Here is a 57,671-nt window from a genome sequence, read left to right on the forward strand (position 1 = left end):
CCCAGCCAGTCTCGCAGGATCTCACCCACTTGCACAAGCCCCGCCTCGGCGCAGAGCCGGCGTCCGGTGCATCATGGCACAGACCCGGGTGCCGCAAGCGCAGCATCGGGCTAATCAATCCAAATGACGCTCATGACATGGGTCGGATTGGCCGACCCACACAGCACCACTCAGGCGTCGGGGGCACCCAGCATGGCCCTGAGCTGGGCCGCCAGATCTGGCTCCTGGGCCTTGAGGGTCGCCAGAAACAGCGCCTCTATCCCGGCGCGCTCTGCGCGCTTGACGATGAAGACCAGCCGGGACTGGGCCCGCCCTTCCGGCCAGTCGAGCAGCGTCTGCAGCGGATAGAGCTGGCCGTGCACACCGTGGATCACCACGGGCTGACTCTCCCCTTCCAGTTGCAGTATGCCCTTGAGCCGCAGCAGGGCATCCCCGTGGGTGAGCTGCACCGCTTCGATGGCGGCCAATAACCGGGCCGGTTTGAGGGGCTCACCGATCCGCAGGGAGAAGCTCTCTATGTTGCCATGTTCGAAATGGGTCGGCGCGGCCGTGCCCACCTTGGCGGCGAGCGGCTGCATCTTGGGTTGCATTATCTGCTGCATTGGGGAAGCCAGCCCCTGCCTGGGCGCCTCGGTGCGCAGCCAGGCGAGCAGACGGCGCACATCCCGCCCCGCCCCTTCGTTGTAAGCGCCCAGGGTCTCCAGCACGGTCGGGGAGAGCGCCCCCTGAGTGACATGTTCGATGGGGGCCGCCGGGTTGAGCGCCACCAGCTGGGTTTCCACCCGCACCAGCGTCTCCACATCCACCAGATCGCCCTTGCTGATCACCAACAAGTCCGCCAGCGCCACCTGCTTGACCGCCTCGTACTGGCTCGCCAGCTGCTGCTCGATGTGGCCGGCATCCACCACAGTCACAGTGCCATCGAAGCGGTAGCGCTGGGCGATGAAGCCCTCTTCCCGCAGGGTGAACAGCACGGGAGCGGGATCCGCCAGACCCGTGGTCTCGATGATGAGTCGCTTGAAGGGTTTGATCTTCTTCTGGATGGCCTTCATAAACAGCCCCTGCAGCGCCTCCACCAACGAGCCCTGCACCGAGCAGCAGATGCAGCCCGAATCGAGCAGTACCACCTGCTCGTCTATCTGCTGCACCAGATGATGATCCAGCCCGATGGAACCGAACTCGTTGATGAGCACGGCGCACTCGCCAAGTTCAGGCTGCTTGACCCAGTGGTTGAGCAAGGTGGTCTTGCCGCTGCCGAGAAAGCCGGTCAGCAGGGTCACGGGAATGCGGGTATCCTGGTTGTCAGTCATGGCTCTCTCCTGCCATCGGGGCGGCCGGGGCAAACAGCTGGCCCAGCCAACGGTTTTCGAAGCGGCTCTGGGGATCCAGCTCGGCCTTGAGCGCCATGAAGTCGTGCCAGCGTGGCAACAGGGTCGGGAAGTCGTAGAGATCCATCGCCAGGTGCTTGCCAAAATGCGGAATGCCACCGAGCGGCACCAGCAGCTGTTGCAGCTCGCGCATCTGCTCCATGGAGCCATTGACGAAGGTACCATCCGCCGCCAGGTAGACCAGGAAGCCTATCCAGCAGACGTCCTGCTGATAGGCGCCGCTGAGCCAGGCCTCGGAAGGTCCGGTGCAGCGCAGGATGAAGGGGTAGTGCAGCACGCCGGGGTTCGCCTCCTGCCACGCCTGCAAGATCTCTAGCGCCTCGTTCATGCGGTGCAAGGGCACCGCTACCTCACAGTTGATCTGCGGCGCCGGTATCCCCTTGCAGAGGATCTGATAGACGTTGCCCACTAAGTCAGAGGCATCCTTGAAGCGGCGCACCGTCTCGAAATGTTCCCCCGCCAGGGCCTCATCCTTGGTGTCCTTGGCCATCTTCTGCAAGGTGGCGTCTATGGTGGCGTTCATGCGGGCGTCTATGTCACCCTCCAGCAGCAGCGGCTCGCTGCCCCCTGCCCGGTAGCGGGCTACTTCCTCATCGCTGGCGGGGTCCACCAGCCAGATGTGGCTCTCCCCCGTCCAGGCGAACCACCAGCTCTTCACGAAGCCATGTTCGCGATTGAGCCGCTCGTTATGGGCCAGCAGGAAAGGATAATCGGTGGTGAACTTGGTGCAGCGCATGATGCGGTTCGGCACCGTCCTGAGGGTGACTGCCAGCAAGATACCGAGCAGTCCCAGTCCCATCACGAAGGCACCGAACTGGGGATGCGCGCGGTCAATGTCGCGGATCTCCCCATCGGCCAGCATGATGCGCAGCGCCAGTACGGCATCCCCCAGGGTTGATTGGTGCAGCCCCTGACCATGGGTGCCTGTGCTGAGTGCACCGCCCAGAGTCTGAATGCCGATCACCCCGGGGGAGGCTGGCAACATGCGATCCATGGCGATGAGCTCGCCATAGATGGTATCGAGCGGCGTCGCCGCGTGGTAAGTCACGCTGTCTGCCGTCACCCCGAGCTGGCCGGTCAGCTTGCAGAGATCCACCAGCAGCGCCTGGCTGCCTTCGGCATAGACGCTGTGAATGGGTTCGAAGGAGAGGCCGGAGCCAAGCAACCGGATCTTGCGGCCAGGCTGTTCGCGCAGCAGACGCTGCAGCTCCTCATGACTGCCGGGACGCCAGACCTGATCCAGGGCGCCGAGGGGGTTGGTTCTGGACCAGTTGAACAGCACCTCCCGATCCGCGATCGCCTTGATGCTATGAAATGCCTGGAACCTGACCGTCATACCGCGCCTCATCTGACTTCAAAATGAGCCTGGATTCTACCGAAAAGCGAGCGCCAAGGCATGAAAAACAAGCCCCTACAGTCGAGGGTGGATAACAATGGCGCCACCCAGAGCAGTGATCGCCATGACGCAGCCAGGGCCAGCTACAGGGCCACATCGACCAGCAAACCGCCGGATACAGCGTCACATCATGCTCTCTTGAATCCAGTAACAATGTGCAAGAGGCAGCTCGGTTCAGATGGCAGACCCGCGTCAGGTCGATTCAAGGAGCCTCAGCCGGGCATCACTCTCCCCCTCGGGCATATCCGCCAACAGCTCATCGCAAAACTGCCGGACAGGCACGGGGCGGCCAAACAGATAACCCTGCAAGCAGGCTACCTTGCCCTTGAGGTAGTCGGCCTGCTGCCGAGTCTCGACCCCTTCTGCCACCAGGGCCAGACCGAGTCGGCTGCCCAAGTCGATCACATTGTCGACTATGTGTTCGGAGAGCGACTCGGTGCCGATCCGGCCGATGAAGGATTGATCGATCTTGAGGAAATCTATATGGAATTGCTGCAGGTAGACCAGGCTGGAGTGGCCGGTGCCAAAATCATCCATCGCTAGCTGCACTCCCAGCGCATCGAGCTGCCTGAACAGCTCAAGGGTGTGGGGATCCGCCACCAGCAGCTCCCGTTCGGTCAGCTCGAGTACCAAGACGACCTTGCCCGGCGCGAAGCGGGCGAGGAAGTCACTGCACTCCTCCAGCAGACTGTCGTCCCGGCAATGGGCGGCACTGATGTTGAACCCTATATGGAAGTCATCCGGCAAACAGGCCTGCCTGGCCGCCATCACCGCTCCCACCTCCGTCATGATGAGATGGGTCATGGGCACGATCAGGCCACTGGCCTCTGCTTGAGGAATAAAGAGATCCGGGCGGATCAGCCCAGCGGTGGGGTGTTGCCAGCGCATCAAGACTTCGGCACCCATGACCCGCTCGCTATCACTGGCCACCAAAGGCTGCAGGAAGGGGACAAACTCTCTGGCCTGCAAGGCGCGGGCAAGCTCGTTGGTCGGCGAGCGCGGCCGGCCCAGCAACCACCACATGATGAAGGCAAAAGCGACGCAGAAGCTGAACAGCAATATCAACCCGAAACTGCGGTACTGCAGCAGACTCAGCCAGCTGGAGGAGAGATTGTGCCCAGCGCGAATAGTGAGGGGGTAGGTCTCGGAGCTCAGGCTAACCTGGGCCAGGCCTGTCCAGAGCGGCGTCTTGTCAAAGAAATGACCCTGCTCGTCGAGCCAGCGCCCGCCCACATTCAACATGATCTCGAGGGAAGGATCACTGAGATGCAGGATGAAGCTCAAGTAATCGCCATCGACCAGGGTGACGACGGCAGCATCGCCCTGCTTGGCCCGCATCGCCAGGAAAGGGTGATCCCTGCGTGCCGGGCTGGTATTGCCGAGCAACAGACTGCCTTGGCTATACTGTTCGACCCCATAAGGCATCTTGAACGCACCGAAGAAAGAGGTGCAGTAGATCTTGCCCTGGCGCGCCAGATTGACCGAGCGGACGAAGGGCACCAGGGCAACCTGCTCCCGCAAGGTATCCAGGACCGCCTCACAGGGCTTGCCCAGTAGTGGCAAGACCTTGCGATTGGCCTCCTTTGCATGGTCCAACATGGTCTCCATCAGCATCATGGTCCGGGCTGCCGCGGCATTGGACTGCTGCAGCAGTTCGGTCTGATAACGGCTATGCAGCGCCAAACTGCCAAGCAGCATGGGCAGTGAGAACATCAGCAAGGTGATCAGCAGGCGCAAGCGGGGGCGAGTCGTATCGAACGTGGGACTATAAGGCATAACGGATCCAGCCACTAAAGAGGCCAATATTCTAACAGCTGTAACTGAACCTTGACCTAACCGTACAAAAAACATTCTCCCCTAGAGGGTGCTGAGATCCGGCGGGCGAGAGCCTGACACTCGGGGCGATGACTGCGCAAAATCCGCAGCAGGGCCGGGACTCAGGCCACCCTGACAAGCGTCTGCTTATCCCCCACCTCTGCTTTTGATAACGCATCACAGAAAGACCGCAGCGACGCAGGATGACCGAACAGATAGCCCTGCAGGTAATCCACCCCCTTGCCGCGCAGATAGTCGGCCTGCATCTCGGTCTCGACCCCTTCCGCCACCAACGCCAGGCCGAGCCGGGTCGCCAGATCGATGACGTTGTCAACGATGTGTTCGGACAGCGACTCGGTGCCGATCCGGCCGATAAAGGATCTGTCGATCTTGAGATAGTCCACATGAAACTGCTGCAGGTAAGCCAGGCTGGAGTGGCCGGTACCGAAATCATCGATGGCCAGCTTGACCCCCATCTCATCCAGCTGCTTGAACAGCGCGAGGGTGTGCGCGTCCGCCACCAGCAGCTCACGCTCGGTGAGCTCCAGTACCAACACCACCTGACCCGGTACGAAGTGCCCAAGGAAGGCGCGGCAGTCCGTCAGCAAGGAGAAGTCCCGGCAGTGGACGGCACTGATGTTGATGCCAACATGAAAGCCGTCCGGCAGCCTCTCCTGCCGCTGACCCAGCTGCTGGGCCACATCCCGCATCAACAGCTGAGTCATGGGCACTATGACGCCGCACGCTTCCGCCTGGGGAATGAACAAGTCTGGTCGGATCAGGCCGGAGGTGGGGTGCTGCCAGCGCATCAGCACCTCGGCCCCCATCAGCTTGCCGCTTCGGCTGGCTATCAGCGGTTGCAGGTAGGGCACAAACTCCCTGGCCCGCAGCGCCCGCTTCAGCTCCCCTTCCATGGTGCCCGGCCGTCCCAGCAGCCACCACACCAGCAGTGAGATGGTCAGGGAGAAGCCCAGCAACATCAAGATGGTCAGATGCCTGACACGCCACAGCGCCTCCCAGGTGGAGGGCAGTTCGAAACCGGCATAGACGGAGAGCGGGTAGTGTTCGGACTTGGCCTTGTGCACCGCCAGGGTCGGCAATCTGTGATAGCCCTCCACCAGATGGCCCTGTTCGTCCAGCCAGGCATTGCCCACATGCAGCTGCGCTTTCCCCGAGACAGGGGCACTCAGGGCCAGCATCAGCTTCAGGTATTCGCTGTCGATGGTGCTGAGCACGGCCCCATCCTGCGACTCGGTGCGCACCACCAGCATGGGGTGATTGGCCCTGACCGGGTTGCCCGACAGCAGCCGCAGGAAGCCCCCGCTATAGCGACCGACGTCATCCTCCCAGTGCACATCCCCGAACAGCGAATTGCAGTAGACCCCATAGTGGTTGATGAGGCTGGCACTGCGAACGAAAGGGGTCAAGGTCACCTCCTTGCGCAGGGTCAGCAGCGACGTGTTGCAGGGGTGGCTGATCAGCGGGAAGATGTTTCTGTTGACCCCCTCGGCATGATGCAGCATGGCCTCTATCAGGCGCACAGCCTTGGTGGCCGCCAGCTCGGATTGCTTGTCCAGGGTGTGCAGGTAGTTGTTGTGCAGTTCCCACAATCCCACCGAGGCCGGGCATGCGAACACCAGCAAGGCACATAGCAGTCGCCAACAGGGGCGCGTGGCATCTAATCCCAATAGAGACATCGTCTGATCATCCAGAAATGAGGCGGATAGAACGACCAACCCCATGACGTCGGCACCTTGCCGGCATGAAGCACAGAGTCGTAGCCAAAAAGCGAGGCATGATACAGCGGCCGATCCATTGCGCTCACGAACCAGATCAGTTTTTGCTCAATAAAACGAGAAATGCGGCGAGAGGTCATGGGGATGAGCCGACAAGGAGTGACAGCCATGATGCTCCCCGTTTGGATCACCAACGGCAGAGCGCAGGATCCGCAATCCCCTCAGCCAGCACCATGAAAAAGCCCCGGCATGGACCGGGGCTGTTCTTCAGACTGCGTGCGCCAGTCGGCGCCAATCCTTATACCGCTTGCTGCAAAATCACCGCATCGGCCTTCTGGGTATAGGAGGCGATTTCGTTGAAGTTGAGGTAACGGTAGGTATCAGCCGCAGTGGCATCCAGGGTCTTGGCGTACTCAAGGTACTCGGCCACGGACGGGATCTTGCCCAGGATGGCTGCAACGGCGGCCAGCTCGGCAGAGGCCAGGTAGACATTGGCCCCCTTGCCCAGACGGTTCGGGAAGTTGCGGGTTGAGGTGGAAACCACCGAGGCCCCTTCCGCGACCCGCGCCTGGTTACCCATGCACAGGGAGCAGCCGGGTATCTCGATGCGGGCACCGACCCGGCCGAAGATGCCGTAGTAGCCCTCTTCGGTCAGCTGATCGCGGTCCATCTTAGTGGGCGGCGCTATCCACATCCGGGTCGGCAAGGAGCCCTGATACTTGTCCAGCAGCTTGCCGGCGGCGCGGAAGTGGCCGATGTTGGTCATGCAAGAGCCGATGAACACCTCGTCGATCTTGTCACCCGCCACGTCGCTCAGCAGGCGGGCATCGTCCGGATCGTTCGGTGCGCAGAGGATAGGTTCCTTGATGGTGGCCAGATCGATCTCGATGATTTCGGCGTATTCGGCATCCTTGTCCGCTTCCATCAGCACGGGGTTGGCCAGCCACTCCTCCATCCCTTTGATACGACGGGTGATGGTGCGCACGTCGCCATAGCCTTCGGAGAGCATCCATTTCAGCATGACAATGTTGGACTTGAGGTACTCGGCGATGGGAGCCTGATCCAGCTTGATGGTGCAACCGGCGGCACTGCGCTCGGCACTGGCATCGGCCAGCTCGAAGGCTTGTTCGACTTTCAGGGTCGGCAGACCTTCAATCTCGAGGATGCGGCCGGAGAAGGCGTTCTTCTTGCCCGCTTTCTCGACGGTCAGCAGCCCTTTCTGGATGGCGGCGTAGGGGATGGCATGGACCAGATCACGCAGGGTGATGCCCGGTTGCAGCTCGCCCTTGAAGCGCACCAGAATGGATTCCGGCATGTCCAGCGGCATGACGCCGGTGGCGGCGGCGAAGGCCACCAGGCCAGAACCCGCCGGGAAGGAGATGCCGATGGGGAAACGGGTGTGGGAGTCACCACCGGTACCCACGGTATCGGGCAGCAACATGCGGTTCAACCAGGAGTGGATGACCCCATCACCCGGACGCAGGGAGACGCCGCCGCGGTTCATGATGAAGTCCGGCAGGGTGTGGTGAGTCTGCACGTCGATAGGCTTGGGGTAAGCCGCGGTGTGGCAGAAGGACTGCATGGTCAGATCGGCGGAGAAGCCCAGACAGGCCAAGTCCTTGAGCTCATCGCGGGTCATGGGGCCAGTGGTGTCCTGGGAGCCGACCGTGGTCATCTTGGGCTCGCAGTAAGTGCCGGGACGAATGCCCTGCACGCCGCACGCCTTGCCGACCATCTTCTGGGCCAGGGTGTAGCCCTTGCCGGTATCGGCGACCGCTTGCGGGCGACGGAACACGGTGGAGAACGGCAGACCCAGCACGTCGCGGGCCTTGTCGGTCAGGCCGCGGCCGATGATCAGCGGAATACGGCCACCGGCACGCACTTCATCGATCAGCACATCGGTCTTGAGCTCAAACTCGGCCAACACCTGCTCGGTGCCATGGAGCTTGATCTTGCCCTCATAGGGGAAGATGTCGATCACATCGCCCATGTTCAGCTTGGCCACATCCACTTCGATGGGCAGGGCGCCGGCATCTTCCATGGTGTTGAAGAAGATGGGGGCGATTTTGCCACCGAGGCAGACACCACCGGCACGCTTGTTCGGCACGAACGGAATGTCGTCGCCCATGAACCAGAGCACGGAGTTGGTCGCGGATTTACGGGAAGAGCCGGTACCGACCACATCGCCGACATAAGCCAGCGGGAAGCCCTGCTCTTTCAACGCATCGATGGTCTTGATGGGACCTATGGTGCCGTCATTGTCCGGGGTGATGCCTGGGCGGGCATTCTTCAGCATGGCCAGGGCATGGAGCGGGATATCGGGACGGGACCAGGCATCCGGTGCGGGGGACAGGTCATCGGTGTTGGTCTCACCGGTCACCTTGAACACGGTAACGGTGATCTTCTCGGCCAGTTCCGGACGGTTCAGGAACCAGTCGGCATCGGCCCAGGATTGCAATACCTGTTTGGCGAAGGCGTTACCGGCCTCGGCTTTCTCCTGCACATCATGGAAGGAGTCAAACATCAGCAGGGTATGGGAGAGGCCCTTGGCAGCAAGAGGGGCCAGTTCGGCGTGGTCGAGCAGGTCGATCAGCGGCTGGATGTTGTAGCCACCCTGCATGGTACCGAGCAGCTCGACCGCTTGGGCGGCGCTCAGGATAGGCGACAGGGTTTCCCCCTTGGCGACCGCGGTCAGGAAGCCTGCCTTGACGTAGGCGGCCTCATCGACGCCGGGCGGGACGCGGGAGGACAACAGCTCTTTCAGAAAATCTTCTTCGCCGGCGGGGGGGGCCTTGAACAGTTCAACCAATGCGGCAACTTGCTCTGCGTTCAGAGGTTTGGCAACCACGCCCTCGGCGGCACGTTCTTCGACGTGTTTACGGTAGGTTTCAAGCACGACTAATTCCTCTTTGGTCTTTTTTGGGGCTCGCCCAGGCTGGCGGCGATCGTCCTTGCGGGACACCCTTAGGGTGCCCCCCACTATATAAGTTTTAACGAGTAATTAAAATCCAATCCCTGCACACTTATTCACCTCAACCAGCTAACCATTTAAAGTTGCTGATGTTTTGGCTGTTAACAGAAAACACAGAAAATTCAACTTAACAAGTTGTCAGCATTCACACCCTATTCGAAGGTACTGCCCAGCTGCAGATAGATGACATCATTCCCGCCCTCCGCCATGCCGTAGCCCAGGAAGATGGGGCCGAGGAAGCTCTCTATCCCCACATAGACGGAACCTGCGAGGATGGAGCTCTCCAGGCTGATATCCTCGCCCTTGTTCCAGACCCCACCCCGTTCGATGGAGCCGCCCAGATAGAGGGGCGCCCGCAGCGCGCCGAAGTCGTTATCCGCCACCCGGTAGATATAGCGCAGGCCACCAAACAGGCTGTAGCGCCCGGAGAGCTCATAGCGCTGGTAACCGGATAGACGGAACAGGCCGCCGAGATCCTGAATGTCGAGGGGGATAACCTCATCGGTGTCCAGGCCTCCGCCCTCGAGCAACAGGTTGATACTGTGCCTGTCCCAGGACCAGGGCTTGATGAGGGAGAGGTGATAGCTGACACCCGACGAATGGTTGTCGCCATCCAGACCGGTGTTATCGTCCGTGGAGACCCGGGTATAACCCGCTCTGACATCCCACTGCACCCCTTCATAGGGGAAGTAGCGGCTGTCGAGGGTGTCGTGTTCGAAGCGCACGTAGGGACCCCAGGCGGTGGCATCGACAGTGGCATCCTTGAAGTTTTGCAGATCTATCTTGCCTATCTTGCCGTTCAAGCCGATGGAGACGCGGCTCCAGGGTTGGCGGTTCCAGCCAAGGGAGGCATCCGCACTGAAGAAGTTATATTCCGACTCCACAAAGTCGACCGGCAAGAACCCCGCCTCGTCCGGTGAGACAAAGAGCCGACGCTGGGTCTTGTCATAGCCCAGGCTCGCCTCGCCATAGAAGGTCTGCGACGACTCCAGCGGGGTATAGAAGTCGGTTTTGATATGCTTGGCCGTGCCGAGCGACGCCTCGGTCAGCCACTCGGCCCCCAGATCGTTCACATTGGTCAGGGTGTAGGACATGCCGACGTTGTAGTTGGAGTCGCTCTGGAAATCATCGGAGAAGCCGAGCTGGAAGTTGAGATAGCCCGGCCCCCAGTTCTTCTCGCTGGCATCGACCACCAACACGTTCTCACCGTTGCGCTCCTCGACCTGATAGGTGATGCGATCGAAGGACTCCAGGGCATAGAGGCGGCGAATGCCTGCTTCCAGGCTCTCGTTGGTCTGCACCTTGTCGGGCCGCACCTTGAGGGTGGCTATCATGGTCTCGTCAGAGAGACGGGACTTGTTGACCAGCTCTACCTTGTCGATGAAGTAGGCTGGCTGGCCGCTGCGCTCGGCGCGGCGACTCAGCTTCTGATTGCGATAATCGGCATAGTCCGCCTTGGAGAGCGAGAGCCCGTCGAGCTGGCTGGCGGCCCGTCTGGCCACAGCTTCACCATTTTCAATGCCCTCCGGCATCAGGGCAAAATCGGCGATGCCCATGCCGCCGAACTCCGGCACCAGCAGTATATCTTTGGGGCCCAGCAGCGCCTTCTGCTTGTCGGTGCCCACTTGCGTCATGTAGGTGGTGAGCTGATCTATCATGGCCAGCCCGGACTTGAGCTCCTCCCGGGTGCGCAGCTTGGCACCGATGTCGATGGCGATGACAATGTCGGCGCCCATGGCCTTGGCCACATCGACCGGCATGTTGTTGACCGAGCCGCCATCGGCGAGGATATGCCCCTCCCACTCCACCGGCTTGAGTGCACCGGGGATCGACATCGAAGCCTGCATCGCTTTGGCCAGGCTACCGTGGTCCAGCACATAAGGGGTGACTGTCTCCATGTCGGTCGCGACCGCACGGTAAGGGATCGGCAGATCGTCGAAGCTCTTTTGTACCGGCAGGTTGGAGGTGGCGAAACGCAGCAGGCTGGCCATGGACTGGCCCTGGAAGAAACCATCCGGCAACTGGGTGGTATTGCCGTTGACGCCGATGTCGGCGCGCAGCTGGTATTGCTCATTTTGCTGCTTCTTGCGCAAGGAGAGTTCGTTGCGCCCCACCTTGTCCTGATAACCCTTGTTCCAGTCGATGGCCAGCGTAGTGCGCTCCACCTCCTCGGCGCTATAGCCCATGGCATACATGCCCGCCACATAGGAGCCCATGCTGGTGCCGACGATGATGTCGACCGGGATCCGCTTCTCCTCCAGCACCTTGAGCACCCCTATGTGAGCCGAGCCCTTGGCGCCGCCACCACTGAGTACCAGTGCGATTTTGGGGCGTTCACTCGCCATGGCCTGGCCACCAAACAGGGCAAGCAACGGCAGACAGCCGAGCAGCAGAAGCAGAGTGCGGGTCCATTCCCGGCGAGCAGCGTACATATGAGTGTCCATGGGGTCGATGCGGCATTGCAATGATTGCAGCCTACTATAAGAGCCAATCAAGGAACAGCAAGCCTCTATCCCGACCAGGTGCCATGGCGCCCGGCACCGATCCCGGAGCCCCTATCCACCCGAGCCAGGGCCCAGGCACACGAACGCTGATGCCAGATGACACCGAGCCCCCCTCGTCTGCTGTGCGCGCAAACGCAAACCCTGAATAAAAACCCGTCCAGCCTCAAGAATGCCCTCCCCCGGCCGCTACTATCATGACCTCCTTTTCAACCGGATCCCGAGTCAACGCCATGCTTGCAAGCCTGACCCTCAAACAGAAAATTATTGCTACCGTCACCCTGGCCGTGGTGCTCTCCTGCCTGCTGGTGGGTTATTTCAGTCAGCGCTCGGCCCAGCAGCTGATCGAGAGCCGCATGTTCGAACAGGAGCTGCCGAACCTGACCCAACGGATCAGCAAGGACATCGAAAAGGATCTCAACTCGGTGGCCAACGCCGCCAAACAGCTGGCCAATGACCGCTTCGTGCTGGACTGGGTCGCCCGCGGCATGCCCAAGGAGCAAGAGAGCATCCTTATTGGTCAGCTCAAGGATCTCACGGCGCAATATGACCTGGTGACCGCCTCCTTCGCCGATCGGCAGAGCGCCGCCTACTACAACCAGGATGGTTTCCTGCGCAACCTGACCCCGGAGCAGGACGCCTGGTTCTATGGCTATACCAAGAGTCCCCAGGATCTGATGCTCAGCATCTTTCGCGAAGCCAATGGCGAGATGAAGTTGTTCGTCAACTTCCAGCAGCTCAATGGTCGCGGCCTGGCCGGGCTCGCCAAGTCTCTGGATACCATGGTCGCCACCCTCTCCAACTTCCGGGTCGGCGACAGCGGTTTCGTGTTCATGACCGATGGCGGTGGCAAGGTGAAGCTGCACCCGGATGCCGCCCGCATCGACCGGGATACGCTGAGTCAGCTGGCCGGCCCGGATGCCGCCGCCCTGCTTACCAAGCAGGCATTTTCCGCCAGCCACGCCGAGGTCGATGGCCAGGGCGTGGTGCTCGCCACCACCTATATCCCCCTGCTCGACTGGTACCTGGTGGTACAAGTGCCCGAGGCCGAGATCTATGGGGAACTCGACAAGGCCCGCCTGAACATAGTGCTGGTCAGTTTGGTCATCGCCCTGGGCATGGGCCTGCTTGGCATGGTGCTGGCGGGGTCGGTCAGCCGCCCCCTCAACGAACTGGCCCGCCTGTTCCGGGCACTCGGCAGCGGTGATGGCGACCTGACCCAGCGCCTCAAGGTCGAGGGCAAGGATGAACTGAGCGAGGTCGCCAAGGGCTTCAACAACTTCGTCGCCAAGATCCATGGCTCCATCGAACAGGTGGCCAGCAACTCCCGTCAGCTGGCGGCCACCGCCGCCCAGGTTGCCAGCCAGGCCCAGCTCACCCAGCACAACTGCACCGCCCAGCGGGATCGCACCGTGCAGGTCGCCACCGCCATCCACGAGATGGGCGCCACCGTCGGCGAGATAGCCGGCAATGCCTCCCTGGCCGCCGATGTGGCCAAGCAGGCCAACGAACAAGCCGAGGCCGGGGCCGGTGTGGTCTCCCAGGCTCGTCACGGTATCGTCGGGCTCTCCGGTGAACTGAAAGAGGTCTCCGGGGTCATCGGCTCCCTGGCCGGCCAGACCGATGCCATCGGCAGCATACTCGACACCATCCGCAGCATCTCGGAGCAGACCAACCTGCTGGCGCTGAACGCCGCCATCGAGGCGGCCCGGGCCGGTGAACAGGGTCGGGGCTTCGCCGTGGTGGCCGACGAGGTGCGCAACCTCGCCAGCCGCTCCGCCGCCTCCACCGAGGAGATCCAGAAGATGATCAACAGCCTGCAGGCGCAATCCGCTCGCGCCGTGAGTGCCATGGCCGAGGGTCACAACCAGAGCCTGGCCGTGGTGAACCAGGCGGATGCAGCCAACGAGGCCCTGGGCCAGATCACCGCCCACATCACCCAGATAAGCGACATGAACATCCAGGTCGCCACCGCCACCGAGGAGCAGTCCAGCGTGGTCGGCGAGATCAACCGCAACGTAGAGGACATCAACCAGCTCACCATGGAGACGGCGGACATCGCCCACCAGTTGACGGCATCGAGTCGTAGTCTGCAGCAGCTCTCCAGCGAGCTGGATCAACTGGTCGGCAACTTCCGGCTATGACATTGACCAAAGAGCGCCAGGGGCGCTCTTTGCAACGATTGAGATGACCCTGGCCCCGCGCGGGCACATCGACCGGGTAGGGATATCCGGCGGCCCACCCAGTGCCAGACCGCTAATTGTCATCGACAGCGGCTAGATTAGCGGCCAACCCAGCAGCTTAAAGGAGTCACCATGCTCGCAGGAAAGATCACCCTCAAGTCTCAACTCATCCTGGCCGTCACCGTGCCCTGTATTGCCCTCTTGCTGGTCGGCGGCGCCAGCCTGCGCAGCATGGGCGACATCAAGCATCAGGCCGATGAGCTCTATCAGAATACGGCCACGCCGATGCGGGCCATGGCCGAAGTGGCCTCGCGCATCCCGCGCATGCGGGTCGGCATCGACATGATGCTGCTGCAAGACAGCTCCCTGCGCGACGAGAAGGGGGTGCTGACCCGGGTCAAGGAGACGCGCACCGAAGACATTCCCGAGATGCGTCAGGCCATGCAACAGGCGGTGGACGCCCAGGTTGATCCCAGCGCGCGGGCCGAGGCCCAGAAACTGCTCAGCCAGTTCGAGCAGATGGAGCGCGACGAGCTGACCCCCATGTTGCAGGCGCTGGAGAGTGATCAGATGGAGGTGGCGCGCGGCATCTATCGCGATCGCTATAGCCAGACCTATGGAGAGATGCGCAAGGGGGCCAACGCCTTGCTCGATGGCCTCATCGGCCAGGCCCAGCAGCGCAACCAGCTCAGTGAAGAGAGCTATGGCAGCGGCCGCAACCAGATGATGATCATCATAGTGGTCGCCATCCTCATCTCCTTGCTGGTTTCGAGCCAGATCCTGACCAGCCTGCGCCGTCGGGTCAGCTTCTTGCAACGGCACATCGGCGAGGCGGCCGAACACCTGGCCCTCGACAGCCGGGCCCAGATCGAGGGCAAGGATGAACTGGCCGAGGTGGCGCGCAGCTTCAACCATTTCGTGTCCCGCATCCATGGCGCCATCGAAGAGGTGGCGAACAACTCGCGCCAGCTGGCGAGCACGGCTGCCGACGTCGCCAACCAGGCTCAGCTCACCCAGCACAACTGCACCGCCCAGCGGGATCGCACCGTGCAGGTCGCCACCGCCATTCACGAGATGGGCGCCACCGTCGGCGAGATAGCCGGCAACGCCTCCCTGGCCGCCGAGGTGGCCAAGCAGGCCAACGATCAGGCCGAATCCGGGGCGGACGTGGTCGCGCAGGCCCGCCATGGCATAGTGGGATTATCCAATGAGCTGGAGGAGGTCTCCGGGGTGATCGGCTCCCTGGCCGGTCAGACCGATGCCATCGGCAGCATACTCGATACCATCCGCAGCATCTCGGAGCAGACCAACCTGCTGGCCCTCAACGCCGCCATCGAGGCGGCCCGGGCCGGTGAGCAGGGTCGTGGCTTCGCCGTGGTGGCCGATGAGGTGCGCAACCTCGCCAGCCGCTCCGCCGCCTCCACCGAGGAGATCCAGAAAATGATCAACAGCCTGCAGGCGCAATCCGCTCGCGCCGTGAGCGCCATGGCCGAGGGGCGCAGCCAGAGCCTGGCCGTGGTGGCGCAAGCCGACAAGGCCAACGAGGCCCTGGGTCATATCACCTCGCACATCACCCAGATAAGCGACATGAATATCCAGGTCGCCACCGCCACCGAGGAGCAGTCCAGCGTGGTCGGCGAGATCAACCGCAACGTGGAGGACATCAACCAGCTCACCATGGAGACCACGGACATTGCCCACAGGCTCACCGACTCCAGCCGCGGACTGCAGCAGCTCTCCGGCCAGCTCGACAAGCTGGTAGGCAACTTCCGGCTCTGAGCCACATGGAGCATGTTTGACACAAGAGGGAGCACCATGGTGCTCCCTCTTGTCTTGACGTCATGCCGCAGCCCTGTGCCTGCCCATCCTTATTGCTATCCCGTTGCGGCATAATCAGGAAAATCGTGGCAGTGTCATGAACGAGCGGGTGATGAGCATTATCCTGGCTCGGGCGGCAGCAGTGGCTCTCTCCGGGTGCACGATGTCGATGTGAGCCTGGACGATATCCGGGTCAGGGATGGCGATCGGGGGCTATGGTACCTTCTGCCCGCCGGGCCAGGCCAAGCAAGGGCGCTGCTGAACGGCCACCTGATCCTGGAAAAACAAAAAGCCGCTCAAAAGAGCGGCTTTTTCATCACGGCAGGAAGAAAATTACTTCTTCTTCTTGGCCTTGGCGTTCGGCAGATCGGTGATGGATCCTTCGTACACTTCGGCGGCCAGACCCACGGACTCGTGCAGAGTCGGGTGAGCGTGGATGGTCAGCGCCAGATCTTCGGCGTCGGCACCCATCTCGATGGCCAGACCGATCTCGCCCAGCAGCTCACCGCCGTTGGTACCGACGATGGCACCCCCGATGACGCGGTTGCTATCTTTGTCGAAGATGAGCTTGGTCATGCCGTCAGAGCAATCGGACGCAATGGCGCGGCCGGAAGCAGCCCAGGGGAAGGTGGCGACTTCGAAGTTCAGGCCCTGTTGCTTGGCTTCCTTCTCGGTCAGACCGACCCATGCCATCTCTGGCTCGGTGTAGGCGATGGACGGGATCACTTTCGGGTCGAAGTAGTGCTTCTTGCCGGCGATGACTTCGGCCGCCACGTGGCCTTCATGCACACCCTTGTGAGCCAGCATCGGCTGACCGACGATGTCACCGATGGCGTGGATGTGAGCGACGTTGGTACGCAGCTGCTTGTCCACTTCGATGAAACCGCGCTCGTTGACGGCAACACCGGCTTTCTCGGCGTCCATCAGCTTGCCGTTCGGTACACGACCGACCGCGACCAGCACGTTGTCGTAACGAACCGGCTCGGCCGGGGCGTGCTTGCCTTCGTAAGAGACGTACAGGCCATCTTCACGGGCTTCAACTGCGGTGACCTTGGTCTCCAGCATGATGTTGAATTTCTTGGCAACGCGCTTGGTGTAGATCTTGACGATGTCTTTATCGGCAGCCGGTACCAGCTGGTCGGCAAATTCCACCACGTCGATCTCGGAACCCAGGGAGGAATAAACGGTACCCATCTCCAGACCGATGATGCCGCCACCGATAACCAGCAGCTTGCCCGGTACTGTGGTCAGTTCCAGCGCATCGGTTGAATCCCATACGCGGGGGTCATCATGGGGGATGAACGGCAGTTTCACCGGACGGGAACCCGCGGCGATGATGGCGTTGTCGAAGGTAACGACTGTCTTGCCGTCATCACCGGTCACTTCCAGGGTGTTGGGGCCGGTGAATTTACCGAAGCCGTTCACAACCTGAACTTTACGCATCTTGGCCATGCCGGCCAGACCGCCGGTCAGCTGATTGATGACCTTCTCTTTCCACAGACGCACCTTGCCGATGTCAGTCTGGGGGGCACCGAACACGATGCCGTGATCGGACAGCGCCTTGGCTTCTTCGATCACTTTAGCGACGTGCAGCAGCGCCTTGGACGGGATACAACCCACGTTCAGGCAGACGCCACCCAGGGTGGAGTAGCGCTCGACGATAACGGTTTCCAGACCCAGATCGGCGGCACGAAAAGCAGCGGAATAACCGGCAGGGCCAGCACCCAGTACTACGACCTGAGTTTTGATTTCTTTACTCATCATGACCTCTTTGTCGTTCTATATCCCCGGACAGCACAGTCTTATGCCAAAGAAGGCGGCTGCAGCCGTGAAAAAAACGGGGCAAGTTTATAATTTTGTTAATGAAATGAGAAGTGAAAAGGGCGAGCTCTGTGCTCGCCCTCTCATTTACATTTACAGAACCAGTCGACGAATGTCGGACAGCACACCACTCAGGGTGGTGACGAAGCGAGCACCGTCGGCACCGTCGATGACGCGGTGGTCATAGCTCAGTGCCAGCGGCAGCATCAGACGCGGCACGAACTCTTTGCCGTTCCACTTCGGCTTCATCTCGGACTTGGAAACACCGAGGATGGCCACTTCCGGCGCGTTGACGATCGGGGTAAAGCTGGTACCGCCGATGCCCCCTAAGCTGGAAATGGTGAAGCAACCGCCCTGCATGTCGGCAGCGGTCAGCTTGCCGGCACGGGCCTTCTTGGAGATCTCGGCCAAGTCGCGGGACAGCTCATGGATGCCCTTCTTGTTGACGTCGCGAACGACCGGTACTACCAGGCCCCCCGGAGTGTCTACCGCCACACCGATGTGGATGTACTTCTTCATGATCAGCTTGCTGCCGTCTGCGGACAGGGCGCTGCAGAAGCGCGGGTGCGCTTCCAGGGCCTTGGCGGCGGCTTTCAGGATGAACACCAGCGGGGTGATCTTCACATCCAGCTTCTGCTTCTCGGCCAGCATGTTCTGCTCTTTGCGGAACGCTTCCAGATCCGTGGTATCGGCTTCGTCGAACTGGGTGACATGAGGGATCATGGCCCAGTTGCGGTGCAGGGCAGGACCGGAGATCTTCTGGATCCGGGTCAGTTCCAGCTCTTCGACCGGGCCGAACTTGCTGAAATCAACCTTGGGCCAGGCGACGACGCTCATGCCGTTGCCAGTACCTTGACCAGCGGCCGGGGCGGACTCGGCGCGCTTGACCGCATCCTTCACATAAGCCTGCACGTCTTCTTTGACGATGCGACCCTTGCGACCCGAGGCTTTCACCTTGGCCAGGTTGACGCCGAACTCACGGGCCAGGCGGCGCACGGCCGGAGAGGCGTGCACGTAGGCATCGTTGGCAACGAAGTCGGAGGACGCAGCAGCTGGAGCGGCAGCTTGAGCAACCGGGGCGGCGGCAGCAACAGGTGCGGCAACGGGGGCAGCAGCCTGGGCAACCGGGGCGGCAGCAGGGGCAGCGCCAGCCACTTCGAACACCATGATCAGAGAGCCGGTGGAGACCTTGTCACCCGCCTTCACCTTGATCTCTTTGATGATACCGGCGAAGGGCGCTGGCACTTCCATGGAGGCCTTGTCACCTTCCACGGCGATCAGGGACTGGTCGGCTTCGACCTTGTCACCGACGGCAACCATGATCTCGGTGACTTCCACTTCGTCACCACCGATGTCAGGAACATTGACCTCTTTGGCAGCGGCGGCAACCGGGGCAGCAGCCACGGGAGCAGCAGCCTGAACCGGGGCAGCCACGGCGGCAGGCGCGGCGCCAGCCACTTCGAATACCATCACCAGGGAACCGGTGGAGACCTTGGCGCCGGCGGCAACCTTGATCTCGACCACACGGCCCGCGAACGGCGCCGGCACTTCCATGGAAGCTTTGTCGCCTTCCACGGCAATGATGGACTGGTCGGCTTCAACCATGTCACCCACGGCAACCATCAGCTCGGTCACTTCGACTTCGTCGTCACCGATGTCAGGGACGTGAACGTCTTTGCGTGCGGCGGCAGCAGGAGCGGCCGGTGCAGCAGCAACCGGAGCGGCAGCTTGAGCGGGGGCTGGCGCGGCGGCAGCAGCACCTTCGGCTTCGAAGATCATGATCTGGGAACCGGTGGCAACCTTGTCGCCCACCTTGATCAGGATCTCTTTGACGATACCCGCGGCCGGAGCCGGGACTTCCATGGAAGCCTTGTCACCTTCCACAGCGATCAGAGACTGGTCGAGCTCGACCTTGTCACCCACAGCGACCATGATTTCGGTCACTTCCACTTCATCGGCACCGATATCCGGCACCATAATCTGTTTGGACATTGTGCTTTATCCTCTTACGCGTCTGTCGCGTTAACCTTGGCAAGAGCAGATTCCGGCTCGTTGTTGCCGTCCGGACCCTGTGTTTGTCCTCTTACCCTTATGTCGCATTAACCTGGGCAAGGCCCTGTCTGGCACGCAAGTCCGGACAGGGCGCTCAATCCTCTTACGCGTACAGCGGGTTAACCTTGTCGGCATCGATGCCGTACTTGGCGATGGCGTCGGCCACAACCTGCTTGTCGATCTCACCGCGCTTAGCCAGTTCGGTCAGGGCAGCAACCACGACATAGAACTCGTTCACTTCGAAGTGACGACGCAGGTTGGCACGGCTGTCGGAACGGCCATAACCATCGGTACCCAGTACACGGTAGTGCTCGGTCGGCATGAAGGCACGCACCTGCTCGGCGAAGGACTTCATGTAGTCGGTCGCGGCTATGGTGGCTTCGGAACCCAGTACCGAGGTGATGTAGGGTATGCGGGCAGCAGCAGTCGGGTGCAGCATGTTCCAGCGATCGACGTCCTGACCATCACGAGCCAGCTCGTTGAAGGAGGTGACGCTGAACACGTCGGAACCGACGCCGTATTCGCTCGCCAGGATCTGGGCGGCGGTACGGACGTGGCCCAGGATGGAACCACAACCCAGCAGCTGTACCTTGGCCTTGGTACCGGCCACGGATTCCAGCTTGTAGATACCCTTGCGGATGCCTTCCTCGGCGCCTTCCGGCATAGCCGGCATGGCGTAGTTCTCGTTGAGGGTGGTGATGTAGTAGAAGACGTTCTCAGGCTTCTCACCGTACATGCGGCGCAGGCCGTCCTGTACGATCACCGCCACTTCATAGGCGTAGGACGGATCGTAGGAGATGCAGTTCGGGATGGTGCCGGCCAGGATGTGGCTGTGACCATCTTCGTGCTGCAGACCTTCACCGTTGAGGGTGGTACGACCGGAAGTCGCGCCCAGCAGGAAACCACGGGCTTGCTGGTCACCCGCTGCCCACGCCATGTCGCCGATCCGCTGGAAGCCGAACATGGAGTAGTAGATGTAGAACGGGATCATCGGGCAATCGTTGGTGCTGTAGGAGGTCGCAGCAGCCAGCCAGGAGGACATGGCGCCCAGCTCGTTGATACCGTCCTGCAGAACCTGACCCTGTTTGTCTTCCTTGTAGTAGGAGACGATGTCACGGTCTTGCGGGGTGTACTGCTGACCATGCGGGCTGTAGATGCCGATCTGACGGAACAGACCTTCCATCCCGAAGGTACGAGCTTCATCGGCCAGGATCGGCACGATGCGCTTGCCGATAGACTTGTCTTTGAGCAGCACGTTCAGGGAACGCACGAACGCCATGGTGGTGGAGATCTCACGGGCCTGCTCGCCCAGCAGCGGACCAAAGGTCTCCAGCGCCGGGATTTCCAGGGTGGTGGTGGTCTCACGCAGACGAGTCGGTACATAACCTTTCAGCTCGGCACGGCGGGCATGCAGGTACTTGTACTCTTCGGTACCCTCTTCGATCTTCAGGTACGGCAGCTCTTCCATCTGCTCATCGGTCACCGGCAGGTTGAAACGATCGCGCAGGTGACGCACAGAGCCGAGATCCATCTTCTTGACCTGGTGGGCAATGTTCTTGCCTTCGGCCGCTTCGCCCATGCCATAACCCTTGATGGTCTTGGCCAGGATGACGGTCGGCTTGCCCTTGGTCGCTGCGGCCTTGGAGAAGGCGGCGAACAGCTTACGAGGATCGTGACCACCGCGGTTCAGGGCGAAGATCTCCTCGTCGGTCATGTCTTTGACCAGGGCGGCAGTTTCCGGGTAGCGATTGAAGAAGTGCTCACGGACATAGGCGCCGTCACGGGACTTCATGGTCTGGTAGTCACCATCCACGGTCTCGTTCATCAGCTGGATCAGCTTGCCTGAGGTGTCTTTCTTGAGCAGCTCATCCCACTTGCGACCCCAGATAACCTTGGTCACGTCCCAGCCGGCGCCAGCGAACAGGCCGTCCAGCTCGTTGATGACCTTGCCGTTACCCACGACAGGACCATCCAGACGCTGCAGGTTGCAGTTGACCACGAATACCAGGTTGTCGAGCTTTTCACGCACGGCAACGGTCAGGGCGCCCTTGGCTTCCGGCTCGTCCATCTCGCCGTCACCCAGGAAGGCGTACACGGTCTGGTCGGCACAGTCTTTGATGCCACGGTCGGTCAGGTATTTCAGGAAACGCGCCTGATAGATGGCGGCGATAGGACCCAGACCCATGGAGACGGTCGGGAACTGCCAGAAGTCCGGCATCAGTTTCGGGTGCGGATAGGAAGGGATACCCTTGCCGTCCACTTCCTGACGGAAGTTGTCCAGCTGGTCTTCGGTCAGGCGACCTTCGACGAAGGCACGAGCATAGATGCCCGGGGAGATGTGACCCTGGAAATAAACCAGATCACCACCATCCTTCTCGTTGCGAGCGCGGAAGAAGTGGTTGTAGCAGACTTCGTAAATGGTGGCGCTGGAAGCGAAGGAGGACATGTGACCACCCAGGTCCAGATCCTTTTTAGAAGCGCGCAGCACTATCATCACGGCATTCCAGCGGATGATGGCGCGAATACGGCGCTCCATCTCCTGATCGCCCGGGTAAGCCGGTTCGTCAATGGCAGGAATGGTGTTGATGTAATCGCGATTCGCTTTCTCAGCCACTTCCACACCGCTAACGCGTGCCTTCTCAGTAAGCTGTTCAAGGATGAACTGAGCGCGTTGCGGACCCTCTTCACGCAACAAGGATTCCAGAGAGGCAAGCCACTCCAGCGTTTCTATCGGGTCCACATCGTTCTTCAGGATATCAGACATGGCTGGTTCCTATTGTTATTGCACGGGATGTAAGTTGCGCAAAATTCGACAATAAAGCCTTGTGGGATTAGTTTTCCTGCTGACGGATCCGACGCATGGATCGCTGGATCCGGCTATCTTCCCTCTGCATATCCAACAAGGTGTCCTCGATAAAGGCCAGGTGCTCATGACAAGCAGTCCTGGCCCGCTCCGGAGCCCCCGACAGGATAGCCTCGATCAGCGACGCACGATGGCGACGGATCTTGGCGACCACTCCCGGACGGCGATTCAAAATTTCGTTATTTCGCAAAATGTTCTGTTCGAGCATGGGACCCATGGCCCGCAACAGGTGCAGCAGCACCACGTTGTGGGAGGCCTCCGCCACCGCCAGATAGAACTGGGTGACAGCGCTCGACTCGCTCGCAAGCGATCCCTGCTGCCCGGCGGCCTCGATGGCGGCCTGGGCGGCGCGGATGCGCTCGAAATCTGCCTCTGTACCCCGCAGCGCAGCATAGTAGGCACAGATGCCTTCCAGTGCGTGGCGAAACTCCAGCAAGTCATACTGGGCTTCAGGGTGGGTACTGAGCAGCTCGAACAGGGGATCGGCGATGCCCTTGCTCAAACCATTTTGCACAAAGGTGCCACCGCCCTGGCGGCGATACAGCAACCCACGAGCCTCCAGACGCTGGATGGCCTCTCGCAAGGAGGGGCGCGACACCTGAAACTGGATGGCGAGTTCCCGCTCTGGCGGCAACTTCTGGCCAGGCTGCAAGCTGCCTTCCAGGATCATGTGCTCCAACTCGGCGACGATGGCGTCAGCCAATTTGGGTTGAGTAACTTTACGATAGGGCATGAGGCAGCTTTGTTAAATTGGTATTACCAATTTCATGAATGGGGCGAAAATTAGCAGAGGGCATGGAAAATGTCCACCCAAAATCTGATCTGCATCAAGAAAGTGAACTGCCTACTTATGGGTAATCTTCGGGAACCATGATCTCACTCATAGAAAATGGTCTGACCAATATTTCTGCGCCAGATCACAGACAACATTTGGTTAACAGCCAATAAAAATAGCCTGCGCTGTTGGCAAGCCATTGATTTAAAAAACACAAACTTAATTTCAACACTAGCAGGATTTGTTTGTTTCCTGGCGATATCGCAGCCAGTCAAAACTGCTGCCCGGATCCGTCTTGCGGCCCGGCGCTATGTCGCAGTGCCCCACCACCCGCTCTGCCACTATGGCCGGGAAACGCGCCTGAATGGTTCGAGTGAGACTCGCCAGCACGGCATATTGTTCAGGGCTATAAGGCAGATCATCGGTCCCCTCCAGCTCGATGCCGATGGAGTAATCGTTGCACGCCTCTCGCCCCTCCCAGCAAGAGAGGCCCGCATGCCAGGCTCGGGCAATAAAAGGCACATATTGCACCAGCTCTCCGTCGCGGCGGATCAGGCAATGGGCGGAGACCCGCAGTTGATGGATCTCGGCGAAATAGGGATGTCCGTCGGGATTGAGAGTGCCGCTGAACAGCTCGTCGATATGAGGACCGCCGAACTGCCCTGGTGGCAGGCTGATGCCGTGCACCACCAGCAAGGAGACATCCTCGGGGCTGGCCCGCTCATTGTGATGAGGAGAGGGCACCCGTCTGGCCTGCTCGCACCAACCGTCTGAATCAATGGAAAATACTGTGTTAGGCTGGGTCATCATCTCTCTTGCTCATGGTATGGATGTGCGCATTACCGCCCTTGGGGTCTGGCTATCACTCCCCCCGCGTTCACAGCCCGGACTGTTATCCTGCACCGGGAGGCGCTCATAATGGCGGCCCCTGCTGCGGCCCGCTGGCTCTGGCTACTGACCTGGCTCTCGCTGATGGGACTGCTCACCCTCTATTTCCACACGGGTAGCCAGCCCAGCGTCACTGCCAGCGGCGAACTGCGTCTGCCGATGGATGCCAGCGGCCACTATCGTCTGGAGGGTGCCATCAACGGCCAGGAGGTGCAACTGCTGCTCGACACCGGCGCCACCCGGGTCACCATACCGGCTGAGGTGGCGAGTCGGCTGGGGCTCGTGGTGCAGGGGCAGAGTCGGGTCAATACGGCAGCTGGCCCTATTCTGGTCGGCAACGGCCGGATAGAAAGCCTGGCGATGGGCCCGCTGACCTTGTACGATCTGGCCGTTTACATCAATCCAGCCGCCAGCGGCAATGAGATCCTGGTCGGCATGAACGCCCTCGGTCGGCTGGAGCTGACTCAACGAGACAGGCAGTTGCTTCTCAGACCCTTGCAGGAATAAAAGGCATGTTACAACAGGACATCAGCCGCGCCGTGCGCGCCGCGTTACTCGAAGATTTGGGGGGCGCCCTGACCGCCCAAGGCCAACCGGACGCCCGCGCCGACATCACGGCGCAGCTCATTCCGGCCGATCGCCAGGCCAGTGCCCGGGTCATCACCCGCGAGGCGGGGGTCTTCTGTGGTCAAGCCTGGGTGGATGAAGTCTTTGCCCAGCTCGGTGGCGAGGTACAAGTGGAGTGGTTGGTCCAGGACGGCGACATCTTGCAGCCGGATCAGGAGCTGTTTCGCCTCCATGGCCCGGCCCGGGTGCTACTGACCGGCGAGCGCAATGCCCTCAATTTTGTGCAGACCCTCTCCGGGGTGGCCACCCTGACCGCCCGCTACGTCGCAGAGCTCACCGGCACCCAATGCCGCCTGCTCGACACCCGCAAGACGCTGCCAGGGCTGCGGGATGCCCAAAAATATGCGGTGACCTGTGGCGGCGGCAAGAACCACCGTATCGGTCTGTATGACGCCTACCTCATCAAAGAGAACCATATCCTCGCCTGCGGCGGCATCATGGAGGCCGTGAGCGAGGCCCGCCGCCTCAATCCGGGCAAGCCGGTGGAGGTGGAGGTGGAGTCGCTCGTCGAGCTGGCGCTCGCCCTCGATGCTGGCGCCGATATCGTCATGCTGGATAACTTTGATGTGGCCATGATGGGTGAGGCGGTCACCCTGAACGGCAAGGGGGGCGAGCGCCGTGCCAAGCTGGAGGTATCCGGCAACGTCACTCTGGACACGCTGGCCGAATTTGCCGCCACCGGCGTGGATTACATCTCGGTCGGTGCCCTGACCAAGCATGTGCGGGCCCTCGATCTCTCCATGCGCTTTATCTAAACAGTCAACGCCGTCATTACCATTCACCTGCCCCCGCTATCCATGATGCCAGCGGGGGCAGGGATCTCTCCTTAGTCAAGCCCCTCAATCCTTTTGGCTCAATCCCTCGATCTCCCCCTTCCCCCGGTACCGGGGCAGCAATCAACCCCTGACGCATCTCGACTTGCAAAAGACGCCATTGACGCCTTTTCTTTAGGCAAGGCCCGCCCATGGTAAAAGGAGAGACCGGAACAGCCGACTGAATGACAGGGAACCAAAGGAAACCACTAACCTTCTGATTTATCTCTACTTATGTCATTAGTTTAATGCTCGTCAACTAAACTGGATTGCGTTGTTGCCAAGTGCAGCAGTTTGGCTAAGCTGCCAAGAGCGGTGAGGTCACCGCCAGTGTTATCAGGACCCATGTGAAATAAGGATATTGAAGATGAGAAAGCAAACAGGCTTTACCCTGATCGAACTGATGATCGTCGTGGCCATCGTCGCCATACTTGCCGCCATCGCCCTGCCGGCGTATCAGAGCTATACCAAACGTGCCAAATTTTCGGAGGTTATCGCCGCGGTGGGGCCAGCAAAAACGGCCGTTGAAGTGTGCGTGCAAGGATGGGCTGGCGCCTCTGCCGCAGTTGGTAGCAACTGTGCAACCGCAGGTTTAAATTCTGTATCTGGAGCAAGTGCACAGACAGAGAACTTTGATAACGTTGATGTTACCAATGCCGCTGGAGTCATTACCATCACAGGTACTGCCGCAGCCGCATTAGATTCATCCACCTATTCATTAGTGACCTCTGGTGCGGTTCGACCTGGTGCCCAAGTACTATGGCAAATTTCGGGCTCCTGCGTGACCGACGGCAAATGCTAACGCATGACCTCTAGCCCCCATAGCGGCCTGGCCCTGAGCCTGGCCGCTTCTTCCCTGTTAAGTGAGTCTGACTCACAGCACTATCTGAGCCAGGCCCGCGCCCAGCGCAAACCCTTTGTCACCTACCTTATCGAGAACGATATCCTCGCCAGCAAGGCGCTGGCCGAGTTCTGCGAGCTGGAATATGGGGTACCTCTGCTGGATCTTGCCGCCTTCGACCTGGCCGAGATCCCGCAGAAATACCTCAACCAGAAGTTGATCGACAAGCACCATGTGCTGCCCATCTACACCCAGGGCCATACCCTCTATATCGCCATGTCCGACCCGACCAATGTGGCTGCACTGGAAGATTTCGGCTTCAGCTTCGGCCTGCATACCGAGGCCCTGCTGGTCGAAGAGGACAAACTGAGCCAGGCCATCGGCAAGCTACTCGAGAGCGAGCATGATGCCCTCGGCATGGATGATATTGATGAGGCCGAGATCTCGGCACTCGAAGTGGCTGACGACAGCAGTCGCCTCGACGAAAGCGTCAACACCGCCGACGACGACGCCCCCATCGTCAAATACATCAACAAGATCTTGATGGACGCCATTCGCCAGGGGGCATCCGACCTGCACTTCGAACCCTATGAGTTCAAGTACCGCATCCGCTTTCGTATCGATGGCATATTGCACGAAGCCTCCACCCCGCCGGTCAATCTGGCCAACCGCTTCGCCGCCCGTCTCAAGGTCATGGCCAGACTCGACATTGCCGAACGGCGCCTGCCTCAGGACGGTCGCATCAAGCTCAAGCTGTCCCGTAACCGCTCCATGGACATGCGGGTCAATACCCTGCCGACCATGTGGGGCGAGAAGGTCGTCATCCGGTTGCTTGACTCCTCGGCGGCCCGGCTCAACATCGAGCAACTGGGCTTCGACGAGACGCAGAAACAGCAATACCTGACCGCACTGAGCAAACCACAGGGCATGATCCTGGTGACAGGGCCCACCGGCTCTGGCAAGACGGTTTCTCTCTATACCGGGCTCAACATACTCAATACCCTTGAGGTCAATATCTCCACCGCCGAAGATCCGGTAGAGATCAACCTGCCCGGGGTCAATCAGGTGCAGGTCAATCCCAAGGCAGGGCTCACCTTCGCCAGCGCCCTGCGCTCCTTCCTTCGCCAGGACCCGGATATCGTCATGGTGGGGGAGATCCGGGATCTCGAAACCGCCGAGATAGCCATCAAGGCGGCCCAGACCGGCCACCTGGTGCTCTCTACCCTGCACACCAACTCGGCAGCCGAGACCCTGACCCGGATGATGAACATGGGGGTGCCCGCCTTCAACATTGCCTCGTCGGTAACGCTCATCATGGCTCAACGGCTCGCCCGCAAGCTGTGCGATCACTGCAAGGAACCTGAAGCTATCCCCGACTCCGAACTGACCGCGCTGGGCTTCAGTACTCAGCAAGTGACCGCTGGGGTAAGGCTGTTCAAACCCAAGGGTTGCAAGGAGTGTACCGGGGGTTACAAGGGGCGGGTCGGCATTTATGAAATACTGTTGATGTCAGAAAATATCGCCAAACTCATCATGCAGGGGGCGAACTCGTTGCAGATTGCCGCCATCGCCCAGAAGGAGGGGATGCGAACCCTGCGCATATCTGGCCTGGAAAAAGCCCGTCTCGGCGTCACCAGTCTGAGCGAAATCAATAGGATAACCACCAACTAGCTCGTCAGACCGCCGACTTATCACGCCGCTCATCAAGCGGCCCTCATTGCAAGGATGCAAGGATGGCTACTCTATCGAAGAAGCGCAACCAGCCCGCCAAGGTCTATACCTTCCGCTGGAAAGGGGTCAATCGCAAAGGCAAGGATATCTCCGGGGAGCTACAAGCCGAACACGTCAATATGGCCAAGGCCGAGCTGCGCAAGCAGGGGGTCAGCGTCTCCCGTATCGGCAAAAAGAGTCACGGCCTCTTCTCCAAGGCGGGTGCCAAGATCAAGGCGATGGATATCGCCGTGGTGAGCCGCCAACTTGCTACCATGTTGAGCGCTGGCGTACCCCTAGTGCAGAGCCTGCAGATCATCGCCCGTAGCCACGAAAAATCGAGCATGCGTGATTTGATGGGACAGATTGCCAGCGATGTCGAAACCGGTACGCCCATGTCGGAAGCCCTGCGCCAACACCCCCGCCATTTTGACGATCTCTATTGCGATTTGATCGAGGCAGGGGAACATTCGGGGGCACTCGAGACCATCTATGATCGCATCGCTACCTATCGGGAAAAGGCCGAAACGCTCAAATCCAAGATCAAGAAGGCGATGTTCTACCCCAGTATGGTGATCCTGGTGGCCATAGTGGTGACCTCCATCCTGCTGTTGTTTGTCATCCCGCAGTTTGAAGACATCTTCAAGAGCTTTGGCGCCGAGCTGCCCATTTTCACCCAGTTCGTCATCGGCATATCCCGCTTCATGCAGGATTGGTGGTATGTGATTTTCGGCGGGGTAGCCCTGGCCATCTTCCTCTATGTACGGGCCTGGCGCCGCTATTCCAAAGTCCGAGATAACACCGACAAGTTCATTCTCACCATCCCCGTGGTCGGCATGATATTGCACAAGGCCGCCATGGCCCGCTTCGCTCGCACCCTCTCCACTACCTTCAGCGCCGGTATTCCCCTGGTGGATGCACTTATCTCGGCGGCAGGAGCCTCGGGGAACTATGTCTATCGCACTGCCATTCTGGCCATTCGCAATGAGGTGATGGCTGGTATGCAGATCAACGTCGCCATGCGCACCGTGGATCTCTTCCCGGACATGGTGATCCAGATGGTGATGATAGGAGAGGAGTCTGGCGCTATCGATGAGATGCTCTCCAAGGTCGCGACCATCTTCGAGCAGGAGGTTGACGATCTGGTCGACGGCCTCACCAGTCTGCTAGAGCCCTTTATCATGGTGGTACTGGGCGTGCTGGTTGGCGGCATGGTGGTGGCCATGTATCTGCCCATTTTCAAACTGGGCTCTGTCATCCACTAATGCGATCAAACCATCCCGGCGGGGGGCCAGCGCCCTCAGCCGCCGGGGTCATGCTACACTGCCTGCTTCCTTATCCGAGACTCGATGCAACCCATGACTGAACTGGCGCTCAGCCTGCCCTGGCTCTACCTGACCCTGGTATTTCTCTTTTCCCTGACCATTGGCAGCTTCCTCAATGTCGTCATCCACCGTCTGCCCATCATGCTCGAGCGTGGCTGGCTGGCCGAGTATCGGGACTACTTTCATCCTGAGAGCGAGTCCGCCCCTACCGAGCCCTATAACCTCATGGTGCCACGCTCCCGGTGCCCCCATTGCCACCATGCCATCAGCGCCCTGGAAAACATCCCGCTATTGAGCTGGCTCTGGCTCAAGGGGCGCTGCCGCAGCTGCTCCGCGCCTATCTCGGCGCGCTATCCCCTGGTCGAGCTGCTCACCGCCCTGCTCTCCGTCGTCGTGGCCAGCCGCCTGCCTGCTGACCCTTCCCTGCTGGCCTATCTGCTGCTCACCTGGGTGCTGGTTGCTCTGACCTTCATCGATCTGGACAAGATGCTACTGCCAGATCCCCTCACGCTGCCGCTGCTCTGGGCTGGCCTGCTGGTCAACCTCATCTGGCAGAAGGTGCCCTTGGCGGATGCCGTCATCGGTGCCATGGCCGGTTATCTGGTGCTCTGGAGCCTCTATTGGGCCTTCAAACTGTTCACGGGCAAGGAAGGGATGGGTTATGGTGACTTCAAGTTGCTGGCAGCCCTGGGTGCCTGGCTCGGCTGGCAGGCGCTGCCGCTGATCCTGCTGCTCTCCTCCTTGGTGGGTGCCGTGATCGGCATAGCCCTTATCGTCTCCCGCCGCCAAGCGCACAGCAACCCCATCCCCTTCGGCCCCTATCTCGCCATCGCCGGTTGGGTCGCTCTGCTCTGGGGAGATAGCATCACCACCTGGTATCTGCACATGGTGCTCTGACCCCCGCTTGGGGCACAATAACCAGCAAGACGAATAAAGAACGATCACTTCAGGACACACTCACCCATGTATATAGTCGCAATCACAGGGGGCATAGGCAGTGGCAAGACCACTGTCGCCAATCTGTTTGGCGAGCTGGGCATCGACATCATTGATGCGGATGTTATCGCCCGCGAGGTGGTGGAACCCGGTACCCCTGCACTGGCTGCCATCACCCAGCACTTCGGGGTTGGCGTGCTCGATGAAGAGGGTGCACTGGACAGACGCAAGCTCCGTGACCGCGTGTTCAGAGAGCCCGATGCCAAGGGGTGGCTCAACGCCCTGCTCCACCCCCTGATCCGCCAGGAGATGCAGCGCCAATGCGCCGAGGCTCGCTCCCCTTATTGCTTGCTGGTGGTGCCCCTGCTGGTTGAAAACCGGCTCACTGCCATGGCTAACCGGGTACTGGTGGTCGATGTGGACGAGGAGACACAGATCACCCGCACTTGTCGTCGTGATGGGGTCAGCCGTGAACAGGCCAGGGCCATCGTCACCGCTCAAGCGAGTCGTATGGCTCGCTTGGCCGCCGCCGATGACATCATTGAGAACCGGGACGGCTCTCCCGAGCTATTGCGTGGGCGAATTCTGGCGCTGCACCAAACATATCTGACATTTGCCACTCAACAAGCCCGGCAACTGTGAGTACACTAGGCCGGTTTATGGCTGGCCAGGATTAGGCATGATTTACGATTTCCCTCTCAACGAAAAAAGCCGGACCTATCTTCGTCTGGAATCACTGTTCAACCAGATCCATGACAATCTGGGGAGCGATCACCCCTGGTCTCATATCGCCTTCTTCAAGGGGCTGTTCGATCTGCAGGAACTGCTCGAGCGGGGAGATCTGCGCTCGGATCTCATCAAGGATCTTGAACGCCTGAGTCAACGCCTCGGCCACTGGGCAGAGCTGCCCGATGTCGATCTCGACCAGATCCGGGCGATGCAGCAGGAGAGCAGCCAGCTTTCCCGCAAGCTGTTGGGTGCCGCGCGTCCCGGCGCTCGCCTCAAGGAAGACAAGCTGCTCGGCTCCATCCGCCAGCGTTTCTCCATTCCCGGCGGACTCTGCGCCTTTGATGTGCCTCAGCTGCACCACTGGTTGACCACCCCGGCGTCCCTGCGACACCCGCAGATGGAAGCCTGGCTGAGCGACATCCAGTTGCTGATGGGGGCGATTGGCCTCTTGCTGCGACTGTGGCGGGATGCGTCCCACTTCAGCGATCAGGTCGCCACCAATGGTTTCTATCAGGACACGGCGGAGAATGCGGAGTTGATCCGTATCCGCCTGCCCCATGCCATGGGTTGCTACCCGACCCTGAGTGGCCACAAGAACCGCTTTGCGCTGCGCTTCCTGCCCACCCAGGAACAACCCATTGGCGATGTGCCCTTCCAGCTCGCCTGCTGCTAACGCAGGATGGGAGCCTGGCTCCCATCCTGCGCCATTCATCTCTTGCCTGTGGAGGAACCCATGGTCACCAAGGTCAACTGCCCCAATTGCCAAACACCCGTGGAATGGGGGCCGCAGAGCCCGTTTCGCCCCTTCTGCAGCAAGCGCTGCCAGCTGATCGATCTTGGCGAGTGGGCCGATGAAGAGAAGCGGATCCCGGGAGAGATCAATCCGGATCTGCTGCCAGATCCCGATGCCGGAGAGGAGTGGCGCTGAGCCCTCCCCGTGATAACAAAAAAGGGCCACAATGGCCCTTTTTTGTTATCAACGTTTCGCTACCGCATTCGTTGTCAGCTTTTAGCGACCAAACCCTGGAGCCGCGCGACTATGGGGCCATTGGCATCCGGGAACTGGTAGTTATCCAGCTCGGCCAGGGGTACCCACAGACACTCCTGGCCCTCCTTGCCAAAGGGTTCACCACTGAACTGCGTCACCTTCCAGATATCCAGCAGCACCTGTTTCTCGGGATAGTCATGATGCAACTCCATGAAGGGGGCGCAATCCTCGACCCGGATGCCGATCTCCTCCCACAGCTCCCTGTCCAGGGCTGCCAGCAGATCTTCCCCCGCCTCAACCTTGCCACCGGGGAACTCCCAACGATCGCCCTGGTGACTGTCTGAGGAGCGTTTGGCGATGAAGATGTCACCCCGCTCGTTCTCGATGACGCCAACCGCCACCCAAATCCGCTTCTTCTGTTCCACTCGCTTCACCTCATGGCTGACCACTCGGGCCCTTAACAAAATGAAGGCGGGCACTGGGCCCGCCTCCTTATGACTGATTGACGACTCAGGTCAACTGGCCGTGGCAATGCTTGTACTTTTTGCCGGAGCCGCAGGGGCAAGGATCGTTGCGGCCCACCTTCTGCTCGTCCCGCACGAAGGTAACCGGTGCCGCGTCGGCCTGGGTCTCTTCGTCGGCCAGCTGGTTATCGGCGGTAGCATGGGTGTAAGTACGGGGAGTCGCTTCCGCCTGCTGGCGCTGCTGCTCTTCCATCACCTCGACATCCCGCTCCTGTACCTGAACCCGGCTCAGTATGCTGACCACGTCGCGCTTGAGGGTCTCCAGCATCTGGGTGAACAAGTCGAAGGATTCACGCTTGTACTCCTGCTTGGGGTTCTTCTGGGCATAACCGCGCAGATGAATACCCTGACGCAGGTGATCCATGGCGGCCAGATGCTCCTTCCACAGACCATCCAGGGTCTGCAGCATCACGGCCTTCTCGAAGTTGCGCAGCACATCGACACCGACCAGCTCTTCCTTGCGGGCATAGAGTTGGTTCGCTTCGTCCAGAATGCGCTCGCGCAGCTTCTCTTCGTAGAGCTTGTCGTCGTCACTCAGCCACTGCTGAATGGGCAGGACCAGGCCAAAATCGGCGGCCAGACGGGCCTCCAGGCCGGGCACGTCCCACATCTCTTCCAGAGACTGGGGCGGAATGTATTCGTCAATCACGGCGCCATAGACGTCATCACGGATGATGTGGATAGTCTCGGAGATGTCGTTGGTCTCCAGCAGCTCGTTACGCTGCTCGTAGACCACCTTGCGCTGGTCGTTGGCCACGTCATCAAACTCGAGCAAGTTCTTGCGGATGTCGAAGTTGCGACCCTCCACCTTGCGCTGGGCATTCTCGATGGCCTTGGTCACCCATGGGTGCTCGATGGCCTCGCCCTCTTCCATGCCCAGCTTCTTCATCATGCCGGTGACGCGGTCAGAGGCGAAGATACGCATCAGCTGGTCTTCCATGGAGAGATAGAAGCGGGACGAACCCGGATCCCCCTGACGACCGGAACGGCCGCGCAGCTGGTTGTCGATCCGGCGGGATTCATGGCGCTCGGTACCGATGATGTGCAAGCCACCGGCGGCCAGCACTTCATCGTGACGAACCTGCCAGGCGGCCTTGATGTCGCTGATCTGTTCGGTGGTCGGGTTCTCCAGCGCGGCAATCTCGGCCTGCCAGTTGCCCCCCAGCACTATGTCAGTACCACGACCGGCCATGTTGGTGGCGATGGTGACGGCGCCGAGTTGACCGGCCTGGGCGACGATCTCCGCCTCCATGGCGTGGAACTTGGCGTTCAGCACCTTGTGCGGGATGTTCTCCTTGGTCAGGATGCCGGACAGCAGCTCGGAGTTCTCGATGGAGACGGTACCGACCAGCACCGGCTGACCACGCTCGACGCAACCACGGATGTCTTCGACGATGGCGCCGTATTTTTCTTGGGCGGTCAGGTAGACCAGATCGCCCATGTCCTTGCGTACCATCGGCTTGTTGGTCGGGATGACCACGGTATCCAGACCATAGATCTGCTGGAATTCAAAGGCTTCGGTATCTGCAGTGCCCGTCATGCCCGCCAGTTTGTCATAGAGACGGAAGTAGTTCTGGAAGGTGATGGAGGCCAGGGTCTGGTTCTCGTTCTGGATCTTGACCCCTTCCTTCGCTTCGACCGCCTGATGCAGGCCATCGGACCAGCGACGACCCGGCATGGTACGGCCGGTGTGTTCATCGACGATGACGATCTCGTCTTTCTGCACGATGTAATCGACGTTGCGCTCAAACAGGGTGTGAGCCCGCAGACCGGCGTTGACGTGATGCAGCAGGCTGATGTTGGTGGCGGAGAACAGGGAGTCATCCTCGGCCAGCAACCCTTCCTTCTTGAGCAGCTCTTCCACGAAGATCTGACCATTCTCGGTCAGCAGAGCCTGACGGTTCTTCTCGTCGACCGTGTAGTGACCGTCGCCGGTGTACTCTTCGGAGTCTTCCTTGTCCTGCTTGACCAGCAGCGGGATCAGCTTGTTGATCTGGATATACATGGCGGAGCTATCTTCCGCCGGGCCCGAGATGATGAGCGGTGTACGCGCCTCATCGATCAGCACCGAATCCACCTCATCCACCAGGGCATAGTTGAGAGGGCGCTGCACGCGCTGCTCCGGCGAGAACGCCATGTTGTCGCGCAGGTAGTCAAAACCGAATTCGTTGTTGGTACCGTAGGTGATGTCGGCGGCGTAAGCGTCACGCTTCTGGGATGCATCCATGCCAGGCACGTTGCAATCCACGGTCAGGCCGAGGAAGGTGAACAGCGGGCGGTTCGCCTCGGCATCACGCCTGGCCAGATAGTCGTTCACCGTCACCACGTGCACGCCGTGGCCACTCAGGGCGTTCAGATACGCCGGCAAGGTAGCGGTAAGCGTCTTACCTTCACCGGTTTTCATCTCGGCGATGCGGTTGGAGTTGAGCACCATGCCGCCGATCAGCTGGACGTCGAAGTGGCGCATGCCAAACACGCGGCGCGAAGCCTCACGCACCGTGGCGAAGGCTTCCGGCAGCAGCTGCTCCAGGGTCTCGCCCTGATCCAGACGCTGACGATACTCGGCCGTCTTGGCCTGCAGTTCAGCATCAGACAACGCCTCGAACTGAGGCTCCATTGCATTGATCTGTTTTACTATTTTGCGCAGGGCCTTGAGCGTTCTGTCGTTCCGGCTGCCGATAATCTTGGTAAGCAGTGTGCTAATCATGGGTACCAACTGTTTCTGGTTATAAGGTTCCGTCGCTGGAACTGGAGAGAAAAAAACCTAACCCCGTCTGGCAGTAAGGAATTGACTGGGGTTGACCTGACGACCGTCTTTCAACACTTCATAATGCAAATGGACCCCGGTCGCGCGACCGGTGCGTCCCATCAGGGCTATCTGCTGACCCTGATCCACTAGCGTGCCCACCTCCACCAACAACTTGGAGTTGTGGGCATAGCGAGTCACCAGGCCATTACCATGATTGATCTCAATCATGTTGCCAAATTCAGGATGCCGACCCGACCAGCTCACTATGCCGGGCCCGGTTGCCAATATGGGCGTGCCCGGCTTGCCGCGAAAATCGACACCTTTGTGCATCTTGGCCCGACCGTTGAACGGATCGACCCGGCCACCGAAACCGGAGCTTATCCAGACCCGCTCCTGCTTGACCGGCGAGCCGGAAATAAAGCCTGCGTCAGTGATATGGTGATTGAGCATGAAAGATTCAAGTACTGACAGCTGTTCTTCACGACTGCTGAGCTGTTTGCTGAGGTGAGCCATGGAGCTTTGCAGCTCGTCCAGGTTCACCTCCAGATCGGCATCATAGGAGGGGCCGCCCATGGGAGGCAGCTCTTTGAAGTTGAATTCGTCGGGATCGAGCTCGGCTTGTTCGGTCAGGCGCTCGCCGAGGGCATTGAGCCTGCCCAGCTGGCCCTGCATGGTGCCTACCTGAGCCGCCAGCATGGCGAGTTGCTCACGGGCCTGATCGGTAGTTTGGCTCGCCTGCTGCTGCTCTGCTTGAACCAGCGCCAGCTCGAGGGCGGCCATCTTCTGATGCCAGCTCTGCCATAACAGGACACAACCCAGCACCAGAATAGAAAGAAAGAGACCGCCGACCCAGGCCAGACGTTGTTTGGGGAAGTGCAGCTTGCGCCGCTGCTTGCCATTGAGGATCAGGGTAATGCTCATAGAAATTCAATCTGCTCGGTCGGGTGAGGCGAGTTGCCACCACGAAAATAAAACCGGGAGAGTATCGGTATCGGGATGTAAACAAGAATGACAGGACGTCGGTGCGGAGAGATGACCGACGTCCTGTTGCACAGCTATCAGGCTAGAACCAGACCGTTATCGTAGTAAGCGATGGGCGCTTTGTCGCCCTCACCCTCGAAGGTCACCAGTTCCCATGCCTCCTGCTGAGCCAGCAAGGCACGCAGCAGTTTGTTGTTCAAGGCATGACCCGTCTTGTAGGCGCGGAATTCGCCGATGATGCTGCGGTTACACATATAAAGGTCACCGATAGCATCCAGCATCTTGTGCTTGACGAACTCATCTTCGTAGCGCAAACCATCTTCGTTCAGCACCCGATAGTCATCCAGCACCACGGCATTCTCCAGGCTTCCGCCCAAGGCCAGGTTCTGGGAACGCAGGTACTCGATGTCACGCATGAAGCCAAAGGTACGGGCACGGCTGATCTCTTTCACGAAAGAGGCGCCGGAGAAGTCCAGTACACAACGCTGATTGCGGCCTTCGAACACCGGGTGCTGGAAATCGATCTCGAGATCCATTTTGAAGCCGTTGCGATAGGGGTGGAATTCCGCCCACTTGTCGCCGTCCTCAACCCGGATGCTCTGCTTGATCCGCACAAACTGCTTGGGCGCATTCTGTTCGCGGATCCCGACTTCCTGCAGCAGGTAGATGAAGGGGTGCGCACTGCCATCCATGACCGGGATCTCGGGAGCATCAACCTCGACATAGAGGTTGTCGATCCCCATTCCGGCCAAGGCGGCGGAGAGGTGTTCTATGGTGGAAACACGCACACCAGCTTCGTTGACCAACGCAGTACAGAGTACGGTATCCCGCACCTGGTCAGCATTTGCTGGCAATTCCACCACAGGATCCAGATCGGTACGCAAGTAAACGATCCCTGTGTTCACAGGTGCCGGACGGAATGTCATTGTGACTTTCCGACCCGAATGCAGGCCCACACCAGTGGCCTGGACACTCGTTTTCAAGGTTCTTTGTCTAATCATGGGCGTATCCACAGCTAAATTCCGGACCAGATGGTCGTTGACGGGCCATCTTAGCACATTCCTTAAACAACAAACAAACCAGCCCCGTTAGAGGCTTAGTCTGCCTGCTTGCGCAGGAAAGCCGGAATATCCAGATAATCAGGCTCACGACGAGCTTGTGGCTCGGCATTCACCGCCTTGGCCGGGGCCTCTTCCATCACGCGAGACTGCAGGGCTTCGCTGATCAGGGGCTGACGGGCCGGACGCTCTTGTACCATGTTGTTTTTCACAAGCGTGATGTCGCTCTTGCGATCGGCACCGATACCGGTCGCAACCACGGTCACCCGCAGCTCGTCTTGCATCTCTGGGTCGATTACGGTACCCACCACCACGGTGGCATTCTCGGAGGCGAAGGCCTTGACCGCGTTACCCACGGTTTCGAACTCTTCGATGGTCATGTCCATGCCGGCGGTGATGTTGACCAGGATGCCACGGGCACCGGCCAGATCCACGTCTTCCAGCAGCGGGCTGGAGATGGCTTTCTCGGCAGCTTCTTCGGCACGGTCATCCCCGGAGGCGGAACCAGTACCCATCATGGCGGTACCCATCTCACGCATCACGGTACGCACATCCGCGAAGTCGACGTTGATCAAGCCCGGACGGGTGATCAGCTCGGCAATGCCCTGTACCGCACCCAGCAGCACATCGTTGGCCGCCTTGAAGGCGTCCAGCAGGGAGATGCCGCGGCCCAGCACCTTCAGCAACTTGTCGTTGGGGATGGTGATCAGGGAGTCGACGTTCTTCGAGAGCTCTTCGATGCCGTGGGCGGCAAAGCCCATCCGCTTCTTGCCTTCGAAGGAGAACGGCTTGGTCACCACGGCGACGGTCAGGATGCCCATCTCGCGGGCCACTTCAGCCACGACGGGGGCCGCGCCAGTACCAGTACCACCGCCCATGCCCGCGGCGATGAATACCATGTCGGAACCGGTCAGCAGCTCACGCAGTGCTTCACGGTCTTCCAGGGCGGCTTCACGACCCACATCCGGGCTGGCTCCGGCACCCAGTCCCTTGGTGATACCACTGCCGATCTGCAGTGTGGTGTTGGCACTGGAGTTACGCAGTGCCTGGGCGTCGGTGTTGATGGTGATGAATTCAACACCTTCGATGTTTTGACGAACCATGTGCTCGACTGCGTTGCCGCCGCCGCCACCCACGCCTATCACCTTGATGACAGCTTCGTCCGTGTGGCTATCCATAAATTCAAACATGTTGTCTCTCCGCTTTATTTGCCTGACTCAGCAAAATCTTTTAGAACTCGCCACGCAACCAGTTGCTGACCCGTTTGACCAGCCCACCGACACTTGCCTTGGCGGTATAATCGTTGCTACTGCCTGTGGATTGATGGGTACGGCCGTATTGCAGCAACCCGACCGCGGTCGAGTAGACTGGCGCCTGCACGTAATCGCTCAATCCGCGCACATTCATGGGTTCCCCGACCCGGACCTGACACTGGAATACCTGCTCTGCGCACTCCACTATGCCTTCGATCTGGGCCGCACCACCGGTCAGTACCAAACCGGCGGCCAGCTGATGCTTGACCCCCTGCTGTTTCAATTCGCTTTGCACCTTCACCAGCTCGTCATTGATCATGGAGAGCAGCTCGGTGTAGCGCGGCTCTATCACCTCGGCCAGGGTCTGTCGTTGCAGACTGCGGGCCGGGCGTCCACCGACGCTGGGCACTTCAATATTGTCTTCTTTACTGACCAGGCGGCCCAGCGCGCAGCCGTAGCGCACCTTGATGGCCTCGGCGTCCAGCGGCGGTGTGCCGAAGGCGTAGGCGATATCGCTGGTGACAGTGCTGCCGGCATACGGGATCACCTTGGTGTGACGCAGGGCACCGCCGGTAAACAGCGACATGTCCATGGTGCCGCCACCGATGTCGACCACGCAGACACCCAGCTCTTTCTCGTCTTCGGTCAAGACGGCGTAGCTGGAGGCCAGGGCGGAGAAGATCAGCTGATCGACCCTCAACCCCACCTTTTCCACACACTTCTCGATGTTGCGAGCCATGTCGTTGTGGCAGGTGATCAGGTGCACCTTGGCGGCCATCCGTACCCCGGACAGACCGACCGGGTTCTTGATGCCCTCCTGGTAGTCGATGGCAAACTCCTGGGGCAGCACGTGCAGCACCCTCAGCTCATCGGACAGACGCACCGACTTGGCGGTGTGGATGACGTTGTCCACGTCCTCCTGAGTCACCTCCTCGTCGGAGATGGGCACCATGCCGGTCTCGTTGCGGCAATCAATGTGCTTGCCAGACAGACCCAGATAGACGGAGCTAATCTGGCAGTCGGCCATCATCTCGGCCTCTTCCACGGCTCGGCGCAGGGACTTGACCACGGAATCCAGATCGTTGACCCCGCCCTTGTCCATGCCGCGAGAGGTATGGCTGCCCATACCGATGACATTGAGTTCACCGTCCGGCAGCACTTCGCCCACCAGAACCGCCACCTTGGTGGTGCCGATATCCAGCCCGACAATCAGATTTCTATCTGCGGTTTTGGTCATGCGCTTTCTCTTCGTTCTTCTTCCAGCCAACCGCCATCCCGGTGTCGTATCGAAGGTCCACATAAGCCACTTGCTCACGGGGTTCGATGATCGGGAAGACATCGATAAATCTCTGTAGACGGAGCGCCATATCCGAGCGCCCCACAAACAGTTGAATATTGTTATCCAGCGTCAGTTCCCAGCCATAACGTGGGGTCAGATTGACCGCACTGAGCTTGTAACCACGCTCTGCCAGCTGCGCCTCAAAGTGGTGGCTGTTCTCCAGCACCTTGGCAGCCTGGTCATCAGGGCCGGACAGTTGCATCAAGGGGCTCTTCACCCGATTTGGTGCACTGAACAGCTCACCCTTGGCATTGATGAATCGGTCGCCATTCCAGCGGGCCGCCACCTTCTGCTCCGTGAGGTAGACCTTGATCTTGTCGGGCCACTTCTTGCGTACCGACACCTGGGCGACCCAGGGCAATGCCGTCAGACGTGTCTGCAGGGCATTCACATCCATCTCGAAGAAGTTGCGGGGCGCATCGCCATCCAGCACGGCACTGCGCAACTCCTCCGCCTTGATATATTGGTGTTGCCCCTGTACCAGCAAGGCACTGATGGGCAACCGGTTGGCATCTGTCAGCCAATCCTTTACGTCCAGCGCACTCTGGTAGAGCCCCGCCATCACCAGGAGGAAAAACGTCACTCCGATGATGAAGCCGCCCTTGGTGCGCCCTTGTGCCCTTGCCTCCACCCGTCATATCCCCGTAAAACGTGACCAGACCGCCGGCCGGGCCGGGTGCGCCATTATATAGGCCCCGGCTTGGCGGTCAAAATACTCATTAGGCCCTCAGGCGCCGGATTTCATGCTCTCTACGCTCAATTTCATCTCACCGAGACGTCGGGCCAGCGCCCCCACGTTGCCCGCCCCCTGGGTCAGCACCAAATCCCCCTCACCGATGAGATCTGCCAACACGGCCGGCACATCATCCGGCGTGGCGACAAAAACCGGCTCCAGGCTGCCACGGGAGCGAATGGAACGGCACAGGGCGCGGCCATCGGCGCCCGGGATCGCCTCTTCACCGGCGGCGTAAACCTCCAGCATCACCAAGACGTCCACCTTGGAGAGCACATCGGCAAAATCTTCATAGAGATCGCGGGTGCGGCTGTAGCGGTGCGGCTGGAACACCATCACCAGACGCTTCTCGGGCCAGCCGGCGCGCGCGGCGTTGATGGTGACCTTCACTTCGCTCGGGTGATGGCCATAGTCATCCACCAGCATGGCCTTGCCACGCCCGGTCTCGAATTCGCCATATTGCTGGAAGCGACGCCCCACACCCTCAAACTTGGCCAGGGCATTGATGATGGCCCCATCACTGACACCATCTTCGGTCGCGACCGCGATTGCGGCAGCGGCGTTGAGCGCGTTGTGCACACCCGGCAGGTTCAGAGTCACTTGCAACTCACCGGCATCTTTACGGCATACCCGGAAGCTGCTGCGATGGGTGGTTTGCACGAAGTCCAGCACCTGCACATCGGCATCATCGGACAGGCCGTAGGTCAGGGTCGGACGCGCTATCTCAGGCAGCATGCCACGGACCACGGGATCGTCAACACATACCACAGCCAAACCGTAAAAAGGCAGGTTATGGAGGAATTCGATGAAGGTGGCTTTCAACTTGGAAAAGTCACCGCCATAGGTGTCCATGTGGTCCGCTTCGATGTTGGTCACGATGGAAACCATGGGCTGCAGATGCAGGAAAGAGGCATCGCTCTCATCCGCTTCCGCTATCAGATAGCGGCTGCTGCCCAGTCGCGCATTGGTACCGGCACTGTTGAGCAGGCCACCGATGACGAAGGTGGGATCCCGGTCCGCCTCGGCATAGATACTGGCGACCAGACTGGTAGTCGTGGTCTTGCCGTGGGTGCCGGCGACGGCGATGCCATGGCGAAAACGCATCAGCTCGGCCAGCATCTCGGCGCGGCGCACCACGGGGATGCGCAGCTCCCGGGCGGCGAGCAGCTCGGGGTTGTCGGTATTGATGGCGGTGGAGACCACCACTACGCTGGCGCCATCCACATGCTCGGCACTGTGACCGACGAAGATCTGCGCCCCCAGGCTGGCAAGCCGCGCTGTCACGGCATTGCTGGCCAAGTCAGAGCCTGAGACCTGATAGCCTTCGTTGGCCAGCACCTCGGCAATGCCGCCCATGCCCGCACCACCTATTCCGATAAAGTGGATGCGACGCACGCGGCGCATTTCGGGGATCACAGTACGCAGTTTTGCCAGTTCAACCTTGTTCATAATTCTCTCTTGACTCTGCCGCCAGTCCCGCGCACTTATCTGCAACGCGCTCTGCGGCCTCAATACATTGAGGGGTAAGACTGCATGGCTTGGCCTGTGCAATCTTGATCAGCATGCTTTCTCACTCTGCCCGGTGGCGAGCCGCTTGCACTCATCGGCAACCCGTTCTGCCGCATCGATAATGGCGACGCGCCGCGCCGCCTTGGCCATGTTCAACAAGATCTCCCTGCGCCCGGCCAGCCAGCTGAGGCGGGCCGCCAGGGTGGTTGGGCTCAGTTCCGCCTGGGGCAGGAATTCGGCGGCGCCACCATCGACCAGGGTCAGGGCATTGCGGGTCTGGTGATCGTCCACCGCATGGGGCAGCGGCACGAAGATGGCCGCCACACCGGCGGCAGCCACTTCGGAGACGGTCAGGGCCCCCGCGCGACACACTACGAGATCGGCCCAGGCATAGGCATCGGCCATCTCCTTGATAAAGTCGCTCACCTCCGCATCCTGCCCCAGGGCGGCATAGGCATTGGCCACGGCCTCCCTGTTTCCTTTGCCGGTCTGGTGGCGCACCTCGATGGGCACTCCCGCGGCGGCAACCGCGGCGGGGACCTGTTCATTCAGCACCCGGGCACCCAGACTGCCGCCAATGATGAGCAGGCGCAGAGGGGCGGGCTGAGTGCTGATGCGGCTGGCCGGTTCCGGCAGCGCCACCACTTCCGGGCGGACCGGATTACCGACCACTGCGGTGCGGTTGCTGGGAGCAAACGCGCCGGGGAAGGCCATCAGCACTCGCTTGGCGAGGCGCGCCAGCAACTTGTTGGTCATGCCGGCGGCAGCATTCTGTTCGTGCAGCAACAAGGGGATGCCGGACAACCAGGCCGCCACGCCACCTGGACCCGAGGCGAAGCCCCCCATGCCGAGCACCACATCAGGCTTGATCTCTTTCAGTACCTGACGCGCCTGCAGTATGGATTTGACGATGCGGTAAGGGGCGACCAGCAAGCGCTTGATGCCATTGCCACGCACCCCCTGAATGTCGATGAAGGAGATGGGGTAGCCATGGGCTGGCACCAACTCGGCTTCCATGCGATCCGCCGTGCCGAGCCAATGTATGGTCCAGCCTTGTGCCTTGAGCCTGTCAGCCACCGCCAAGCCGGGGAACACATGGCCCCCGGTACCACCGGCCATCACCAACAACGTCTTGCTACTCACGCAACCTCCCGCACGCGCGCCTGGGCACTGGCCTGGCGCAATTCGAAATCGATCCGGATCAACATGCTCACCGCGACCGTCATGATGATGAGACTGGAGCCACCATAGCTGACCAGTGGCAGGGTCAACCCCTTGGTCGGCATCATGCCGCTGGCGGCACCCACGTTGACGAAGGTCTGGAAACTGAACCAGATGCCGATACCGATGGCGAGATAGCCCTCATAGAGCTTGTCTGCCACCAGGGCCTGATGGCCCAGCTTGAGCGCCTTGTATGCCAGGGCGAAAATCAGGAAGAGGGCGCCGAGCACCCCGAGATAGCCGAGCTCTTCACCCAGGATGGCGAACACGAAGTCGGTGTGGGCCTCCGGCAGGTACTCCATCTTCTGGATGGAGTTGCCGAGCCCTTCCCCAAGCCAGCTGCCGCGGCCGAACGCCATCAGGGACTGGGTCAGCTGATAGCCACTGCCGAAGGGGTCGGCCCAGGGGTCGAGGAAGGAGGTCACCCGCCGCATCCGATAAGGCTCGGCGATGATCAGGGTCACCACGGCGCTCACCCCCACCAGAATGAGGGCGATGAACTGACCCATGCGGGCCCCCGCCAGGAACAGCATCCCCAACGAGGTGACAAACATCACCACCACGGAGCCCAGATCCGGCTGGGCCAGCAGCAGCACGGCCACCAGGAAGAGCACCGCCATCGGCTTCATGAAGCCGATGAGCCGCTCGCGCACCTCGTTCTGGCGGCGTACCAGGTAGCCCGCCAGATAGACAAAGAGCGCCAGCTTGCCAAATTCGGCCGGTTGCAGGTTGAAGGGCCCCAGGGGCAACCAACGCACCGAGCCGTTGACGCTCCGTCCCACCAGTAGCACCAGCACCAGCATCAGGATGGCGAGCAGCAGCATGGGGCCGTTGTATTGCTGCCAGCGGGCCATGGGCACCTGCAAAACAAACCAGGAGATACCGAGCGCCATCACCAGGAAGAGGCCGTGGCGTTTGACAAACATGAAGGGGTCATTGGCCAGCGCAATCCCTTCCGGGATGGAGGCCGAGGCCACTATGACCAGCCCCACCGTCATCAGCGAGAAGCCCAGCACCACCAGCTGGCGATCGTAGAGCGCACCGGGCCGGGCGGGCAGCAGGATCCGTTGCAGGAAAGCCAGGGTCGCGCGCAGGGCGTTCATAGGGCCATCACCCGTTCAGCGGTAAGGCGATCACCGCGAACGTCGAAGGATGTGAAGAGGTTAAGCCCGTCCAGGCTGGCAAGGGGCGCGTTCATAGCATCAGTACCAGTTCGGTGAAGCGATCGCCCCGTGCTTCGAAGGATTTGAACTGATCCAGACTGGCGCAGGCAGGGGCAAGCAGCACCCAGTCGCCGGGTCTGGCGTCGGCTGCGGCCTTGGCGACGGCGGCCTCGAGGGAGTCAACCCGCTCAGTCTGCTCGCCCAGCGCCAGCAAGGTGTCGGCATCCTGACCAAAGCAGTACATCTTGTCTATCTGGCTGCCGAGCAGCGCTTGCACAGGGCCAAAATCCTGGCCCTTGCCCTGGCCGCCAGCCAACAGCAGCAGGCGCCCCTTGACCGATTCCCGCACCCCAGCCACGGCGGCCAGGGTGGCCCCCACGTTGGTGGCCTTGGAGTCATTGATCCAGCGAACCCCCGCCACCTCGCGCACGAAGCGGGCACGGTGGGGCAGTCCTTCGAAGCGGCGCAGCACGGCAAGCTGTGGCTCGCGGGGAATGCCGACGGCGTCGCACAGGGCCATGGCGGCAAGGGCGTTGGCCTGGTTGTGGGCACCGACGATCTTCATCTCGTCCACCGCGATGAGCGGCTCACCATGCAGACTCAGCCACAGGCGCCCCTCGCAGAGGGTTCGGCCATAACTCTTGTCGTCCAGGCCAAAACTTTGCCAGAGCTCGCCCACGTCGGGCAGGGTCAGGGCATCGTCCCGATTGACCAGAATATGTTGGGAATGCTGATGGATCTCTTGCTTGGCGGCGCGGTAATCGGCCATGCCCAGGTAGCGATCCATGTGATCCTCAGAGAGGTTCAGCACCACTGAGGCGACGGCGCGCAGGCTGTGGGTGGTCTCGAGCTGGAAGCTGGAGAGCTCCAGCACGCAGAGATCCATCGGCTGCTTGAGCAACGTCAGCGCAGGGGTGCCGATGTTGCCACCGACGCCCACCTTGAGGCCCGCCTCGGCGATCATCTCGCCGACCAGGGTGGTGACCGTGCTCTTGCCGTTGGAGCCGGTGATGGCAATGACGGGGGTGTGGGTCTCGCGCACGAACAGCTCGATGTCGCCGACAATGTCCACGCCCCGCTCGGCGGCAGCCCTGAGTTCGGGGGTCGCCAGGGCGATACCGGGACTGGCCACGATCAGATGGGCCTGGGTGAGCAAGGCTTCATCCAGTCCCTCAATGAGTTCAACCCCGGCCGGGAGCTGATCCTGACCAGGGGGATTGCGACGGGTATCCATCACCAGGGGGGTCACACCACGGCCGAGGAAATAATCGACACAAGAGAGACCGGTTTTCCCCAGACCTATGATGATGACCATGATTAACGCACCTTCAGGGTGGCAAGACCCAGCAGCACCAGCATCAGGGTGATGATCCAGAAGCGCACGATGACGCGCGGCTCGGGCCAGCCCTTCTTCTCGTAGTGGTGATGGATGGGCGCCATGCGGAAGATGCGTACCCCGCGCAGCTTGTAGGACCCAACCTGCAGGATAACGGAGACGGTCTCCATCACGAAGACGCCCCCCATGATCACCAGCAGGAACTCCTGGCGTACCAGCACGGCTATGGTGCCAAGGGCACCGCCCAGAGCCAGTGAGCCCACATCCCCCATGAAGACCTGAGCGGGATAGGTATTGAACCAGAGGAAGCCCAGGCCCGCCCCTATGATGGCGGTGCACACAATCACCAGCTCGGAGGTATAGGGCACATAAGGAATATGCAGGTAGCTGGCAAAATTGACATTACCGGTCGCCCAGGCAATCAGGGCGAAGCCTCCTGCCACCATCACGGTCGGCATGATGGCCAGACCATCCAGACCATCGGTCAGATTGACCGCGTTGGAGGTACCGACGATGACGAAGTAGGTCAGCAGGATGAACATCAGCCCGAGCTGCGGCATCACATCCTTGAGGAAAGGCACCACCAGCTGAGTCTGACCATCATGGGTGGCCGTGGTGTAGAGGAAGACGGCGACGATCAGTGCCACCGCGGATTGCCAGAAATATTTCCAGCGGGCGATCAGGCCATCGGTATTCTTGCGCACCACCTTGCGATAGTCATCGACGAAACCGATGGCACCGTAGGCGGCCAGCACGAACAGCACCAGCCAGACATAGGGGTTGTCGAGGCGACACCAGAGCAGCACAGAGACGAAGATGGCCGCCAGTATCATCAGGCCGCCCATGGTCGGGGTACCCGCCTTGCTGAAATGAGACTCAGGGCCGTCCTGGCGGATCACCTGGCCAAATTTCATGATCTGCAGGCGACGGATCAGCCGTGGTCCCAACCAGAGTGCCACTCCGAGCGCCGTGAGGATAGACAGGATGGCGCGCAGCGTCAGATAGGAGAAGACGTTGAAGAAGGTGAAGTGCGGGGTGAGTAATTCCGCCAGCCAGACTAGCATGAGGCTTGCTCCTGATGGTCGGCGACCATGTTGACGATCTCTTCCATGCGCGAACCCCGCGCCCCTTTCACCAGAATCGAGATGGTTTGTTCTGTGTTTATCATCTGTGCCAGCGCGTCATACAGGGACGCCTTGTTATCAAAATGTCGACCACCTGCGGCATCCGCGGTGTGGCGGCTCTGTTCACCGACCGTCAGCACGGCGTCGAGGCCGCGCTCCCGGGCGTGGCGTCCCACCCGTGCATGTTGCGCGGCAGACTCCTCACCCAATTCCTTCATGTCACCAAACACCAGCACCTTGTAACCGCCCATGGCGGTCAGGGCATCGATGCCTGCCAGCACGGACTCCACGCTGGCGTTGTAAGTGTCATCGATCAGGGTGAGACCACCCCAGCGCCGTACACAGAAGCGCCCCTTGACCGGTGCCATCTGCTCCAGCCCCGCCTTGACCGAGGCAAGCGACGCCCCCAGTGCCAGGCAGCCCGCGGCGGCGGCCAGGGCGTTGGCCACGTTGTGGCGACCCGGGATGGCCAGGGTCAGGTTTACTTCCCCTTGCGGGGTCACCAGCACGCACTCGGCGCAGCCCTGCCCGTTGAGTACGATGTTGCGGGCATGGAACGGCTGGCTCTGATCTTCGATAGAGAAGGCACAACGGATCCCTTTCGCCTGCCACTTGGGCCAGAACTCGTTGTCGGCGTTGACGATGGCAGTTCCCTGCTCACTCAGTCCTTCGAAGATCTCGCTCTTGGCGTGGAACACCCCTTCCAGAGAGCCGAAGCCTTCCAGATGGGCGGCGGCCACATTGTTGATGAGGGCGGCATCGGGCCGGGCCAGGGAGGTGGTCCAGGCAATCTCCCCCGGGTGGTTGGCGCCCAGCTCCATCACCGCAAACTGATGGTGCGGTTCGAGACGCAGCAGGGTGAGCGGCACGCCCACCTCGTTGTTGAAGTTACCCGCGGTGGCCAATACCTCACCTTCGTGACGCAATATGGCGGTCGCCATCTCCTTCACCGTGGTCTTGCCACAGCTGCCGGTGATCGCCAGCACCTTGGGATTGACGCGTTCCCGCACCAGTCGACCGAGCAGACCCAGCCCCTTGAGGCTGTCCGTCACGATCAGCTGGGGAATGGCCAGGGGCAGCTCGCGCTCCACCAGCAAGGCGCTGGCGCCTGCCGCCATGGCTTGCTCACAAAAATCGTGGGCGTCGAAACGCTCACCGCGCAGGGCAACGAAGAGTGCGCCCGGACCCAGGGTACGGGTATCCGTGCTGATCGCTGTGATCGCTGCATCCTCGCCCAGCAAGCGGGCATCGAGAACCAGGGCCAGTTCGGCAAGCCTGAGGGTCATCATCTGAATGACTCCAATATTGTGTCCAAGGCGGCCGCGACGGTCTCCCGGTCGGAAAGCCTGAGGGCCATCATCTGAATGACTCCATTAATGTGTCCAAGGCGGCCGCGACGGTCTCCCGATCGCTGTAGTGCCGCTTGTCGGTACCAATGATCTGATAATCCTCGTGCCCCTTACCGGCCACCAGGATGATGTCTTCTTTGCTCGCCTGCGCTAACGCGTATTCGATGGCCTTGACCCTGTCGTGCTCTATGGTCACGGCGTCAGGATCGGCAAGACCCGCCACCATGTCAGCCATGATGCGGGCCGGCGATTCGGTACGGGGGTTGTCATCGGTCAGGATCACGCAGTCCGCATGTTGCTCTGCCACCGCAGCCATCATGGGGCGCTTGCCACTGTCCCTGTCTCCGCCACAGCCGACGATGCACCAGAGCCGACCCTCGCAGTGTACCTGCAGGGCCTGCAATGCCTTCTCCAGTGCATCCGGTGTGTGGGCATAATCGACCACGGCGAGCGGCACCTGACCACCGCCAAAGCACTCCATGCGGCCCGTCACCCCCTGCAAGCGGGGAGCGGTCACGAGCAGTTGCTCAAACTCATGACCGAGTACCAGCATGACCCCCATGGCGGCCAGCACATTGCTGACGTTGAAGCGGCCGAGCAAGGGGGCGGATAATACACCATTCCCCCAGCTGGAGTTAATGGCAGAACTGAATCCCTGCTGATGAAATTGGGGATCCTGCGCCGTCAACTGTCGCCCTGGATGGTTTTCAATCGGACCATGGGTGCCGAAGGCCACCGCCTGGGGATGGAGAGCCAGCCATTGGCACCCGAGCGGATCATCATGATTGATGACCGCATGGGGCGCGTCGACCTGCTTGAGCAGCAGCGCCTTGGCTTCGCCGTAGGCCGCCATGGTGCCGTGATAGTCGAGATGATCCCGGCTCAGGTTGGTGAACACGGTGGCGGCGAAGTGCAGCTCGGCCACCCTGTGCTGCACCAGGCCATGGCTGGAGACCTCCATGGCAACCAGACTGGCGCCTTTGTCCCGCAAGGCGGCCAGATTGGCCTGCACCTCTAGAGCGCTGCCCGTGGTGTTGGCGGCTTCAATCAGCTCGCCAAACAGACCATTGCCTATGGTGCCCATGACGGCGGCCTTGCCACCCTGTTCACCGACCAGCAGGCTATGCCAGTTGGCGACCAGCAAGGCGGTGGTGCTCTTGCCATTGGTGCCGGTGATACCAATCAAGTCCAGCGCCGCCGCAGGCTCCCCGAAGAAACGCCCGGCCAGACCCGACAGCCTGGCGGGCAGATCGCCAAGGCCGATGCAGGGCACATCGAGCGCTGGCGGTACGAATGTCCCATCTTCCTCAAACAGCACGGCGCTCGCCCCCTGGGCCACCGCCTGTTCGATGAACTCTCTGCCGTCGACCTGATGCCCCTTGAGCGCCACGAACAGACAGCCGGGGCCGACCCGTCGGCTATCGAGCTGCATGTCGGTCAGCGGGAGCGCCTGGGCCTCAATGCCAAGGGGGCGCACGAGTGCATCAAGTGTGAGGGACAACGGCGGCCTCCATCTGGGCGAGCGAGGGGGGCGGCGCATTGGGCACCGCATCGGGACGAATGTTGTAGAGCTGGAGTACGCCGCCCATGGCCTCAGCGAAGGGCGGGGTGGCAACGGCGCCGCCGTAATAGGCACTGCCCTTGGGCTCGTTGATCACCACCACCATGACGAAGCGAGGATCGCTGGCTGGCGCAAAGCCGGCGAACCAGCCCATGTAGTCCTTGCCATAGCCACCGGCGACCGCCACCTTGGCGGTGCCACTCTTGCCACCGATGCGGTAGCCGGGCACCTTGGCCTTGGGAATGGCATTGTCGACCACGAACTCCAGCGCCTGCATCATGGCCTTGGCGTTGTTGTGGTCGATGACCTGCTCTCCCCTGGGCGCCTTGTCCAGCTTGATGGTGGAGATGGGCACCCGCTTGCCCTGATTGGCCAGGGTGGCGTATGCGGAGGCCAGCTGCAGCGGTGTCACCCGCAGGCCGTAGCCGAACGACAGGGTGGCGCGCTCGATATCGGACCAGCGCCGACGCTGGGGCAGCATCCCAAGGCTCTCACCGATCAGGCCGCTGCCGGTGTCATTGCCAAGCCCGAACAGGCTGAGGGTGTTGATCATCTCCTGAGCCGGCATGCGCAAGGCGATCCGTGACATGCCGATGTTGGAGGAGTAACGCAGTATGTCGAACAGGTTGTTGGCACTGTGGATGCTGACATCCCTGATCTGCTTGGCGCCAATATAGAGCGGGCCACCCGGGATATGATCCTTCCAGCTCGTCACCCCGGCCTGCAAGGCACTCAACAATATCAACGGCTTGATGGTGGAGCCCGGCTCATAGGTATCTGTCACTACCCGGTTGCGCACCCGGAAACTCTGATACTGACCGCGGTTATTCGGGTTGTAGGAGGGGGTGTTGACCATGGCCAGCACCTCCCCTGTCTTGACGTCCAGCATGACCAGGGAGCCGGAGGTCGCCTTGTTCTCATCGGTGGCGCGCTTGAGGGCGCGGTAGGCCAGCGCCTGTACCCGCTGATCGATGCTCAAGGCCAGGTTGTTGGCATTCTTGCCCTCTTTCACCACCCCGAGCCGCTCTATGACCCGACCCTGACGATCCTTGCGCACCCGCTGTTCCCCAGGGGTTGCCGTCAGCCACTGGTCGTAACTGCGCTCTATGCCTTCGATGCCGTGGCCATCGATGTTGGTCACCCCGACCAGATGAGAGCTGATCTCCCCAGTGGGGTAGAAACGGCGGGATTCCGGGCGCAGGAAGACCCCCCCCAGCTTGAGGCCCTTGATGTATTCGGCCACCGCAGGGGTCACCTGGCGCTGCAAGTAAACGAAGCGTTTCTTGGGGTTGGCGGTACGGCGCTTGAGCACATCGATATCGACCTTCAGCACGGCGGAGAGCGCCAGCCAGGCCCGCTCGTTATGGATGGAGCCGGATTCGTGCACCGTCTTGGGATCGGCCCAGACCGCCTCAACCGGCACGGAGACGGCCAGCTGTTCGCCGTTCCGATCCGTGATCATGCCGCGCACAGCCTGGGTCGAGGTGGTACGCAAAGAGCGCAGGTCCCCCTCCTGACGCAACCTGTCCGGGTTGATCACCTGGATCCAGGCCAGACGCAAGATAAGCCCGATAAACGCGACCCCGATGAAGAACACCAGGGTGCGAAAGCGCCACGGATAGAGTGACGGGGCTTTGGCCTGCGCCTTGGCGGGCGTCTTGCGTTTCATGGTTGGTTGATTACCTTCTCGGTGGTCACCAGGGGGCGAGCCATCTGTAACTTGTCCATGGCCAGCGCTGCCACACGGGAGTGCTCGGCCAGGGTCCCCTGCTCCAGCAGCAGGTGACGCCATTCGATATTGAGCCTGTCTTCCTCGGCCATGAGATCGTTCTGGGTCGACGTCATGACCCGCGTCATGTTGGTCACCAGGATCACCGCAAAGGAGGTCACCAGCACGGCAACCGCCAGCGCGAGCTGCAGCTTGTGGCGCCAAAGGTCCTGGATTATCTCCTTGCCGAGGTGAACGCGGGGCTCGCTCATGAGTTAATCCGCCAACCGCTGTGCGACCCGCAGCACCGAGCTGCGTGAACGGCTGTTTTCGCTGACTTCATGGTCAGAAGGCTTGAGTGCCTTGCCCACCGACTTCAACTTGCGACCACCGGCCAGTTGGGACTCGGTCAGGGGGATGCCGCGGGGAACGTCCGGGCCCTTCTCATGTTTGCGGATGAAGTGTTTCACGAGGCGATCTTCCAGGGAGTGGAAGCTGATGACCGACAGGCGCCCTTCCGGGGCCAGGGCCTGCAAGGCACCATCGAGGGCCGTCTCTATCTCGTCAAGCTCGCTGTTGATATAGATGCGGATCGCCTGGAAGCTGCGGGTGGCGGCGTGTTTACCCTTCTCTTTGCTCGGATTGACCCTGGCAATCATCTCCGCCAGTGGCCGGGTACGCACATAGGGCTCAGTGGCACGGTCATGGACGATGGCACGGGCTATCTTCTTGGCGAAGCGCTCCTCACCAAAGGTCTTGAGCACCCAGGCAATATCATCCACATCTGCCCTGGCCAGCCACTCGGCGGCGCTCTGGCCGCTGGTCGGATCCATGCGCATGTCGAGGGGGCCATCTTTCATGAAGCTGAAACCGCGCTCTGCATCATCGAGCTGAGGCGAGGAGACCCCCAGATCCAGCAGGAAGCCGTTTACCTTGCCGAGCAGGCCGCGATCATTGAGGTAGTCGGTGATGCCGGAGAAGGGGCCATGGACTATCTCGAAACGGGAGTCCTGGATCTTGGCGGCCTCGGCGATGGCCTGGGGATCGCGGTCAATCGCGATCAAGCGGCCATGGGGGCCCAGTTTTTCCAAGATGAGACGGGAGTGACCGCCACGGCCAAAGGTGCCGTCGACGTAGATGCCGTCCGGCTGGATGGCCAGACCTTCGACGGCTTCGTGCAACAGCACTGTGATGTGTTCAGCGGCTTGGCTCATTTATAGCGAGAAATCCTGTAAACGATCCGAGCCAGCCCAGTCATCCTCGGGCAGACTCGCGATATCGGTATCGATCTGATGTTGCCAGCGGGACTCGTCCCACAGCTCAAACTTGTTGAGCTGACCCACCAGCATGATTTTTTTGTCCAGCCCGGCATGAGTGCGCAGGGGCTGGGAGAGCAAAAGACGGCCATTGCCGTCCAGTTCACATTCGGTCGCATGGCCGAGCAACAGACGCTGCAGGCGGCGCTGTGCCGGATCCATGCTCGAGAGTGTCTTCAGCTTGCGCTCAATCTCCTCCCATTCATGCAAGGGGTAGAGCAGCAGGCAGGGGTGGGCGATATCGATGGTACAGACCAGCTGGCCGTCGCATTCGTCGCGCAGCCAATCACGGTATTTGGTCGGAATCGCCAGTCGCCCTTTGACATCCAGGCTGATGGCGTGAGCACCACGCAACAAATTAGCCATCCCCAATGAGTAACACATGGTGGGCTTTTGCCCAGAAAAACCACTTTGATCCACTTTTCTCCACTGTGAAGTTTAAGGACGAGTAAAGTGCTTTTCAAGCAAGGATCCTTACGGCGGGGAACATATTGACGCAGCGGCTGATAAGGGCAGATTAAGTGAGTTGATTTTCCACAAGTTATTTGCTGGAAAAAGACAGCGATTAATTAGAGACCCATTGAGGCAACGCCTCCATTCAGGGCGAAATAATAAAGCGATAAAGGATTAAGGTACACAAGGCAATGCTCACACCGACCACGGGATAGATGATGTAACCATCCCCAGCCCGCCGTGCTCGCAGGCAAACAAGCTGACAAAGCAGCAGGTTGTAGAGAATGAGGAGGGCGCTCAGCAGCATATTTGTCGCCAGACCCAGTCCATCCATATAAAGGATGTAGAGTCCCATCAGCACGAAGTTAATCAGGATGAGATAGAGCAGAAATTTCTGCAGTGTTCTGCCTGCTGTCGAGGGGGTTTTTGCTTGTGGTATCATGCTCATCACATCCTTGAATCCACATGAACAGTCGACAAAAAAGGTCTGAAACTGTTGAGAGCAACCATGTTTTTATTCCCATTCGGCCACCCAGAGATGGCGGCGCCATGAGAGTCATAACAAAATGGCTGTACTCGCTGACAATTTTGACATCATCCTGTTGTTATTCTTATCAAAACTATCATTGGCAGTCGGGTTTTCCCAGCCCCCTGACAGGGGTGGGCAATGAGCTGGTACAGGAACAGACTCAGTTCCTGCTCAAACAGCAGGATTATCTGCAGCGACGCCTGAGTCAGGTGCAACCGATGATCCGCTGGGTCGCCCAGCAGGTCGAAGCCAGACAGCTCCCCCCTTTGCTCAGTTTCGTACCCCTCATCGAGAGCAGTTACCGGTTGGAGGTTGTCTCCCACGCGGGGGCAGCCGGTCCCTGGCAATTGATGCCCCAGACGGCGAGTCGCTTCGGGGTCCCCATTAACAGCAGCTTTGATGGCCGCTACTCCCTGCCGCTCGCCACCGAGGCAGCACTCACCTACCTCGCCTGGCTCTATCAACTGTTCGATCGGGACTGGCCATTGGCCCTGGCAGCCTACAACGCGGGGGAGGGTCGAGTCGCCAAGGCCATACTGGCCGCCAACAGCCGTAATCTGTGGGATCTGGCGCTGCCGGAGGAGACGCGTTTCTATGTCGCACGCCTGCTGGCCCTCTCTCGTCTGTTGCAGAACCCAGATCGCTACAGTTTCATGCTACCCCCCTGGCGCCAAGGGGCCGATCTGCAACTCGAATCAGAACCTCAGGGCTGTTCCCTGCTGGCCTGGGCACTTGAGAAAGGTGTTTCCATGAATGATGCCAGTCGCTGGAATCCCGCCTGGCGCCTGCCCCAGGCTCAGGGGGTAAGCCGTTGTCCCATTGCCTACAGCACATCCGACGGGCACCAACCCAGTGGACATCAAGCGACCAGGGGGCCCTTTATCGCCAGTACCATTTCATTGGAGAGTCTGCATGATCCCTTGCTGCTCCAGGCAAGCAAGGGACTGGATCTGGGTCAAGGCGGGCTCAGGTTGGAGAAGGTGCCTGATCCGCTGGGTCTGGATCGACGCCCGGTTCCGCTACTGCCATGAAGCAGTGTCGCCAGTGGCTAAGCACAGGAGCCAGATCCACTTGTCCCGGATCCGTCCAGCTGGCTCCATAGAAACTCAAATACTGGCCTATGCCGCGCCTATGCATGATCTGGCACTCGAGCCGGATGTGGGGGGCAAGCGAGAGGCTGATGGTGTCAGGCAGCTCGAAACGGGACGGGGCCAGGAAGCCCACCCCGCCAGGTCCTATGTCCTTGATCACTGCCCGCCCGATCCGCTTGTCAAACAACAGACCGCTGATCAGCAGGCGAGCGGCGATGCCACAGCTTTGCGCCTCTAAGGGGGTGGTGCCGTCGTGCAGATACCAACGCGGTACCTTGCGCCTGGGATCCTGCTGCTGCAGCGTTAGCTCATGGGCTAGTTCATCCTTCATCTGGGCACACCTTCCTTGGCCTGGGCCGTCGCGGCCTGTATCTGTGAGCTGAACAACTGATCCAGGCTCTGCTCGGCCTCGGTCGTCATGATCAGCAATTCGATGCGCCGGTTACGGCTACCGGTCGGGTTATCGGCATCCTCCAGCATGGTATCGGACATCGCCACTACCTGGGCAATCCGCTGTGGCGGCATGCCGCCTGCCAGCAACACCCGTCTGGCCATCATGGCGCGATCGGAGGAGAGCTCCCAGTTGCTGTAGTTGTCTCCGGCAAAGGGGGTGTTATCCGTGTGGCCCGAGATCATCACCCGGTTCTCCACCCGCTGAAACACCGGGGCCAACCCCATCAGCAGATGACGGAAGAAGGGGCTGATCCTGGCACTGCCCCGGCTGTACATCTCCCTGTCCTCGTTGTCCCGGATGAGGATCCGCAGCCCCTGCGGCACCAGCTGAAGCTCCAGGTTGTTCTTGGCCTGCAGTTGATCGGCCAGGGAGTCGATGACGCCAGCCAATTGCGCCATCTGTTGCTTGCCCTCGACCCGCCCCACAATCAGGTTGCTGTAGTGATCGACTCCCTTCTCATTGAGGATGCTCTGGCTGGGGTCTCTGTGTCTGGGCATCAACTGGCCGTCCGGCGTGTAAACGGGCACCAGCTCTTCCAGGGGTGAGGGCTGGCCGCCGAGGTCGACCGGGAAGGGGCTATTACGGATATCGAAGGGATTGGCCGCGTTGTCCAGAATACTGTAATCACGCAGATGGCTGGCGACCTGCTCACGCTCCTCCTGATTGGAGACGGCCAGGATCCAGAGCACCATGAACAGGGCCATCATGGCGAGGGTGAAGTCGGCGAAGGCCACCTTCCAGGCCCCTCCGCTCTTGGGCGCCGAGTTGCGTCGGTTCTGCCGCTTGATAATGATCTGTTCGTGGTTACGCATCTACATCGCCTTGTTGGTGACCCACTCTTCCAGCTCCATGAAGCTGGGTTTGACGTCGGGCTCTAATACCTTGCGTCCCGAGTCCACCGCAAGCAGAGGCTGTTTGCCACGCAACTGGGCCAGCAGTATGGATTTGACGCACATCAGCAGGGAGATGCGCCGTTTGACCAGATCTTCCATGGCGCTGCTCAGGGGCTCGAGCAGGCAGTAACACATGAATATCCCGATGAAGGTGCCGACCAGGGCCGCAGCCACGTGTACGCCAATGGCGGTGAGAGGGCCATCGAGCTGCTGCATGGTGATGATGATGCCCATGACCGCCGCCAGTATGCCGAAGCCCGGGCAGGCCTCCCCCGTCTTGTGCAGGGCATGGGCCGGTTTGAGCATCTCCTCCTCGATGGCCATGATCTCCTGCTCGAGCATGGTCTCCAGTTCATGGGGGCTGATCTTGCCCATGCCGAGCAGGCGCAGGTTGTCGATGATGAAGCCCAGCAACTGAGGATCCTCGGCGATCTGCGGGTACATCAGGAAGACCGAGCTCTGTTGCGGATTCTCGATGTGTTCATCGAGGGCCTTGAGGCCCTTGCTGCGGGTCTCTTCCAGCAGTTGATGCATCAAGGTCAGCAACTCGCGGTAGAGCTCCCGCTCAGCCTTGTTTGGCTTGGCCACCAGTTTGATCTGGCGCCACATCTCGTGGAGCACCTCTTTGGAGTTGCCGATGAACATGGAGCCGATGGCCGCGCCGAAGATAATGACCATCTCGGCGGGCTGCCACAGGGCAAGCAGGCGCCCACCGGCCATCATGAAACCGCCCAGCACACACACGAAGATGATGCCCAGGCCTAGCTGTTTTTGCATGAATGCTCCCGCACAACACAAGGAGCCTCGCCACGGGGTGTGACGAGGCATGATTAGATGGAATCGACCAATTGCTTCTTGAGCTGAAGCACACACTGCTTATGCAGCTGACAAACCCGGGACTCGGTCAGACCGAGTACCAGGGCTATCTCCTTCATGTTCAGCTCATGTTGGTAGTAGAGGGAGAGCAGCAACTGCTCCCGCTTGTCCAGGGTGGCGAGCACCTTGCTGAGGGTCATGGCCAGGTCGGCATCATCGGATTCGGCGGTCGGCGCCCGGCCACCATTCTCCAGCCACTCTTCCAGACTCTGCAAAGCCTCGGCCTGGCTGGCATAGGCAAGCTGGCGGACCTCCTCCACCGAGGTGGCGAGCGCA

The 57,671-nt window shown here is 60.5% G+C and carries 46 protein-coding genes (1 of these 46 cut by a window edge); 12 read left to right on the forward strand and 34 right to left on the reverse strand.

Translation table 11 applies throughout. From position 1 onward, the window contains the following. Positions 1–170 precede the first annotated feature (170 nt). The 6 genes from M2366_RS12305 to M2366_RS12330 form a co-directional block, all read right to left on the reverse strand. A complete protein-coding gene (locus tag M2366_RS12305) occupies positions 171–1,310 on the reverse strand; it encodes a GTP-binding protein (RefSeq protein WP_259269857.1) in 1,140 nt (379 codons plus the stop codon). Next, on the reverse strand, positions 1,303–2,724 hold the full coding sequence (locus M2366_RS12310) for a D-arabinono-1,4-lactone oxidase (RefSeq protein ID WP_224431944.1): 1,422 nt from the start codon (positions 2,722–2,724) through the stop codon (positions 1,303–1,305). Before M2366_RS12310 ends, M2366_RS12305 begins: the two co-directional genes overlap by 8 nt. A gap of 252 nt (positions 2,725–2,976) precedes the next feature. Then, positions 2,977–4,560 (reverse strand): EAL domain-containing protein, encoded by a 1,584-nt coding sequence (locus tag M2366_RS12315; RefSeq protein ID WP_259269858.1) that lies wholly within the window; start codon positions 4,558–4,560, stop codon positions 2,977–2,979. A 161-nt stretch (positions 4,561–4,721) separates the two neighbouring features. Then, positions 4,722–6,296 (reverse strand): EAL domain-containing protein, encoded by a 1,575-nt coding sequence (locus M2366_RS12320; protein ID WP_259236856.1) that lies wholly within the window; start codon positions 6,294–6,296, stop codon positions 4,722–4,724. Between the two features lie 337 nt (positions 6,297–6,633). Next, positions 6,634–9,231, reverse strand: a complete 2,598-nt coding sequence (gene acnB, locus M2366_RS12325) for a bifunctional aconitate hydratase 2/2-methylisocitrate dehydratase (protein WP_259269859.1) — start codon at positions 9,229–9,231, stop codon at positions 6,634–6,636. Between the two features lie 227 nt (positions 9,232–9,458). Continuing rightward, positions 9,459–11,738, reverse strand: a complete 2,280-nt coding sequence (locus tag M2366_RS12330) for a patatin-like phospholipase family protein (protein WP_259269860.1) — start codon at positions 11,736–11,738, stop codon at positions 9,459–9,461. 302 nt (positions 11,739–12,040) lie between these two features. Here M2366_RS12330 and M2366_RS12335 point away from each other — a divergent pair, with 302 nt between their 5' ends. Next, positions 12,041–13,951, forward strand: coding sequence for a methyl-accepting chemotaxis protein (locus tag M2366_RS12335; RefSeq protein WP_259269861.1), 1,911 nt, complete (start codon positions 12,041–12,043; stop codon positions 13,949–13,951). A 171-nt stretch (positions 13,952–14,122) separates the two neighbouring features. Beyond that, complete coding sequence (locus M2366_RS12340) at positions 14,123–15,769, forward strand: methyl-accepting chemotaxis protein (RefSeq protein ID WP_259269862.1); 1,647 nt, start codon at positions 14,123–14,125, stop codon at positions 15,767–15,769. 372 nt (positions 15,770–16,141) lie between these two features. On the opposite strand, the gene lpdA is transcribed toward M2366_RS12340, so the two are convergent. The 5 genes from lpdA to ampD form a co-directional block, all read right to left on the reverse strand. After that, positions 16,142–17,569, reverse strand: a complete 1,428-nt coding sequence (gene lpdA, locus M2366_RS12345) for a dihydrolipoyl dehydrogenase (RefSeq protein ID WP_224431937.1) — start codon at positions 17,567–17,569, stop codon at positions 16,142–16,144. Between the two features lie 153 nt (positions 17,570–17,722). After that, positions 17,723–19,621: a pyruvate dehydrogenase complex dihydrolipoyllysine-residue acetyltransferase gene (gene aceF, locus M2366_RS12350; protein WP_042041787.1), complete on the reverse strand. Its 1,899-nt coding sequence runs from the start codon at positions 19,619–19,621 to the stop codon at positions 17,723–17,725. Positions 19,622–19,784: 163 nt separating this feature from the next. Then, on the reverse strand, positions 19,785–22,445 hold the full coding sequence (gene aceE / locus M2366_RS12355) for a pyruvate dehydrogenase (acetyl-transferring), homodimeric type (protein WP_259269863.1): 2,661 nt from the start codon (positions 22,443–22,445) through the stop codon (positions 19,785–19,787). Positions 22,446–22,512: 67 nt separating this feature from the next. After that, complete coding sequence (pdhR, locus tag M2366_RS12360) at positions 22,513–23,277, reverse strand: pyruvate dehydrogenase complex transcriptional repressor PdhR (RefSeq protein WP_224431934.1); 765 nt, start codon at positions 23,275–23,277, stop codon at positions 22,513–22,515. 273 nt (positions 23,278–23,550) lie between these two features. Next, positions 23,551–24,126 (reverse strand): 1,6-anhydro-N-acetylmuramyl-L-alanine amidase AmpD, encoded by a 576-nt coding sequence (gene ampD / locus M2366_RS12365; protein ID WP_259269896.1) that lies wholly within the window; start codon positions 24,124–24,126, stop codon positions 23,551–23,553. Between the two features lie 111 nt (positions 24,127–24,237). Here ampD and M2366_RS12370 point away from each other — a divergent pair, with 111 nt between their 5' ends. From M2366_RS12370 to yacG, 9 genes are all read left to right on the forward strand, one after another. After that, positions 24,238–24,714 carry a TIGR02281 family clan AA aspartic protease gene (locus tag M2366_RS12370; protein ID WP_042041791.1) on the forward strand — a complete coding sequence of 159 codons (477 nt, stop codon included), beginning with the start codon at positions 24,238–24,240 and terminating at the stop codon, positions 24,712–24,714. A 5-nt stretch (positions 24,715–24,719) separates the two neighbouring features. Beyond that, complete coding sequence (nadC, locus tag M2366_RS12375; protein ID WP_259269864.1) at positions 24,720–25,589, forward strand: carboxylating nicotinate-nucleotide diphosphorylase; 870 nt, start codon at positions 24,720–24,722, stop codon at positions 25,587–25,589. 424 nt (positions 25,590–26,013) lie between these two features. Further along, positions 26,014–26,448, forward strand: coding sequence for a prepilin-type N-terminal cleavage/methylation domain-containing protein (locus M2366_RS12380; RefSeq protein ID WP_310508870.1), 435 nt, complete (start codon positions 26,014–26,016; stop codon positions 26,446–26,448). 3 nt (positions 26,449–26,451) lie between these two features. Continuing rightward, complete coding sequence (gene tapB, locus M2366_RS12385; RefSeq protein ID WP_259236850.1) at positions 26,452–28,158, forward strand: PilB family type IVa pilus assembly ATPase TapB; 1,707 nt, start codon at positions 26,452–26,454, stop codon at positions 28,156–28,158. Between the two features lie 62 nt (positions 28,159–28,220). Then, on the forward strand, positions 28,221–29,462 hold the full coding sequence (locus M2366_RS12390; protein ID WP_259269865.1) for a type II secretion system F family protein: 1,242 nt from the start codon (positions 28,221–28,223) through the stop codon (positions 29,460–29,462). Between the two features lie 84 nt (positions 29,463–29,546). After that, positions 29,547–30,419, forward strand: a complete 873-nt coding sequence (locus tag M2366_RS12395) for an A24 family peptidase (RefSeq protein WP_259269866.1) — start codon at positions 29,547–29,549, stop codon at positions 30,417–30,419. Positions 30,420–30,485: 66 nt separating this feature from the next. Next, a complete protein-coding gene (gene coaE / locus M2366_RS12400; protein ID WP_259269867.1) occupies positions 30,486–31,100 on the forward strand; it encodes a dephospho-CoA kinase in 615 nt (204 codons plus the stop codon). 37 nt (positions 31,101–31,137) lie between these two features. Then, positions 31,138–31,860, forward strand: a complete 723-nt coding sequence (zapD, locus tag M2366_RS12405; protein WP_042041798.1) for a cell division protein ZapD — start codon at positions 31,138–31,140, stop codon at positions 31,858–31,860. A gap of 60 nt (positions 31,861–31,920) precedes the next feature. Then, entirely contained in the window at positions 31,921–32,115 is a 195-nt protein-coding gene (gene yacG, locus M2366_RS12410; protein ID WP_005891160.1) for a DNA gyrase inhibitor YacG, read from the forward strand. Between the two features lie 74 nt (positions 32,116–32,189). On the opposite strand, the gene mutT is transcribed toward yacG, so the two are convergent. The 19 genes from mutT to M2366_RS12505 form a co-directional block, all read right to left on the reverse strand. Then, on the reverse strand, positions 32,190–32,600 hold the full coding sequence (gene mutT, locus M2366_RS12415) for an 8-oxo-dGTP diphosphatase MutT (protein ID WP_224431928.1): 411 nt from the start codon (positions 32,598–32,600) through the stop codon (positions 32,190–32,192). Positions 32,601–32,685: 85 nt separating this feature from the next. Further along, a complete protein-coding gene (gene secA / locus M2366_RS12420) occupies positions 32,686–35,406 on the reverse strand; it encodes a preprotein translocase subunit SecA (RefSeq protein ID WP_259269868.1) in 2,721 nt (906 codons plus the stop codon). Between the two features lie 57 nt (positions 35,407–35,463). Beyond that, entirely contained in the window at positions 35,464–36,369 is a 906-nt protein-coding gene (locus tag M2366_RS12425) for a M23 family metallopeptidase (protein ID WP_259269869.1), read from the reverse strand. A gap of 137 nt (positions 36,370–36,506) precedes the next feature. Then, complete coding sequence (lpxC, locus tag M2366_RS12430) at positions 36,507–37,430, reverse strand: UDP-3-O-acyl-N-acetylglucosamine deacetylase (RefSeq protein ID WP_042041805.1); 924 nt, start codon at positions 37,428–37,430, stop codon at positions 36,507–36,509. 95 nt (positions 37,431–37,525) lie between these two features. Continuing rightward, complete coding sequence (gene ftsZ / locus M2366_RS12435) at positions 37,526–38,677, reverse strand: cell division protein FtsZ (RefSeq protein WP_005891146.1); 1,152 nt, start codon at positions 38,675–38,677, stop codon at positions 37,526–37,528. Positions 38,678–38,717: 40 nt separating this feature from the next. Next, positions 38,718–39,977 carry a cell division protein FtsA gene (gene ftsA / locus M2366_RS12440; protein ID WP_042041806.1) on the reverse strand — a complete coding sequence of 420 codons (1,260 nt, stop codon included), beginning with the start codon at positions 39,975–39,977 and terminating at the stop codon, positions 38,718–38,720. After that, positions 39,958–40,710, reverse strand: a complete 753-nt coding sequence (locus M2366_RS12445; RefSeq protein ID WP_224431925.1) for a cell division protein FtsQ/DivIB — start codon at positions 40,708–40,710, stop codon at positions 39,958–39,960. Before M2366_RS12445 ends, ftsA begins: the two co-directional genes overlap by 20 nt. 96 nt (positions 40,711–40,806) lie before the next feature. Then, complete coding sequence (gene murC / locus M2366_RS12450) at positions 40,807–42,261, reverse strand: UDP-N-acetylmuramate--L-alanine ligase (protein ID WP_259269870.1); 1,455 nt, start codon at positions 42,259–42,261, stop codon at positions 40,807–40,809. A gap of 108 nt (positions 42,262–42,369) precedes the next feature. Beyond that, positions 42,370–43,464, reverse strand: a complete 1,095-nt coding sequence (gene murG, locus M2366_RS12455) for an undecaprenyldiphospho-muramoylpentapeptide beta-N-acetylglucosaminyltransferase (protein WP_259236844.1) — start codon at positions 43,462–43,464, stop codon at positions 42,370–42,372. Further along, positions 43,461–44,645, reverse strand: a complete 1,185-nt coding sequence (gene ftsW / locus M2366_RS12460; RefSeq protein ID WP_042041809.1) for a cell division protein FtsW — start codon at positions 44,643–44,645, stop codon at positions 43,461–43,463. The genes murG and ftsW overlap by 4 nt, the downstream gene beginning before the upstream one ends. A gap of 91 nt (positions 44,646–44,736) precedes the next feature. After that, the gene (gene murD / locus M2366_RS12465; RefSeq protein ID WP_259269871.1) at positions 44,737–46,020 is read right to left on the reverse strand and encodes a UDP-N-acetylmuramoyl-L-alanine--D-glutamate ligase; all 1,284 of its coding nucleotides are present in this window, start codon (positions 46,018–46,020) and stop codon (positions 44,737–44,739) included. A 2-nt stretch (positions 46,021–46,022) separates the two neighbouring features. After that, positions 46,023–47,105, reverse strand: coding sequence for a phospho-N-acetylmuramoyl-pentapeptide-transferase (gene mraY, locus M2366_RS12470; RefSeq protein WP_042041811.1), 1,083 nt, complete (start codon positions 47,103–47,105; stop codon positions 46,023–46,025). Then, on the reverse strand, positions 47,099–48,454 hold the full coding sequence (murF, locus tag M2366_RS12475; protein ID WP_224431923.1) for a UDP-N-acetylmuramoyl-tripeptide--D-alanyl-D-alanine ligase: 1,356 nt from the start codon (positions 48,452–48,454) through the stop codon (positions 47,099–47,101). Before murF ends, mraY begins: the two co-directional genes overlap by 7 nt. 67 nt (positions 48,455–48,521) lie before the next feature. Next, positions 48,522–50,015, reverse strand: coding sequence for a UDP-N-acetylmuramoyl-L-alanyl-D-glutamate--2,6-diaminopimelate ligase (gene murE / locus M2366_RS12480; RefSeq protein WP_259269872.1), 1,494 nt, complete (start codon positions 50,013–50,015; stop codon positions 48,522–48,524). Then, positions 49,999–51,744: a penicillin-binding transpeptidase domain-containing protein gene (locus M2366_RS12485; protein ID WP_224431921.1), complete on the reverse strand. Its 1,746-nt coding sequence runs from the start codon at positions 51,742–51,744 to the stop codon at positions 49,999–50,001. Before M2366_RS12485 ends, murE begins: the two co-directional genes overlap by 17 nt. Continuing rightward, complete coding sequence (gene ftsL / locus M2366_RS12490) at positions 51,741–52,055, reverse strand: cell division protein FtsL (protein WP_042041817.1); 315 nt, start codon at positions 52,053–52,055, stop codon at positions 51,741–51,743. The genes M2366_RS12485 and ftsL overlap by 4 nt, the downstream gene beginning before the upstream one ends. A gap of 3 nt (positions 52,056–52,058) precedes the next feature. After that, the gene (gene rsmH, locus M2366_RS12495; RefSeq protein ID WP_042041819.1) at positions 52,059–52,997 is read right to left on the reverse strand and encodes a 16S rRNA (cytosine(1402)-N(4))-methyltransferase RsmH; all 939 of its coding nucleotides are present in this window, start codon (positions 52,995–52,997) and stop codon (positions 52,059–52,061) included. After that, positions 52,998–53,456: a division/cell wall cluster transcriptional repressor MraZ gene (gene mraZ, locus M2366_RS12500; protein ID WP_042041821.1), complete on the reverse strand. Its 459-nt coding sequence runs from the start codon at positions 53,454–53,456 to the stop codon at positions 52,998–53,000. A gap of 241 nt (positions 53,457–53,697) precedes the next feature. Continuing rightward, a complete protein-coding gene (locus tag M2366_RS12505) occupies positions 53,698–53,994 on the reverse strand; it encodes a hypothetical protein (protein WP_042041823.1) in 297 nt (98 codons plus the stop codon). A 218-nt stretch (positions 53,995–54,212) separates the two neighbouring features. On the opposite strand from M2366_RS12505, the gene M2366_RS12510 reads away from it, so the two are divergent. Next, complete coding sequence (locus M2366_RS12510) at positions 54,213–55,112, forward strand: lytic transglycosylase domain-containing protein (protein WP_259269873.1); 900 nt, start codon at positions 54,213–54,215, stop codon at positions 55,110–55,112. Here M2366_RS12510 and M2366_RS12515 read toward each other — a convergent pair. The 4 genes in view from M2366_RS12515 to lafS are tightly spaced (at most 53 nt apart) and all read right to left on the reverse strand, a layout consistent with a single transcriptional unit that may run on beyond the window. Continuing rightward, entirely contained in the window at positions 55,048–55,503 is a 456-nt protein-coding gene (locus M2366_RS12515) for a hypothetical protein (protein ID WP_224431918.1), read from the reverse strand. The two genes, M2366_RS12510 and M2366_RS12515, sit on opposite strands and share 65 nt — an antisense overlap. Next, the gene (gene lafU / locus M2366_RS12520; RefSeq protein ID WP_042041825.1) at positions 55,500–56,438 is read right to left on the reverse strand and encodes a lateral flagellar motor protein LafU; all 939 of its coding nucleotides are present in this window, start codon (positions 56,436–56,438) and stop codon (positions 55,500–55,502) included. The genes M2366_RS12515 and lafU overlap by 4 nt, the downstream gene beginning before the upstream one ends. After that, positions 56,439–57,296 (reverse strand): lateral flagellar motor stator protein LafT, encoded by an 858-nt coding sequence (gene lafT / locus M2366_RS12525; protein ID WP_042041828.1) that lies wholly within the window; start codon positions 57,294–57,296, stop codon positions 56,439–56,441. A gap of 53 nt (positions 57,297–57,349) precedes the next feature. Next, a protein-coding gene (gene lafS, locus M2366_RS12530) for a lateral flagellar system RNA polymerase sigma factor LafS (RefSeq protein WP_042041830.1) crosses the window boundary here: on the reverse strand, positions 57,350–57,671 show its final stretch. 389 nt of this gene lie beyond the right edge of the window; 322 of the gene's 711 nt are visible here — the last part of the coding sequence; the start codon falls outside the window, past its right edge — the gene reads right to left on this strand; its stop codon occupies positions 57,350–57,352.

The sequence above is a fragment of the Aeromonas sp. BIGb0405 genome (assembly GCF_024807335.1).
Classification (GTDB): Bacteria; Pseudomonadota; Gammaproteobacteria; order Enterobacterales; family Aeromonadaceae; genus Aeromonas; species Aeromonas rivuli.

Excerpts from the sequence above, each read along its gene's own strand:
- M2366_RS12340 (WP_259269862.1), top strand. The coding sequence starts at position 14,123 with ATGCTCGCAGGAAAGATCACCCTCAAGTCTCAACTCATCCTGGCCGTC.
- M2366_RS12390 (WP_259269865.1), top strand. The coding sequence starts at position 28,221 with ATGGCTACTCTATCGAAGAAGCGCAACCAGCCCGCCAAGGTCTATACC.
- yacG (WP_005891160.1), top strand. The coding sequence starts at position 31,921 with ATGGTCACCAAGGTCAACTGCCCCAATTGCCAAACACCCGTGGAATGG.
- coaE (WP_259269867.1), top strand. The coding sequence starts at position 30,486 with ATGTATATAGTCGCAATCACAGGGGGCATAGGCAGTGGCAAGACCACT.
- M2366_RS12310 (WP_224431944.1), bottom strand. The coding sequence starts at position 2,724 with ATGACGGTCAGGTTCCAGGCATTTCATAGCATCAAGGCGATCGCGGAT.
- M2366_RS12320 (WP_259236856.1), bottom strand. The coding sequence starts at position 6,296 with ATGTCTCTATTGGGATTAGATGCCACGCGCCCCTGTTGGCGACTGCTA.
- M2366_RS12370 (WP_042041791.1), top strand. The coding sequence starts at position 24,238 with ATGGCGGCCCCTGCTGCGGCCCGCTGGCTCTGGCTACTGACCTGGCTC.
- M2366_RS12315 (WP_259269858.1), bottom strand. The coding sequence starts at position 4,560 with ATGCCTTATAGTCCCACGTTCGATACGACTCGCCCCCGCTTGCGCCTG.
- ftsL (WP_042041817.1), bottom strand. The coding sequence starts at position 52,055 with ATGAGCGAGCCCCGCGTTCACCTCGGCAAGGAGATAATCCAGGACCTT.
- zapD (WP_042041798.1), top strand. The coding sequence starts at position 31,138 with ATGATTTACGATTTCCCTCTCAACGAAAAAAGCCGGACCTATCTTCGT.
- aceE (WP_259269863.1), bottom strand. The coding sequence starts at position 22,445 with ATGTCTGATATCCTGAAGAACGATGTGGACCCGATAGAAACGCTGGAG.
- ampD (WP_259269896.1), bottom strand. The coding sequence starts at position 24,126 with ATGACCCAGCCTAACACAGTATTTTCCATTGATTCAGACGGTTGGTGC.
- M2366_RS12515 (WP_224431918.1), bottom strand. The coding sequence starts at position 55,503 with ATGAAGGATGAACTAGCCCATGAGCTAACGCTGCAGCAGCAGGATCCC.
- M2366_RS12305 (WP_259269857.1), bottom strand. The coding sequence starts at position 1,310 with ATGACTGACAACCAGGATACCCGCATTCCCGTGACCCTGCTGACCGGC.
- ftsZ (WP_005891146.1), bottom strand. The coding sequence starts at position 38,677 with ATGTTTGAATTTATGGATAGCCACACGGACGAAGCTGTCATCAAGGTG.
- M2366_RS12380 (WP_310508870.1), top strand. The coding sequence starts at position 26,014 with ATGAGAAAGCAAACAGGCTTTACCCTGATCGAACTGATGATCGTCGTG.
- lafU (WP_042041825.1), bottom strand. The coding sequence starts at position 56,438 with ATGCGTAACCACGAACAGATCATTATCAAGCGGCAGAACCGACGCAAC.
- murF (WP_224431923.1), bottom strand. The coding sequence starts at position 48,454 with ATGATGACCCTCAGGCTTGCCGAACTGGCCCTGGTTCTCGATGCCCGC.
- rsmH (WP_042041819.1), bottom strand. The coding sequence starts at position 52,997 with ATGAGCCAAGCCGCTGAACACATCACAGTGCTGTTGCACGAAGCCGTC.
- mraY (WP_042041811.1), bottom strand. The coding sequence starts at position 47,105 with ATGCTAGTCTGGCTGGCGGAATTACTCACCCCGCACTTCACCTTCTTC.
- ftsW (WP_042041809.1), bottom strand. The coding sequence starts at position 44,645 with ATGAACGCCCTGCGCGCGACCCTGGCTTTCCTGCAACGGATCCTGCTG.
- tapB (WP_259236850.1), top strand. The coding sequence starts at position 26,452 with ATGACCTCTAGCCCCCATAGCGGCCTGGCCCTGAGCCTGGCCGCTTCT.
- nadC (WP_259269864.1), top strand. The coding sequence starts at position 24,720 with ATGTTACAACAGGACATCAGCCGCGCCGTGCGCGCCGCGTTACTCGAA.
- lpxC (WP_042041805.1), bottom strand. The coding sequence starts at position 37,430 with ATGATTAGACAAAGAACCTTGAAAACGAGTGTCCAGGCCACTGGTGTG.
- ftsA (WP_042041806.1), bottom strand. The coding sequence starts at position 39,977 with ATGACCAAAACCGCAGATAGAAATCTGATTGTCGGGCTGGATATCGGC.
- M2366_RS12425 (WP_259269869.1), bottom strand. The coding sequence starts at position 36,369 with ATGAGCATTACCCTGATCCTCAATGGCAAGCAGCGGCGCAAGCTGCAC.
- murD (WP_259269871.1), bottom strand. The coding sequence starts at position 46,020 with ATGGTCATCATCATAGGTCTGGGGAAAACCGGTCTCTCTTGTGTCGAT.
- M2366_RS12335 (WP_259269861.1), top strand. The coding sequence starts at position 12,041 with ATGCTTGCAAGCCTGACCCTCAAACAGAAAATTATTGCTACCGTCACC.
- secA (WP_259269868.1), bottom strand. The coding sequence starts at position 35,406 with ATGATTAGCACACTGCTTACCAAGATTATCGGCAGCCGGAACGACAGA.
- murC (WP_259269870.1), bottom strand. The coding sequence starts at position 42,261 with ATGAACAAGGTTGAACTGGCAAAACTGCGTACTGTGATCCCCGAAATG.
- M2366_RS12395 (WP_259269866.1), top strand. The coding sequence starts at position 29,547 with ATGCAACCCATGACTGAACTGGCGCTCAGCCTGCCCTGGCTCTACCTG.
- pdhR (WP_224431934.1), bottom strand. The coding sequence starts at position 23,277 with ATGCCCTATCGTAAAGTTACTCAACCCAAATTGGCTGACGCCATCGTC.
- M2366_RS12505 (WP_042041823.1), bottom strand. The coding sequence starts at position 53,994 with ATGATACCACAAGCAAAAACCCCCTCGACAGCAGGCAGAACACTGCAG.
- lpdA (WP_224431937.1), bottom strand. The coding sequence starts at position 17,569 with ATGAGTAAAGAAATCAAAACTCAGGTCGTAGTACTGGGTGCTGGCCCT.
- M2366_RS12330 (WP_259269860.1), bottom strand. The coding sequence starts at position 11,738 with ATGTACGCTGCTCGCCGGGAATGGACCCGCACTCTGCTTCTGCTGCTC.
- M2366_RS12485 (WP_224431921.1), bottom strand. The coding sequence starts at position 51,744 with ATGAAACGCAAGACGCCCGCCAAGGCGCAGGCCAAAGCCCCGTCACTC.
- aceF (WP_042041787.1), bottom strand. The coding sequence starts at position 19,621 with ATGTCCAAACAGATTATGGTGCCGGATATCGGTGCCGATGAAGTGGAA.
- lafT (WP_042041828.1), bottom strand. The coding sequence starts at position 57,296 with ATGCAAAAACAGCTAGGCCTGGGCATCATCTTCGTGTGTGTGCTGGGC.